This is a genomic window from Streptomyces sp. NPDC015171 (assembly GCF_043079545.1).
In the GTDB taxonomy this organism is placed as follows: Bacteria; Actinomycetota; Actinomycetes; order Streptomycetales; family Streptomycetaceae; genus Streptomyces.
On sequence record NZ_JBIBUO010000002.1, the window covers coordinates 575,739 to 632,123 of the forward strand.

Below are 56,385 nucleotides of genomic sequence, written 5' to 3' on the forward strand. Positions count from 1 at the left end.
GGACGGCGAGGCGGTCCGCGAGGCCGCCCGCCACTTCCAGGCCGCCTGAGCCCCCGTACCGCGGCGGGACCGCCCGGCCCCGTACCGCATCCCCGTCATTCATCACCGTGATCGGAGTTCTTTCATGAGCACCGCTGTTCTCACCGGCTCCTGCCCCGAGTGCGAGACCGACCTGACCGTGCCGGAGATGGTGGAGGGCGAGACCCTCTCCTGCCCCGAGTGCATGCTCACGCTCCGCATCGAGGGCATCGACAACGGCCGGCTGACCCTGCAGATGGTCGAGGTCCAGCTGCGCGACTGGGGTCAGTGAGATGGCCAACCGAGTTGCCGTCGTCGCCGACCGGGTCGGCTGGGAGGAACGCCGGCTCATCGAGATCGCCCCGGAGCAGGGGCTGCGGCTCGACTGGGTCAACGACGAGTCCCTGTGCGCCGGCCACCGCGACGCGCTGTCCGTCAAGGACTACGCCGCCCTGCTGGTGCGCAGCCGCAGCTACACCCGCGGCGGCCTGATCGCCACCCTCGCCGAGGCCGACGGCTTCCGCGTCCTCAACTCCGCTGCCGCGATCCACGCCTGCGAGAACAAGCTGGTCCTGCGCGCCGTCCTGCGCGAGGCGGGCCTGCCCGTGCCGGACTTCCGGCTCGCCCTGTCCCGCAAGGACTTCGAGCGGGCCCTCGACGAACTGGGCGTGCCGGTCGTGCTCAAGCCGGTCTACGGCGGCATGGGCAAGCGCGTCACCCTGATCCGCGACAGCGACCTGGCGCACTCCGTCTACGACTACGTCGAGGACCTCGGCCACGCCTTCGAGCAGGCCTGCCTGGTGGAGCCCTACCTGGGCGGCGGGTCGATCCGCTGCCTGGTCGTCGGCCGGGAGATCGTCGCCGCCGCCGAGTTCGAGAGCGCGGGCGCCGACTGGCGCAGCAACGCGGCGCTGGGCAACCAGAGCCGGGCCCTGGCCCACGACCCCGACGTGCAGAAGATCGTGGACGGTGTCGTGGACCGCCTCGGCAGCGGCATCTACGGCGTCGACCTGTTCCGGACCCCGTCGGGCTATCTCGTCAACGAGGTCAACCACGCTCCCGCCTGGCGGGGCGTGGCATCGACGACCGGAGTCGACATCGCGTCGGTCGTCGTCCGTCACATCCTGGAGACACTCGAATGATCCGTGTGGGAATCGCCGGCGCGTCAGGACTCGCCGGCGGCGAACTCATCAGGCTGGTCAGCCAGCATCCCGAGATGGAGCTGACCTTCCTCGGCGGCTCGTCGAGCGCCGGCCGGCGCCCGGCCGAGCTGCACCCGGGACTCCGCCTCGACCTGGGCCTGACCGTCGAACCGGTCACGGCCGACCGGGTGGCCGAGCGCTGCGACGTGGTGTTCCTCGCCACGCCCGCCCCGGTCTCCGCCCGGCTCGCCGCCGAGCTGGCCGACCGCGTCCCGTGCGTCACCGACCTCAGCGGCGCCTTCCGCATCCGCACCCCCGAGCTGCACCAGCGCTGGTACCCCAAGGCCGAGCGGACCACCGAACTGGCGGACCGCTTCGTCTACGGCGTGCCCGAACTCGTCGGCGACCAGCTCGTGGACGCCGCGCTGATCTCGGTGCCCGGCTGCTACGCCACCGCCATCACCCTGGGGCTCGCACCGCTGACCCTCGGCCTCGGCCTGAACCTGCGCACGGTCGTCATCGACGGCAAGAGCGGCTCCAGCGGCGGCGGCCTGCAGATGCGCGTCCCGGACCTGCACCCGCTGCGCAACGGCGCCATCGCGCCGTACGCGCCCACCGGGCACCGGCACGCCGCCGAGGTCAGCGACTTCCTCGAGCGCAGCAAGCCCGGCAGCGTCAGCTCCCTGGCCATGTCGGCGTACGGGGTGTCGCACGTGCGCGGGCTGCTCGCCAGCTCCTACGTCTACACCGACGACCAGGTGGACCAGCGCGAGCTGCAGCGCGCGTACATCCGGTTCTACAAGGAGCACCCCTTCGTACGGGTGCGCCGGCACAACGAGACGCTGATCCCGGTGCCCGACCCGCAGGCCGTGCTCGGCTCCAACTACTGCGACGTGACCCCCCTGTACGACCCGGACGGAGGCCGCATCGTCGTCCTCGCCGCCCTGGACAACCTCGTCAAGGGCGCCGCGGGCCAGGCCGTGCAGGCAGTGAACAAGCGCTTCCGACTGGCCGAGGACACGGGCCTGACCATGCAGCCGGTGATGCCCGCATGACCGCGATCCCGACCCCGCAGCCGCCGACCGTCGTGAAACTCGGCGGCAGCTGCCTGGCCGACCTCGACGGCACCTGGTGGGACGACCTCGCCCGGCACGGCATGCAGCGTCCGCTGGTCCTCGTCCACGGCTGGTCCAAGCCGCTGAAGAAGCTCAGCCCCCGCTACAGCGAGCCCTCGGCGATCCTGCGCGACCGGTACGGCAACCAGAGCCGCTGGACCACGCCCGAGGTCATCGCCGACATCAAGACCGTCAGCGCCGAGCTGGGCGAAGAGGTCCTGCTCCGCCTGGAGCAGCGCGACCTCACCGCCGAGCGGCTGCTCGGCAGCGACGGGCTGGTCGCGGCCGGCGAGGGCGAGCGCTGGTGGTGGAAGGACAAGCGGCTCGTCGAGCTGGAGAACCTGGTCGGCCCGATCACCGGTGTCGACCCGGCGCCGCTGGCCAAGCTGCAGCCGGGGCACGCCTACCTCGTCACACCGCTGGCCCGCAACGCCGCGGGCCAGGAGGTGAACACCGACGCCGACCGGGCCGCCGCCGCGATCGCCGGGGCCGTCGGCGCCACCGATCTGATCCTCGTCACCGATGTCGCGCACCTGCTCATCGACGGCGAGCCGGTGAGCGAGATCACCGCGCAGGCGGCGGCCGAGTTCCGCGACAAGGGCGCCACCGGCGGCATGCGCAAGAAGCTGCGGGCCGCCGGCGAGGCCCTGGAGCGGGGCGTGGAGCGGGTCGTCATCGGCAGCGCGCCCGTCACGGACCTGATCGCCGCCCGTACCGGCACCGTCATCACCCGAACCTGAGGAGCACCACCGTGGCGAAATCTCGAGTGCTGGTCGTCAACAACAAGACGCTGTCGCTGCCTCAGCTCCGCGGCCGCTTCGAAACGCTGGGCTCGGACACCGACACCGTCGACGCGGCCTCCGTGCCGGCCCGGCTCGACGGCCGCTACCAGGCGATCGTCCTGAGCGGCACCAAGGTACGGGCGTACGACCAGGAGTACTACAAGCCGCTCGTCGACCTCGTCATGACCGCCGACGTCCCGGTCTTCGGGATCTGCGGCGGCATGCAGATCCTCGCGGTCGCCGCCGGCGGACAGCTGGCGGAGGGCCCGCAGCGGGTCGGCGGCTACGAGGTCCAGGTCGACACCGAGGAGCCGCTCTTCACCCATGTGAAGCCGACGGTCACGGTCTTCCACCGGCACACCCTCTATCTGCGCGAGGCCCCGGCGGGCTTCCGCTCCATCGGCCGCTCCGAGCACGCGCCGGTGGAGTTCCTGCGCTCCGACGACGGCCGGATCCACGGCTCGCAGGCGCATCTGGAGTTCCGCAGCGACGGCCTGGAGATCCTGCGCGGCTTCGCCCAGCTCTACCAGTGACGGCCCGTCGCGCCACGGCGCGACGCCGTCCGCTTCTTCGAACCGATGGATGAACAATGACGAACGGGAGTACTCGGCAATGAGTGATGTGGAGAGCACGCAGGATCCCGCGTTCACCGTGCACCTGAACGGCAGCGGGGGCGCCATCAAGGGCTGGGTGGTCATCGACACGCTCGTCGACGGCCTGGCCATGGGCGGCGTGCGGAGGACGGCCGGAGTGACCGAGGAGGAGGTGGCCGGCCTCGCCCGCGACATGACCCAGAAGTTCACCCTCGCGGGTCTGCGCATCGGCGGCGCCAAGGGCGGCATCGTCGCCGACGACGGCGACCGCGAACAGACCTTCCGCACCTTCGGACGCACCGTCAAGCCGCTGCTGCACGGCGGTATCCACCTCGGCATCGACATGGGCGTCACCCCGGCCGACCGGGCCGTCTTCTTCGACGAGGCCGGCTACGACCCGCGCTACCGGCTCGGCGCCCCGGACATGCCGATCGACTGGCGCACCTACTACGAGCCGCTGATCGACGTCACCGGGCACGGCGTCGGCGTCGCCGCGGTCACCGCCCTGGAGGCGAGCGGCCGGACCGAGCCCGCCCGGGTCGTGGTCCAGGGCTTCGGCGCGGTCGGCCGCGCGGTCGCCCGGTTCCTCGAGGACCGCGGGCACATCGTCGTGGGTGTCGCGGACGAGCTGGGCACCATCAGCGCCGACCGGCTGCCGGTGGCCGACCTCGTCGCGATCACCGACGAGTTCGGGCGGATCGACCGGGCCAGGCTGCCCCAGCACGTCACCGCCGCCGGCACGCCGGACGCCTGGCTCGACGTCGACGCCGACCTGCTGATCCTCGCGGCCCAGAAGCACGCCCTGAACGCCGAGAACGTGCACCGGCTGCGCGCCGGCCTGGTCGTCGAGGGCGCCAACCTCGCCTCCAGCGCCGAGGCGCGGGAGAAGGCGCGGGCGGCCGGCGCCACCCTGGTGCCGGGCGTCATCGCCAACATCGGCGGGGCGGGCGCCGCCGCCCTCGCCGTCACCCGGGTCGTGCCCTTCGACCTCGCGGCCGACGCCCGCAAGGCGTGGGTCTTCGACTGGATCGGCGACCGGGTGCGCACCAACACGCGTGCCCTGCTGGAGATCGCCGCGGCGCGTGCCGGCGACCCGCTGCCCGAACTGCTCACAGTACGACGTGGAGAACTGCGATGACGACCACTGTTCCACCGGCGCCGGTCTCGGCGCCGGGCGTTGACCGCGCGGCCGAGTACCGGTCGCGCGGCTGGTGGAGGGACGAGACGTTCCTCGACGACCTCCGCCGGCAGGCCCGGATACGGCCGCGCAAACTGGCCGTCGCCGGGCGCCGCCTCGACGAGGCCCGCACCGACACCCTGGACTACGCCGAACTCTCGCTGCTGACCGACCGGTTCGCCGGGGCACTGCTCGAACTGGACATCCGGCGCGGGGACGTCGTCGCGGTCCAGCTGCCCAACCGGTGGGAGATCGTGCCGCTGCTGTACGCCTGCATGGCCGTGGGCGCCGTCATCTGCCCGATCGCGCCGGAGTGCCACGGCGAGGAGCTGCGCCACCGCCTCGAACTCACCGGGGCCCGGGTGTGCGTCACCGTCCCCGACTGGCAGGACCACCGGCTCGCCGAGGACATCGTGGCGCTGCGCCCCGGACTGCCGCTGGAGCACGTGGTGGTGGTCGGCGGCCACGGCATCGAGGACACCCTCGACTTCCACGAGCACTTCGTGGCGGTGGCCTGGGAAGAAGAGCACATGGCCGACCTGGAGGGCCGCCAGCTCGGCCCCGACGAGCCGTTCGTGGTGCTCTTCACCTCCGGCACGACCGGCTTCTCCAAGGGCGTGGTGCACACCCAGAACACCGTCCACTCGGGCGTGCGCGGCTATGTGGACACCTTCCTGCTCCGCGACGACCTGGTGGCCGTCGTCACCACGCCGCTGGTGCACTACTCCGGCTTCGGCCAGGGCATCCTCGCCGGCGTGCTGCTCGGCGGGACGATCGCCTTCCAGGACGGCCGGAACTACACCAGCCTGCTGGACCTGGCGGAGCGCTACGGCGCCACCCTGCTGTACGGGCCGCCGCCCACGCTCTTCGGTGTCGCGGCGGCCCAGCGGGCCGACCGGCACGAGGTGCCCGCCCTGCGCTACACCGTCACGGGCGCGGCACCGGTGCTCCAGGAGCTGGTGGACGAGCTGCGCGACACCTTCGACACCGCCACCTACTCGGTGTGGGGCATGTCGGAGTTCGGGCCGATCACCATCAGCCGGCTCGACTACGACCAGGACTGGTCCGCGCACAGCCACGGCCGCCCCATCGATGCCATGGAGATCCGCATCGATCTGTGCGACAACCCCGACAAGCGCGCCCAGGTGGGCCGGCTGCGGGTGCGGGGCGCCTCGCAGGCGCTCGGCTACTACCGCAACCAGGACGCCTTCGACGCCGAACTGACCGCCGACGGGTGGTTCGACACCGGAGACGTGGCGCGCGAGGACGGCCGCGGCGGCATCCGCGTGCTGGGCCGGGCCAAGGACGCCATCCTGCGCGACGGGGTCGTCGTCCCGATGGCCGAGCTGGAGGCGGTCCTCTCCGCGCACCCGAAGATCGCGGAGGCCGTGCTGGTCGGACCGCACGGCCGCACGGACGACCCGGTCGTGGCCGTCGTCGTACCCCGCGCCGGCGCCCGGCCCACCCTCCGGGAGATCCGCGAGCACCTGCTCGAACGCGGCCAGGACCCGCGCTTCGTCCCGGAACGGCTGGAGATCGTCGAGGCCCTGCCCAAGACACTGACCGGCAAGGTCAAGAAGCTCGAACTGCGGCGCCGGCTGACCGGAGCCTGATCCGCCGGCCCGCCCCCTCCGCCCGCCACGGCCCCCCGGCCGTGGCGGGCGCGGTCGTACACGGCCGCCGGCGTACGGCACGACAGCGCGGCGGCACTGCAAGAAAGCAGTGCCGCCGCGCTGTCCGGACGGTGCCGCGGCCTACGCCGGTGCGGTCCCGGCGGAGGGGAGGCCGTAGCTGTCCGCGATCAGGGACAGCGACGTCAGGCGCTCCTCCAGGCCGTGCGCGTTGGTGGCGAGCATCAGCTCGTCGGCGGCCGTGCGCTTCTGGAGCGCGTCCAGCTGATCCCGTACGGCGTCCGGAGTGCCGTACACGGCGTGGTCGAGCCAGCCGCCGAGGATCTCGTGCTCGAACGCCGAGAAGACATGGGACCTGGCCTCCTCGGGGGTCGGCACCAGGGCGGGCCGTCCGCTGCGGAAGCGCGCCGTGGTGAGCGCGCCGGTGAGCGCCTGCTCCCGGGCCTTCTCCTCGGTCTCCGCCGCGAACGTGAAGACCCCCACGACGGCGTAGGGCTCGGGCAGCAGCGGGGACGGCCGGAACGATCCCCGGTACAGCTCCAGCGCGGGGATCGTGTTGTGGGCCGCGAAGTGGTGGGCGAACGCGAACGGCAGCCCGAGCCGGCCGGCCAGCTGGGCGCTGAAGCCGGACGAGCCGAGCAGCCACACCGCGGGCTGCCCGCCCGACGGCCCCTGCACCGGTCCCGGTACGGCGTGCACCCTGCGGTACGGATGCCCGTCGGGGAAGCCGTCCGTGAGGAAGCCGATGAGCTCGGCCACCTCGGCGGGGAAGGCGTCACCGGTCGCCGGCCCGCTGGTCCGCCGCAGGGCCCGTGCCGTCAGCTGGTCGGTGCCCGTGGCGCGGCCGAGGCCGAGGTCCACCCGGCCCGGCGCCATCGCCTCCAGCGTGTTGAACTGCTCCGCGATGACCAGCGGGGCGTGGTTGGGCAGCATGACACCCCCGGAACCCAGCCGGATCCGGGTCGTCTGCGCCGCGAGGTAGGCCAGGATCACCGCGGGGCTGCTGCTGGCGATGCCGGGCATCGAGTGGTGCTCGGCGACCCAGTAGCGGTGGAAGCCGCGGCTCTCGGCCAGGCGGGCGAGCCGCGCGGAGGTCCGCAGGGCTTCCCGCGTGGTGCGGCCCTCTCCCACCGCCACCAGATCGAGGACGGAGAGAGCGGCCGGGGCGCTGCCGTGCGCGGTGCCCGGCAGCGCCCCGTTCGCCTGGTTGACCATCGTCGTCTCCTTGACGGCCGGGGCTACTTCGGGGCCCTGGTCCCGTACCGGACCTGGTTGGCCAGGACGACACCGTGGCTGGAGACGTCGAGGACCATCCGGTCGCCGTTCTCGATCCGGAACCCGTCGTGGTAGGTGGCCTTGTCCGCCCCGAGGAAGAGGTAGTTGACCAGGCCCGGCCTGCGCAGATGCGGGTACGAGAAGATGTAGTCCGCCATGTCCGGGATCCGGTGGAAGAGGGAGTCGGCGCCGCACGAGAAGGGGCCCTGCCATGCCGGGCCGCCGTCCCGCTCGATGGTGACGGTGCCGGTCACCTTCTCCGGCGGCGCGTCGAGGAACAGCCAGGGCGCGATGGAGGTCTCGCACAGCTTGGCGTACGGGGTCCACGCCCACGGGTTCTCCAGGTGGAGCCCGATGTCGTTCAGGTCGTTGCCGAAGGTGTAGCCGGCGTAGTGCGGGACGCCCTCGTCGTCGTTGGCGTACACCAGGACGACCTCGGGCTCCTCCAGCAGCCAGATCGGCTCGGCCATGGTGGTCAGCGGCTCGTCCGGCATCCGCAGCCAGGAACCGAAGCCCTTGATGTAGTAGTTCGGCGGGGTGAACTTCTCGTCGGGCTCCGGGGCACGGTCGAACTTGGAGCGGTGGGTGCCCATGAACCCGTTGATCAGGGCGTTGTTGGAAGCGGTCGGCAGCAGCGGGGGGAGGAACGTCAGGCCGGGGTCGCCGAGGGCCACCTCGACCGGCTCGCTCCGCTCGGGCAGGGCGTCACGCAGTGCCTCGGGCCCCTCGCCCGCGACGAGGGCGGTGTGCAGCTGCCCGTCGGTCACCGGGTACAGGGTGAGGGTGCTGCCGGGCGCCGGAATGCCGTGGCCCGCGTACCGCCGGCCCTGGTACTCGCACTCGAAGATGATGGACATGGCTGTCTTGGGTCTCCTCAGCAGTTGGCGGTTGTAGCGGTCGGTGCGGGGCGGAAGGCGGTCACCCGCCGCGCCTCAACGGCTCGGGTCGGCGGCGCGTGCGCCGGGGAAGCCGTGCGCGCGGGCCGCGAGCACGATGGCGAGGACCGGGACCAGCAGAGCCAGCACGGTCCAGGGGAAGGCCTCGGCCCCGACGGCGTTCAGGAGGAGGCCGCCGGCGATGCCTCCGGCGGCCATCGCGACGTTCCACAGGGTCACCAGGATGGCCTGGGCGGCGTCGGCCGCCTCCCCGCCGGCCTGGCCCGCGGCGGTCTGCAGCAGGGTGGGTACCCCGCCCCAGCCGAGACCCCACAGGGCGGCGGCGATGTAGACCAGGGCGTCGTTGCCGGAGAAGGCGCCCATGACCGCGACGGCGGCGCCGACCAGCAGGGTGCTGGCGATGGTCAGGGTGCGCAGATGGCCGTGGATGCAGGTGCCGACGGCCCAGATGCTGACCAGGCAGGCCACACCGAAGACGAGCAGCGCCGCGTCCACCTGCTCGCCCATGCCGATGTGGTCGAGGAAGGAGGCGATGTAGGCGTACAGGAGGGTGTGGGCCAGGACGAAGACCAGGGTGACGACCAGCACCGCAGTGACGCCCGGCACCTGGAGGGTGCGGCGCAGCGGGATCTTGCCCGCGGCCTGCTGGCCGGGGTGGTCGGGCGCGACGGCCGCGATCCACACCAGCAGCACCACGGTCAGCGCGGTCATGGCGAGGAAGGCCGCCCGCCAGGAGGCCGCCTGACCCAGGAAGGTGCCGGCCGGGACCCCGAGGGACAGGGCGACGGGGATGCCGGCCATGGCGATGGCTATGGCCCGGCCCTCCTGGTGGGGGGCGACCATACGGCGGGCGTAGCCGGCCAGCAGGGCCCAGGCCAGCCCGGCGGCGACACCGGCGACGAACCGGGCGACCAGCGTCAGCGGGTAGTTCGCCGACACCGCGGTGACGGTGTTGGCGACGGCGAAGCCGGCCATGGCGGTCAGCAGCAGGCGCTTGCGGGGCCAGCTCGCGGTGGCCGCGGACAGCGGGATGGCCGTGAACACCGTGCCGAGCGCGTAGATGGTCACCGTCTGTCCGGTGGCCGACTCGCTGGTGTGCAGACTGGCGCTCATGTCGGGCAGCAGCCCGGCGGGCAGGGTCTCGGTGAGACTGGTGATGAACACCGCGACGGCCAGCGCGAGCAGCGCCGCCATCGGCAGCTTCTGGCCGGTGGTCGCCGGGGTGTCGGACGGGGCGAGCGAGGGGGCGGCGGTGCCGGTGGACGGCTCGGCGCTTGTCATGGTGGGATGCTGAACCTTCGATGTGAGGGTCGGGCCCGACGGGGACGACGGATCAGGACCGCGGGACGGGGACGCCGGTGAGATCGGTCAGCGCGGCGCCGATCTGCTCCAGGTTCTTGCGGATCCACGGCAGTTCGAGCGGGTCCCGCGCGGTGAGCGCGGCGGTGCGCTGCTCGTCCTCCTCGCCGTAGAGGCGGCTGGTGGCGGCGCGGATCCGCAAGGGGTCGCCGGGCTCGCCGAAGGCACCGGCCGGGAGCAGCCCGATGCCGTGGCGCTCGCTGAGGAAGCGGACCAGGTCCGTCCCGCCGTGCACGCCGTGGGCCCGCGCGAGGTGGTCGCGCAGCGGCCCGAAGTCCGGGTAGAGATAGCAGGTCGCGCGGACCGGCGCGAGGGCCGCGCCCGCGTCGGTGAACCGTTCGGCGACCGCACGCGCCACGATCGCGTGCAGCCGGACGGCCGCCGCGACGTACCCGGTGACCTCCGGCGGCTCGCCGAACGCGTAGGCCGCCGCGGCCTGCATCGGCGCCGGCGGAGTGGACCAGATCTGGCTGGCGACCGGGACGAGCCGGCCGTGCAGCGAGCGCCCGATGTCACTGTCGGGGAGCCTGGCCACGCCGGTGCGCCAGCCCCCGACGGCCAGGTTCTTGGTGAGCCCGGTGGTGACGACGGTGCGTTCCGGGGCGTGCAGCGCGGGGGACTCGGCCGGCACCGAAGGGTCGTGCACGAGGTCGCAGTAGATCTCGTCCGAGACGATGACGAGGTCGAGTTCCCGGGCGGCGGCGGCGAGGCGGCGCACCGTCCCGGGCGAGGCGACCGTACCGGTCGGGTTGTCCGGCAGCGTCACCACCACGCACCGGGGGTCCCGGCCGGCGGCGCGCGCGGCGGTGACGGCCGCGCGCAGCCGCTCCGGGTCGGGCACCCCGCCCTCGCCCGGTGCGATCGGCACCGGGACGGGAGCGGCCCCGACGAGCCGGGCCTGCGCGGCATAGCTGACCCAGCTGGGCACGGGCACGACCACGTCCCCGCCGATGGCGAGCAGCAGCGCGAACAGCAGCGGTTTGCTGCCCGGCCCGGCCACCACGAGCCCGGGATCGGTGCCGAGACCGCGCCGGCCCCAGTACCCGGCCGCCGCCGCACGCAGGGCGTGGCTGCCGGGCACGGGGCCGTAGGCGTTCTGGTCCGCGGCGGCGGCGAGCCGTTCGCGCAGCGCGGGAAGCACGGGCAGCCCGATCTCCCCGCCGGCCATGGAAAGGACCTGCTCCCCGGCGTCGCGTCTGCGGGCCAGGGCCTCGTCGGCGGCCAGGGTCGCCGACATGGAAGGGGGCGGGGCGTCGGACATGCCGGTCACTGCCCCCAGTCGCGCAGCTGGACCTCGACCATCGCCAGGGTCAGCTCGCCGTCCTTGATCTCCTCGACGCGCAGCGTGAGCATGCACTCCGGGCAGGCGAGGGTCTCGCCCTTGACGACCGGCGGGACCGTCAGATCGGTCTCGCACTCGGGGCAGGCGCCGGTGAGGGTGGCGCTGGACATGGCTCAACTCCGTTCAGGTGGTTCGGTGCCAGGGACGTGCCGGTGCCGCGTCGCGGGGGTTCGGACGGCCGGTGAAGTCGAGACGGCCGTGCGCGAGCACCGATCACCTACCTTCCTCCGAAAGGCAGGACGGATCAAAGGGCGGCCGGTCAATTCTCTGTAGCGGATTGTCAAGAAGTGTCAAGACCGGGGGGAGTTGCAAGAATGGCCTGCTGGAACGTCAAGTTGAGAGGATTTAAGGCCGTCCGTGCGGAGGGTGCCCACTAATGTGCGGCCATGGACATTTTTCCGCTGCCCCGCCTCGGTCTCGTCGTTCCTCCGGAAAACCCCATCGCGGAGCCGGAGTTCCACCGTCTGGTCGGCGCCGAGATGAATGTGTACACCTCCCGTTTCCCACTGACCCCGGGAATGGGGGTAAAGGAAACGATGCTGCGGTACAACGATGTGCTGCCGGACACTCTGGGCGCCTTCGGCCGTATGCGTGTCGATGCCGCCGTGGTGGCCTGCAACGCCTCGCACTACCTGCTGAACCCCGACGGTGACCGCGCCTTTGTGGCCGAGCTCTCGGAGCGCTTCGGTTATCCCGTGCAGTCGTCGACGCAGGCGATTCTCGCCGTGTGCGAGGCATTCGGCATATCCCGTCTGACCCTCGTCTCGCCCTACTGGCCCTGGCTCACGGAGACCTCCCGCTCCTTCTGGGAGGAGGCCGGGCTCACGGTGGACCGCGTCGTCCTCGCCCCCGCGGTGCCGGGCGCGGACGAGGACACCCATGACTTCGATCCGTACCGGGTCACGACCAGGACCCTCCTCACGCAGATCCGCGAGGCCGGCCTCCCCGACGACGGGACCCTGCTGTTCACCGGCACCGGCATGGGCACGCTGGCCGCCCTGGCCGAACTCGACCGCGAGTTCGGCCGGACCACCCTGCTGACGTCCAACCTCGCCTCGGCCTGGTGGGCCAGGCGTGCGGTGGGGGCCGTCGCCGCCGAGGCGCACCCCCTGCTGGAGCGGCTGGAGCGCAACCGGGCGCGCTGAGGCCCGCCCGACGCCGTCGACTCCCCGATCCGCACCCCACCTTCAAGGAGGCGCCCGCCGTGGCCGCCAACACCGAGATACAGACGTCCGAACCCCTCGTGGCCGTGGTGAGCGGCGGCGCGTCCGGCATCGGGGCCGCCGCGGCGGCCGCCCTCACCGCCCGGGGCGTGCTGGTCGCCGCCCTGGACCTGAACCCCGACGAGGTCGCCGCCCCCGCCGTGGGCATCGCCTGCGACGTCTCCGACGACACGTCCGTACGCGCCGCCGTCGACGAGGTCGCCGAGCGCTTCGGCCGGATCGACATCGTCGTCAACAACGCGGGCATCGCCGCCCAGGGCGGCGTCGCCGACAACGACGACGACGAGTGGCGGCGGGTGCTGGACGTGAACGTCGTCGGCATGGTGCGCCTGTCCCGTGCCGCACTTCCCCACCTGCGCAAATCGCCCGCCGCCGCGATCGTCAACACCTGCTCCGTGTTCGCCTCGATGGGGGTGCAGCGGCGCGTCCTGTACTCCACGTCCAAGGGCGCCGTCCGCTCCCTGACCCTGGCGATGGCCGCGGACCACGTCCGCGAGGGCATCCGGGTCAACGCCGTCGCCCCCGGCGCCGTCGACACCCCCTGGATCCAGCGGATGCTGGCGCAGGCCCCCGATCCGGAGACGGCGCGGGACGCGCTGAACGACCGGCACCCCCTCGGCCGGCTCGCGCGGCCCGAGGAGGTCGGCGAGGCCATCGCCTATCTGGCCACCGCGGCCTCCGCCGGCACCACGGGCACGATCCTCGCCGTCGACGGCGGCATCCACGACCTGCGCCTGGGCTAGACCGCCGCCCCGAACGGGAGGGCGCCCCGCGCGAGGGCGCCCGGTGTACGTGGGCCGGCGCGCGCGAGCAGGCATGTGCCACTGCCCGCGCGCGCCGAGACAGGGTTCCGGCCGGTCGGCCGGGAGCGGTGACGTGTCCGGGGCGCGGCCGACGGTCCGCCGGCCCGAGCCGGGTGGCTCCACGCGCACTCGGGCGGGAGGCGGAAGAGCCGGAGCCGGGGTGCGGGGCTCCGACGGCTCGGCCCCGGGCGGGCGGCGGGCTCCGCCGCCCGCCCGGGCAAGTCGTAAGGGACCAGCGCTACTTGGCCGGCTACTTGGCCGAGGCCGGGTGCGTGGTCGCCACGCACTCGAAGACGAGCGCGTCGTGCTGCTCGATGATCACGCGGACGCGGCCGTCGCCGAGCGGCTCGGCGGCGACCCAGGCCGGGGCGTCCATCTCCGCGTACCGGTGGAAGGCCGTGTCCAGGCCCGTGGTGAGGACCGGCGCGGGCCCGAGGAGGTGCTGGACCGCCTGGCGGGCCGCCTCCAGGAGCAGCATGCCGGGGGAGTGGTCGTTCGGGTGGTCGAAGATGATCGGGTGCAGGGTGTCCACCCGCAGCTGCCAGCGGCCGTCGTCGCCGCGGGGCGAGAGCACCACGTCGTGCGCCCGGTCCCGGCCGACGAGTTCCGGGCGCAGCGGCAGCGGCGGCACGACGGCGCCGGCCATCGCCTGCTCGGCGTCCGCGTAGGCCCCGCGCAGCCGGCGGTACAGCGCCCTGCTGTGCGAACTGAACATGGTCGAAGCGGTGGCGAGGGGGAGCCCGTCACGGGTGGCGGTCACCTCCATCCGCATCCCGCGCAGCACGCCGCCCCGCCGCTCGACGTCCGTGCAGCACACGCGCAGTTCCACCTCGGCAGGGGTGAGCCCGGTGCGCAGCGCCGCGGGGTCGAGCGAGACCCGCAGGTCACGCCATATCTGCTTGTGATCCATGGGGGCGCCGTAGACGGCGTGGGACAGCAGCGGCACCGTCTGCCGCAGCGTCTCGGCGAACAGCAGCGGGTCATGGAAGCCGTGGGCGGGACCGTAGAAGGAGTGCGCCCGCGGCCACTGGGCCGTGACCGTGCAGACGTCCGTGTCCGTCTGCCGCCATCCGGTGAGGAACACCTCGGCCACCGCCGCGCGGTGGACGTACTCCTTGGGGACGGTCGTCGTCCATGTGTCCAGACCCTCGGGTGCAATGGACGGCAGTGCCGACTGGAATTCCGGGACCATACTGTCGATGGTCGCAAACGTAGTCATGTGCCTCTCCCCCAAGGGCAGTTGAGAACGGAGTTCTGCCGGAACACAGACCCGGACCCGGAACGGGTCTGGACGGAGCGCGGATCGAGCGTTCACCGTGCGACTCGCGATACTGTACGGACTGGCCGGTTTTTTTTCCAGCCTCCCCGATCTCCGCACCCGGCCGATACGGGACACGGACGCGCAGGCCGGGGCGGTGCGTGCGCAGGGGTGCTGTTTCTCACAGGCGATACCGCCGGCCTTCCCCGAAGGTGCTCTGTCCCGCCCCGTCGCGCAAGCTCCGCCGGGGATTCCTACGGATTTCTCACGCTGTGCGAGGCACATCCCGTTATCCGGGACGCCGAATCGTGATCCATAGACTAGGGCGCGACGGGCGTGTGAAGATCTGGACCGGTTTTTCAGGGTTACCGGTCCGCCGGCCGCACCGCGATCGGTGGCTCGTCCGGAGGGAGAGAAGTTCCATGACCGAGCAGCTCGGCAAGCTCCGCATGGCCGCGCTCAACATCGACGGAGTGCTGCTGAACGACACGTTCAGCCCCGTCATCCACCACTTCGTGACGAGCCGCGGCGGCAGCTACACCGCCGACCTGGAGCGCCGGATCTTCTCCCAGCCGCAGGTCGTCGCGGGCAAGGTGCTCGCGGACACGTGCAACCTGTCGATCGCCCCGATGGAGACGATCGCCCTCTATCTGGAGGAACGGGAGCGCTACCTCGCCGAGCACCCGGTCCGCGTCCTCGACGGCGCCGAGGACCTGCTGCGCAGGCTCCGCGCCCTGGGGCTGCGCACGGTCTGCTACGGCGGGCTCGACGCCTCCCACTTCGACCGGTACCTCGGCCACCTGGGCGACCTCTTCGACGAGCCCGGCTACGTGTGCACCAACGACATCCGCCCCGGCCTGCGCGAGATCGCGGTCGACATCGCCGGACTCGCCCTCGACGAGGTGCTGTTCATCGACGACGTGGCCCGGGTCGCCGAGGCCGCCCGGGAGCTGGGCGTCCCCTTCATCGGGCAGCCCAGCGACTTCGAGCACGGCCACCAGCGGCAGCTGATGGCGGAGGCCGGAGCGCGCCACATCGTCGGCGCCCCCGACGAGATCGACGACCGGCTGCTGCGGACGATCGACGCGGAGGCGCAGGCCGGCACGGTGTGGGGCCCGGCGGGCAGGGTCCCCGCGTGAGCCACGACGGAGGGCTGCTGGCCGGCAAGGTGCTGCTGGTCACCGGGGCGAGCAGCGGCATCGGAGCCGGCACGGCCCGGGTGGCCGCGCGGCAGGGTGCCACGCTGGTGCTGATGGCCCGCCGTGCGCGGCGCCTCGGCGAACTCGCCGACGAGCTGCGGGGCACAGGAGCCGAAGTCGCCTGCGCCGAGGGTGATGTCACCCGTTCCGAGGACGTGCGGCGGGCGGTCCGGCTCGCCGTCGACCGGTACGGCAGGCTCGACGCCGCGTTCAACAACGCCGGGGTGACCCGGGAGCCGGCCCCGCTGCACGAGACGGACGACGCCGACTTCGACACGGTGCTCGACGTGAACCTCCGCGGTGTCTGGCTCTGTATGAAACACGAGATCAGAGCCATGCTGGCGAGCGGTACGGGCGGCGCGATCGTCAACAACAGCAGCATCGCCGGAGTCCGTGCCACCTCGGCCGGGGCCCCCTACGCGGCCGCCAAGCACGCCGTGCTCGGCCTGACCAAGTCGGCCGCCGCACAGTACGCGGAACACGGGATCCGGGTGAACGCGCTGGCCACCGGGCTGACCCGCTCGGAGATGTCCGAGGGCATCTTCGCCCGGGACCCGGCTGCGGAGGAGCGGATGCGCCGCCGGAACCCGCAGGGCAGGGTGGCCGACCCGGAGGAAGTGGGCCAAGTCGCGGTGTGGCTCTGCAGTGATCAGGCCAGTTTTGTCACCGGAGCGACCATGGCGGTGGACGGCGGCGCCGGAGCCTGGTGACATCAGGGCGGTTCATCCCGAGGACGGCCCGGCTTGCCAGATTGATAAAGTACCAGTCATCTGGTTTCTTTTGGCCCCGCCGTGCTCTTGTGCGGCGGGGAACGGGTATCCGCGTCAGCCGGAGGGGGTGGCGTGGCGCGGACGAGAGGAAGAACTCATGGCACAGCAGTTGCGCGGAATCCGGACCCGCGGAGCGATTCTGGAAGCGGCGGCGGAGGTCTTCGCGCAGCATGGCTACCACGGTGCCAGCATCGCGCAGATCCTCGAGAAAGCCCAGGTCACCAGGGGTGCCCTGTACTTCCACTTCGCTTCAAAGGAGCAGTTGGTCCAGGGCATCTTCGCCCAGCAGGTGACGGAGCAGGGCTATCCGCCGCGCACGTACAAGCTCCAGGAACTGGTCGACGAGGCCATGGCGCTGGCCTGCCGGCTGCCGCAGGAGATCATGCTGCGCGCGGGGGCCAAGCTGGCCATGGAGTCCCAGTTGCAGGAACTGGCGGACGGCGGGCCCTGGGAGGCGTGGGCGCAGCGGTTCGCCGCCATGGTCGCCGCCGCCAAGCGGCACGGTGAGGTCTATCCGCACGTGGTCCCCGAGGATCTGGGGCGTTTTTTGGTCAGTTCCTGGATCGGCGCGCAGGTCGTGTCGGAGGTGACCTCCGACTGGCGGGACCTGGAGGAGCGCATATCGTCCATCTTCGGCTACACGCTGCCCAGCGTCGCACTGCCGGCGATCTTCGCGCAGCTCGACTTCGGCCGTGACCGCGGCAGCCGGGTGCTGGCCGAGGTGCAGCGGGACCTCGAGTCGGTGTCGGTGGGCGAAGCGGCGGGCTGACCGCCGTACCCGCGGGCGGGCCGAGCCAGGTGGGCGGGCCGAGCCACGCGGGCGCCGCCCGGCCCGTGGAGGTGACCGCGGCTCTCCTCACCACTCCTGGCCGGCGTCGAGGAGACCGCCGGCGGCGGCCACGGCCGTCACGGCGGTGAGCAGCGCCGCCCGCAAGGGCCCGAGGGGATCGTCCGCCGGCCGGTCCGGGGCGCCGGTGAACACCCGCAGCACGGTCGCGCCGGCCAGCGCGGAAGCATCCGGAATGTCCGAAAGGGTCCTGGCGGGCGAGACGTCCGAGAAATCCGGGAAATTCGGTGGATTCGCAGGTTCCGGGATGTTCGGGTCCATTGCATTACCCCTCCGTATTTCCGGTCCGATGCCGCGGGGTCGGAGCAAGCTGTACCGGGAATCTATCCGTCCCCGATGTGCTGAATTCCCCCTACCACCCCCCTGTTCCACCCCGAAAATCCGCCGGTGGCCGCCTGCGCGGGGGCATCGGTGCCGGGAATGTCGCGCCGGTCGGGGCTGTGCGGACACGACCCGGGGCCCGGCCGGCGAGCGCCCCGGGGAGGGGGCTGGACGGCGTCGCGGGCCGGGTTGGCCGGCGGCCGGCGTACCGGCACGGGGATGCGGGGGCGGGCGGTACGGCGGCCGCCGCGGCGCCGAGGGGAGTCAGGCGCTCTGGCGCAGTTCCGACAGCTTCTTCCAGAGGACCGACGGCGTCGAGAAGGTCTGCATCACCAGCATCTCGTCGGGGAGCTCCACCGCGAGCGCGTCCTCCAGTTCGGCGATGAGCGTGAGCAAGGTCAGTGAATCCAGGCCGAGTTCACTGAGGCTCGCGTCCGGATCGACGGTGTCCGTCGTGTCCAGGAAGGGGAGGGCGCGACGGAGGATGTCTTCGAAGTCGCGGTAGGAGAGGTCGTTCACGGGTGCTCCTCGAATGCTGCGCGGCCTGCGGGCGACGGATACGCCCCGCCCCGATCACAGTAGCCGGTACGCGATCTACGCCGGAGACTTCTCGACACCAACGGTTATTGTCTGGCCACGACTTTGCGGGTGCGGTCGGCCCCTGTGGCAACGGAGGGCGCGCGGACCCGTCGCCCCGCGGCCTCGTCGGACGTCGGCCCGGCTTCCTCCGGAGCGCGGTGCGAGCGGCGGGGACGCCGCCGTCATCCCCGCCGGTCGATGTCTGCCGCCACCTGCCCGTTCCACTCGTTCTCCCGCCGCACCGTCTCCGTGATGAGATCGGCGACGCGCACCACCGCCGGAGCGCCCTGCCGCAGGCGCACGGAGAACACGTTGCGGGTCATCTCCCAGCGGCGGGAGAGGGCCTCGGCGTCGGCGGCGCGCTCCTGTAGCGCGGGCAGCCCGCAGGCCGCGGCCGCGGCCCGCAGGAAGCGTGCGTTGAGGGCGCGTTGACTGGCCAGCTCGCCGAACCAGGCGCTGACCTCGATCACACCGACGGGGCTCAGGTCGGCGAAGCGGGCCGGGTCGGCGCGCAGCGCGTCCGCGGCGGCGGTCGGCAGTGCCGCGGCGGCCGGCCCCTCGGCGGTGTTCCGGGCGAGGGCGGCCCGGAAGCGCTCCCCGGCCGGAATCCCGGCCGTACCCGCCTCCTGGGTGCCCGTTGCCGCCGGTACGGCCGCCGTCGAGGTCCCGCCCCTGGCTGCCGGGGGCGGCAGGACGACGAGGGTGCGGTTGCGCCAGTCGGGATCGCCCCGGCGTGCCTCGCCGAGGGACTCCGAGGACATCGCCACCGAGAGCGTGCCGGCGTCCAGCGGGCCGTCGTAGGGAAAGCCCTGGTAGCGGTCGACGACATGGAACGGCCGGTCAGCGGGCCCGGGGTCCGCGAGCGGGGCGCCGCCGCCTCCGCCCTCGCCGTAGCCGCTGATCACCAGCCGGTGCGCGTGGTGCTGGCGGCCGTAAAAGGAGCTGTAGGGGATGTGGAACGTGTCCACCCAGGCGATCACCGGTACACCGGAGGCGAGTTGCTCGTGCACGTGGGCCGCCGCCCTCTCCGCCGAACCGTGCTCCCGGACGGTGGTGCGCAGCCCGTACCAGTCGAGCAGGATCTCCTCCGGCGTGCGGCGGTGGATGCCGAGGAACTCGACGGGCCATTCGGTCTCGACCGCGTCCGTCCGGCGGTGGTATCCCCACTGGTCCCCGAGGACACTCGGATCGTGGCCGAGCCGGGCCGCCGCGACGCCGAAGGTGGCCGAGATGCAGTCGAGGGCCGAGAACTCCGCTTCCGCTGCCTCTCGTTCCGCCACGTGATCCGCTCCTGGTGTCAAGGATGCCGCTCCTTCGTCGTCCCGGCCGGACCGCTCTGTTCCGGCCTTTCTCATGGCCTTCCGTGTCCCGCTCGGTGCGTGACCGTGTTGCTCATGAGGCACGGTGGCCGCCCGCCGTCGGGCAACGAGGAGGTGAGGTCGGCACGAAAGAGTCCTTCAGGCGCATGAAATCCCGGTCATCGGCAGTCGGCTTCCCGTCCCGGGGCGTTACTGACTGCTCGTCATTCCGTCGACTATAGCCACTGCTTGACGCCGTCGGCGGGAGCAATTGTTGCAGCAGAATGAAATCCGGAAGAGGGGTCGTCGGTATCCGGCCGGGATCCGGCGCGTGAGCTAACATGCTCGGCCGAAGCCGCGGATGCTCGGGGGAACGGAAGGCATGGCAGAAATCCGAATGAGGATGGATGGCGACGGCACGAATGATTTCGGCCACCGTGTCGACATCGCGCTGAAGGAGCACGCGTACACCGTCCGCACGGGATTCGACGTTCGGGCCGCATTGTGGCCGGGCGCCCATGCTCACTTACCGCTCGGGTCGTGACGAGTCGGCCCTCCGGCGTCACAGGTGCCGGCCCGGGCGGCTGCCGGGGGGCGCCAACCGGCCTGTGAGGAAGAGCATGCGGACGACCCGTGTCATGGACATCTTCCGGTCGCGCGCACTAGATTGACAGCGGTCCGAACAAGGGAAAGGCCCTCGGTGAACCGTGACGAAACACTCCGGAGATTCGCCGGATCGCGAAGGAGTTGCCGCTTCGAGTGGGCGTACGGTGAATGAGGAAAGCCGGACTTTCTTGAGGTCCGCCGCTGCACTTCGCTCGACGCCCAGGAGTTCCCGCTCGTGCTGGAGAAGCGGCTCGGCGTGACGTTCGCGGACGAGGACCTCACCGAGGAGACCCTCATCTCGGCGGCCCGCCTCGTCGGTCACGTCGTCGACCGCCTCGGCTGAATGCTGCCGGGACGCCCGGAAGCCGCGGACGGCGTTCACGCGCACGCCCCGTCGGCGCACTCGACACGCGCTTCCCCGGCTTTCGGTACCACCTGGGGCCGCGCGCACCACGAATTCGGCCTGCTTCTCGGGCAGTCCGGCAGGTCGATGCGCCCGGCTCCCGGCACGCCGGGCGGGCAGGGCGAGCCGCCGGAGGCGAGGGCAGTGCCGAGCCGGCAGCGCCGAGGCGCGAACGGGCCGACCGCGGGGCCGAGCCCACGGTCAGCCCTCGCCGCCGCACCCCCCGCCCAGCCCCGCACCGCGCGGTACGGGCCCTGCCGGAGCCCCGGCCCCTCCGGCAACGCCCGACGGTACGTCGAGGCCGTCCGCACCCTGGATAAGGAGAGACCTCCCGCATGACGCCCCTCCAGACCCGGCAGCACCCGCTGCCCCTGTCGTCCCGGCAGGACTGGTGCTGGCAGTGGATGCGCAGTTACCCCGTCGACTCCACGCCCGTCGAGGCGACGGAGACCCTCTCGCTGCGCGGCCCGCTGGACATCGGAGCGCTGCGCGACACCCTCGCCGAGATCGAGACCCGGCACGAGGCGCTGCGCCTGCGCCTGGCCGCACCGCCGGGCCCCGACCCGTCCGCCGCCTGGCCGGGCCAGACGCTCCGGCCGGACCCGGGCGCGCTCACCGTCCTGCCGGTCCCGCCGCAGGAGGCCACGGCCGAGGCGACCCGGATCCTGGCCCGGCCCCTCGACCTGACGGACCGGATGACGCGCGCCACCCTGCTGCGCGCGGACCCGCACGAGCACCTCCTTGTCATGCAGTTCCACCACCTGGTCGTCGACGGCGCCTGCCACCCCCTCTTCCGCGACCTGCTGGCCGAGGGATACGCCCGGCGGGTGCGGCGCGCACCGGACACCGGCCAGGGCAGACGCCGTAGCGAACCGGAGAGCTACACCGCGCTGATCGCGCGCGAGGGGACACCGGCGGCGCGCTCCGCGGTGCGCGAGCGGGCGGCGGCCCTCGCCCGGGACCTGCGCGCGTACGGCTCCGGCGACCCGCTGCCCGGCGACGCGGGCGCCGTCGACCGCGACACCCGGTTCGGGTCCGTCCCGCTGGGCGTCCCCGCCGACCGGACCCGACGGCTGCTGCGCGGGTCGCGGACCGAACGGGTCACCCTTCACACGGTCCTCCTCGCGGCCCTGGCCCGCGCCGTGGCCACGGAGTACGACCGGGACCGGCTGGTGTGCTCCGTCTACACCCACGGCCGCACCACGCCGGCCGCGCACGAGACCCTCGGCCTGTTCAGCAACGTGGTGTCGGCGCGACTGGACACGGCACCCGCCCCGCTGCCCGATTTCCTCCGCTCGGTCCACGACCGGGTGCGGGATGCCGCGCACGACGTCGACCTGCCGTTCACCGAGGTCGCCTCCCGCGTGCTGCCCCGCCCCTCGGACGGCGGCGCCTACTGCCGCAGCGCGCTGGCCCATGTGGAACTGCGGCTGACCGGAGTGACCGGCTGGCTCCCCGTCGACCAGCACCGCCCGCCCGCGTTCCCCGTCCCGGAACTGGCCGCGACCGCCCTCGACATCCAGGCCCCGTTCACCCCGCCGTCCTTCAACAGCCGCGAACAGGCGCTGGCCTGCGCCGGGACCCTCTTCGCCACCTTGGACCTGGCCGACGGAGCCCTGGTCGGCGCCCTCTGGTACGAGCACCGCTACCACGACGGCGAACGGCTCGCCAGGATCGCCGAGCGGTACGGCGACTTCCTGACGGAACTGGCCCCGTCCCCGTGAGCCGCCCCGTGCCACGTCCAGCTGCCCCGCCCGCCCCCTGAAGCACCCTCTGCCCCGCCCCTGATCCGCCCGTGACCCCTCCCGCCGCGCCAGACCTGGAGAACGTGCATGACGAAGACCACCGACCACTCCCGGACCCTGGTCCTTCCCCTCTCCTCGCGCCAGGAATGGTGCTGGGAGTGGGACCGCTGCTATGACGGGCCGTACCCCTCGGCGGTCTCCCTCGACTGCTCCACCGCGCTGCGGCTCCTGGGACCCCTGGACACCGGCGCGCTCCGCGACGCCTTCGCGGAGGTCACGCTCCATCACGACGCCCTGCGCCTGCGGTTGGACGGCGACCGGGACCTGATCGCCGGCGTGGTCCGCCCGCAGCAGACCCTGAGCGAGACGCCCCTCCCGCTGGAGGAGGCCGAACTCCCGGACGTGCCGCCCGCGTTACTGGTGGACCTGAGCACCCGCCCGTTCCCGGTCACCGAACGGCTGGGCCGGGCCGACCTGCTGCGCGCGGCCCCCGACCACCACATCCTGCTGACCAGCTTCCACCACCTCGTCTTCGACGCGGCCAGCCACCACGTGTTCCTTCGCGACCTCGCCGGCGCGTACAACAGCCGCGTGCCCGGCGGAGCGGGTGGGGCAGGCGGCGCAGGCGAAGCGGACGGCACGGCGCCCCGGCCCGCCTTCTCCTACCTCGACCTCGTCCGCGCCGAGAACACCCCGCGGTCCCTCGAGGAACGCGCCCTTCGCCTCACCGAACGGGCCCGACTCCTGCGCGCGTACGGCTCCGGCGACCTCCTGCCCGGCCGCACCCCCGGCCCGCCGGCGCTGCGCCACCGCTACGACGAGGAGCCGTTCGAACTCTCCGCCCGGCGCACGGGGCAGCTCCTGCACGCCGCCCGGGCCGCTCGCGTCAGCCTGTACTCGCTGCTGGCCGCGGCGTTCGCCACCGCCCTCGGCCGCCACTTCGGCCGCGACCGGCTCATCCTCTCCACGCCCTCCCACGGCCGGCTGCGGCCCGAACACCACAGCGCGATAGGCGACTTCGCCAACATGGTCCAGATCCCCCTCGACCTCTCCCACGGCGGCGGTCGCGGAATGCTGCGGCACGCGCACGAAGCCGTCCGGGAGGCCGCGGCCGCCGTAGACCTGCCCTACGGCCGGCTCGCCGAGACCGTCCTCGGCCGCAGCGGCACCGACGGCTTCTTCCGGTACGCCCTCGCGCACGCGGAGCTGCGCCTGCACGGCGTGACCGGCTGGGCCCTGGACCCGCAGGGCGACGACGCCTTCCCGATGCACGGCCTGCGCACCGACGTCCTGCCCATGCACCAGGACTTCTCCCGCCTCACCTACGCCACCCGCCAGTCGTCCGACGCGGCGGCGGCGACCCTCTCCCTGAGCCTCACCATGACCCCGGACGGCCGCCTGACAGGCGCCCTCCGCCACGAAACGACCTATCACGGCCCGCACACCGCCCACTCGGTCCTGAACCACCTCCAGGAACACCTGACCGCCCTCGCCACCCCCTCAGGAGCCTGACCCGCCCAAGCGGACCCGACCAGACACACCCGCCTTCCCACGGCGGACCGGCACCCCGCGCCCTGATGGCCGTCGGCGTGGGTGCCGGGTCCCGCAACTCTGCGTGCTGCTCTGCGTGTTCCGCCCGCTCTCCCGCGGCTTGGATGGAACACGTCGGACAGGCATGGAGCCTGTCTCTCCAGATGGGACATGATCATGACGGCCATCAGGAACATCGTCCTCGTGCACGGCGGGTTCGTGGACGGGTCGGGCTGGCAGGGCGTCTACGACCACCTCACCGCCGGCGGCTACCGGGTGGCCGTCGTGCAGAACCCGACCCTGTCGCTGGCCGGCGACGTCGCCGCCACCCACCAGGTGCTCGACGGGCTCGACGGTCCGGCCGTGCTCGTCGGCCACTCCTACGGCGGCGTCGTCATCACCGAGGCCGGCAACCACCCGGGCGTCGCCGCGCTCGCCTACATCGCCGCGTTCGCACCGGACAAGGGCGAGTCGGTCAGCTCCCTGATCGCCGACCCGCCGCCCGGCGCTCCGGTCCCGCCGATCCTGCCGCCCCGGGACGGGTTCCTCTTCCTGGACCGGGCCAAGTTCACGGCATCGTTCGCCGCCGACGTGCCCGAGGCGCAGGCCGCGTTCATGGCCGACTCCCAGGTCCCGTGGGGCGTCGAAGCGCTCGGCGGGGCGGTCTCCGAACCGGCTTGGCGGTCCAGGCCGTCCTGGTACCTGGTCGCCACCGACGACCGGATGATCCCTCCGGCGGCGCAGCGGGCCATGTCCGAGCGGGCCGGCGCGACCGTGTCCGAAACCCCGGGCAGCCACGCCGTCTACGTCTCCCGCCCGGCGGTCGTGGCCGCCGTCATCGCGCAAGCCGCCGAGGGCCCGGCCGGCCGGTCCTAGCGGTCACGCGCGCCCTCGTCTCGACCCGGCGGCCTTCCGCCCGCGCGCGCCCTCGTCTCGTCCGGGCGGCGCCTTCAGCCCGGACGAGAACCGGTGCCCGCCCCGTACCCGCCCCGCTCCGCCCACCACCTCGGGAGTATCCGCATGTCCGTCCGCCCCACGTTCACCCGCCGCGGAGTCATCGCCACCGGCGCGGCCGCCGCGGCATCGGCCGCGTTCCCCACCCCGGCCGGCGCCACGGCCGCGACCGGCACCCGCCCCGCGCGGGGCGTCAAGCCGACCATCGTGCTGGTCCACGGCGGCTACGCCGATTCGTCCTGCTGGAACGGAGTCATCCGGGAGCTGGGGAGCAAGGGCTACACCACGATCGCGGGGTCGAACCCGCTGAGGGGCATCCCCACCGACGCCCCGTACATCGGGAGTCTGCTGGACTCCGTCAGCGGGCCGGTCGTGCTGGTCGCCCATTCCATGGGGGGAACCGTCATCACGAATGCGGCTGCCGGAAAGGCCAACGTCAAGGCGTTGGTCTACATCGCGGCGTTCGTGCCCGACGTGGGCGAGACCCAGGGCGAGCTGATCGACAAGTTCCCGGGCAGCGAGGTCCTGCCCGTGAGCGTGCCCGTCCCCTACACGAAGCCCGACGGCACCACCGGAACCGACCTGTACCTGAGCGAAGACGGCCAGGCGGCCTTCGCCGCCGACGTGTCCACCGCCACGTTCCGACTGCTGCAGGCAACCCAGCGGCCCTTCGACGCGGACTCCTTCACCTACCCCACTCGGGCCGCCGCGTGGCGGACGATCCCGTCGTGGGGACTGGTCGCCGGCCGGGACAAGGCGATCCCGCCCGCCGCCGAACGCTGGATGTACAGCCGGGCGAAGTTCCGCAAGGTCGTCGAAGTGCCGACCTCGTCCCATGTCGCGATGATCAGTCACCCGAAGATCACCGCACAGCTGATCGAGGATGCCGCCAGAGCCACCAGGTGACCAGGGCTGTCCCGGCCCGCATCCGCCGGCCGGGACAGCACGCACGTCAGGGCCGCTCCGCGCTATCGGGAGGGAGGCCGCTGCGGGGAGCGCAGGGTGAGCAGGGTGATCTCGCTCGGGGCGAAGACGCGGAACGGCGGGCCCCAGAAACCGGTGCCGCGGCTGGTGTAGAGGAGGGTCCGGGTGCCGTGGCGGCTGAGGCCGGCGAGGGCGGGCTGGTCGATGCGGACGAGGTGGTGGAAGGGCCAGATCTGGCCGCCGTGGGTGTGCCCCGAGAGCTGGAGGTCGACGCCGCCTGCCGCGGCCCGGTCGACGAACGCGGGCTGGTGGGCCAGGAGCAGGACGGGCAGGTCGGGGTCGGCGCCGCTGAGGGCTCCGTCGAGGTGGGCGCGGTGGCCTGCCAGGCCGGAGGATTCGGCGGTGACGTCGTCGACGCCGGCGACCACGAGGGTGTCGCCGCCGCGTTCGATCAGCAGGTGGCGGTTGCGCAGCGGCTCCCAGCCCAGCTCGTCCATCAGATCGACCCAGCCCTGGGCCTCGCTGTAGTACTCGTGGTTTCCGGTGACGTAGACCCGGGCCCGGGTGGCTCGCACCGTGCCGAGCGGGGCGGCCTGGGCGCGGCGGCGTTCGGCCGTGCCGTCCGCGATGTCACCGGTGTGGCAGACCAGGTCGGCTTCCAGCGTGTTCACCGTCTCGCACACCCGTGCCGACCAGCGAGCGCGGTCGAGCGGCCCGTAGTGGGTGTCGGTGATGAGGACGACGCGCATGCCGTCCAACCCGGCCCCCAGGCGCGGGAGGCGCACGTCGAGCCGGCGCACCCGTGGCACCCGGCGGGCCTCGGCGTACCCCCAGGCGAGCAGCACGGCGGCCACGCCGAGGACCGCCCAGGTGACGATCCGGGCCCGGTCCTGACCGTCGCCCACGCCGCCCACGGTCAGGGCGAGGCGCAGCAGGACGCCGAGCAGGACGGACCAGGTGAACAGGACCCAGCCGGCCCCGAGGAGGGTGTCCCCGACGATCGCCGCCCGGTCCTGCTGCCGCCGGCCGTGGCCGCGCGCCATCGCGACCGGCATGGCGATCAGTCCGAGGGCGAACAGGGCGGTGCCGCCCAGCGCCACGGGGAGCGGCCAGTGCTGTCCGGCGTGCAGCAGCACCCAGCAGGGCACGGTCCACAGCAGGACGGGGGCGATCAGAGGGAGGTAGCGCATCAGGCGGCGCAGTCGGCTCGGCCGGGTCGCACGCCCCGCGCCGTCCGCGGATCGGGCCTCGCTGGTGGCGGACACGCTTTCCTCCTCAGGTGGCCGGACTGCCGACGCGCGCACTGTATCCGGTCGCCCCAGGGCTGCGTAGCCGCTGCCCTCCCGGGCTCGGGGCGAGGTCCGGGCGCCTGGCGACGTTGGTCCCATCGTCAGGCTGACCGGCCTCGATGCACCCCGGTGAGCCCGCGGTGAGCTTCCGGTGAGCCCCCGCCGTGATGGTTGGGTCATCGCCGGATCCGCTGCGGACCGGCCATCCGATAGGGAGCGACGATGAACACGTTGACCGGCAGGACGGCACTGGTGACCGGCGGCTCGCGGGGGATCGGCCGGGCGGTCGCGCTGCGGCTTGCGGCCGAGGGCGCGCTGGTCGCCGTGCACTACGGCGGCAACGACAAGGCGGCCGAGGAGGTCGTGGGGTCGATCGGAGAAGCGGGCGGCCGGGCGTTCCTGATCCGGGCCCGGTTCGGCGAGGACGGCGCGCTGGACCGGCTGTTCGAGGAGCTGACCGCGGGGCTCGCGGGAGCCGGGCTGGACATCCTGGTCAACAACGCGGGCATCAGCTCGGGCAACCCGATATCCCAGGTCACCGAGGAGGAGTTCGGCAGGCTGATGGCGGTCAACGTCGCCACCCCGTTCTTCGTGGTCCAGCGCGCGATGCCACTGCTGAACGACGGTGGACGCGTCATCAACATGGGCTCCACGGCCAGCCGGTTCGCGGTCTCCACCCAGATCGGCTACACGATCAGCAAAGCGGCGCTGGAGTCGATGGCACCGTCGCTGGCCAACGAACTCGGCCGCCGCGGCATCACGGTGAACACGGTCGCGCCGGGCGCCGTGCGGACCGACATGACCGCCGGCTACACCTCCATCCCCGAGGTGGTGGCCGGGCTGGAGTCGATCACCGCGCTGGGGCGGCTGGGCGAGCCGGAGGACGTCGCGGACGTCGTCGCGTTCCTGGCCGGTCCCCAGGGCCGCTGGGTGACCGGACAGACCGTCGACGTCTCGGGCGGGACCTTCCTCGGCCCGATCGCACCATGATCGTTCGTGCCGGTGAATAATCGCCGGCATGCTGTTCGGAATACTCGGCGAGACGCGGGCGTGGCACGGCGACGGTGGCGAGGTCGCGTTGGGCGGTCCGGCCCGGCGGGCGTTGCTGGCCCTGCTGCTGACGCGCCCCGGCGAGGTCGTCTCGACGGACCGGCTGGCTGACATGATCGACCCCGCCGGGGCGCTTTCGGCGCATTCGCTGCAGTCCCAGGTGTCCAGGCTCCGCGGCGCGCTGGGCGACGGGGCCGCGATCGAACGGGCCGGGGCGGGCTACCGGATCGTGGTCCGTCCGGACGATGTGGACTCCTGCCGGTTCGAGCGACTGGCGGGGGAGGGCCGTGCGGCGCTCGCCGACGGCGACGCCGGCCGGGCGGTCGTACTGCTGCGCGAGGCGCTGGAGCTGTGGCGGGGACCGGCGCTGGCCGACCTGCCCGACAGCGAGACCGCCCGGGCCGCCGCCGCGCGGCTGGAGGAGCGCCGGCTCGGGGCACTCGAAGACCGCATCGAATCGGGACTGCGGCTCGGCGAACACACGGCGGTCGTACCGGAGTTGCGCGAGCTGGTCGGCCGCCATCCACTCCGGGAACGGCTGGCGGTGCTGCTGATGCGGGCACTGTCCGCCGAGGGCGGGCAGGCCGAGGCGCTGGTGGTGTTCGAGGAGACCCGGCGTCACCTGGCCGACGAGCTGGGCGCCGACCCCTCGGCCGAACTGACGGCGCTGCACCGGGAGCTGCTCAGCGTCGATCCGGCGGCGTCGCTCGCCGCCCCGCCCGCCCAGCTGACGAGTTTCGTGGGACGCGCCGATGAAGTGACGGAGGTCGCCGAGGCGCTGCGGGCGGCTCGGCTGGTCACCCTCCTCGGGCCGGGCGGCGTCGGCAAGACCCGGCTGTCGGTCGAGGTCGCGGGTGTCGCGGCGGTCGGGGGCGTCGCGGGCCAGGTGTGCTTCGTGGAGCTGGCACCGCTGCGCGACGGCGCCGGCCTGCCGCACGTCCTGCTGGGCGCGCTCGGCCTGCGGGAGAACGGGCTCCAGATGGACGGCGGCGCGCGGGCGCCGGCCGATCGTCTGATCGCGGCGCTGTCCGACCAGGTGCTGCTGCTCGTCCTGGACAACTGCGAGCACCTTGCCGACGAGGTCGCCCGGCTGGTGGCACGGCTGCTGGCGACCTGCCCGCGGCTGCGCGTGCTGGCGACGAGCCGGGAGCCGCTCGGCATCATCGGCGAGCACCTCTTCCCCGTACGGCCGCTCGACGAGGACGCGGCCGTACGACTGTTCACGGAGCGCGCCGGTGCCGTGCGGCGCGGCTTCACCGCCGACCCCGAGACGGTGCGGCAGATCTGCGCGGCGCTCGACGACCTGCCGCTGGCCATCGAGCTCGCGGCGGCGCGGTCGCGCACCCTGGACATCGACGACCTGGCGGGGCGGCTCGACGACGTGCTCGCCGTCGGAGCGCGCGGCAACCGCGCGGCCAACGAGCGGCACCGCACGCTGCGCTCGGTGGTCGAGTGGAGCTGGGACCTGCTGTCCGAACCCGAGCAGCGGGCCGCGCGGCGCTTCACGGTCTTCGTCGGGGGCGCGACGGCCAAGGACGCGCTCCGGGTGTGCGGCACCGACGAGGAGACACTGGAGGCGCTGACCGACAAGTCGCTGCTGGAGGTCGCGGGCGGCCGCTACCGGATGCTGGAGACGATCCGCGCGTACGGTGCCGAACGGCTCGACGCGGCGGGCGAACGGGAGTCGGTGCGGCGTGCCCACGCCCGGCGCCTGCTGGAGCTCGTACGGACGGCCGACCCGCATCTGCGGCGGGCCGAGCAGCTGGAGTGGCTGCCCGTGGTCGCCGCCGAGCACGGTGACCTCCTGGCGGCGATGCGCTGGGCGGTCGAGGAGCCCGCAGCGGAGACGGCCTTCGAGTTGCTCGCCGCGGCCTTCAACTACCTGTGGATCCGCGGCGCGTCCGCCTCGGTCGCCCCCCTGGCGGTCGCACTGCTCGCATCGGTGGGCGAGGCGGTGCCCGAAGGGCTCGGCGAGGAGTACGCGACGTGCGTGCTGCTCGCCGGCGCGGCGTCGGCGACGGGCGATGCCGGGGGGCAGGTGTGGCAGCGGCACCGTGCGGCGGCCGGCAGGGCGCTGGCGGCCGCGTGGCCCGGCGACCGGCCGGGCCGCTACCCGATCGTCCTGCTGCTGTGGATGATGCGGAACGCGGACGGACCCGACCCGCAGGGCGCGTTCGCGCTCGTCTCGTCCCAGCGCGACTGCCCCGAGCCGTGGGCGCGGGCCGCCGCCCACTACGTGGCGGGATTCGGGCACCTCGGCCGGCGGGAACCCGCGGCGGCCGAGGACGCCTTCGGCCAGGCCCTGGAGGGATTCCGCCGGCTCGGTGACCGCTGGGGCACCGCGCTGGCCCTGGACGCGCTGGCCGGCGTGGCCGGCGCGCGCGGCGACCGGACGCGGGCGGTCGCGCTGACCGACGAGGCCTTGGTGCTCACGGAACGGCTCGGCGCCCTCGAGGACAGCGCCGACCTGCTGGTCAACCGGGGCGATCAGCTCGCCGGGGACGACGCGGCGGGGGCCCGTGACGCGTATGCGAGCGCTGCCGCGCTCGCCCGCCGCGCAGGCAGCTCGACCTATCTGGCGGGTGCGCTGCGCGGGCTCGGCGACATCGCCCTCGAGAAGGGCGACCTGGCAGAGGCGGAACGGCTCTACAGCGAGGCGCTGGAGCGGGTCGATCCGCACTGGATCAAGAGCCTGGGGCCCCGGGTGCGTACGCTCGTCGGCCTCGGCCGCGTAGCCGCGGCCCGGAGCCGCCACGCGGAGGCACGCGAGTACTACCGGCGTGCCGCCGAGGTCGCTGACACGGTCGGGGCGCACGCCCCGGAGGTGCTGCGCATGCTGGGGTTGTCCGAGAGGGCCGTGGAGTCCGTCCTCGAGGCGGTGGCCGCGCACCGGTGAGCGCGGTGAGCGCACGGTGAGCCCGCGGTGAGCGGTCCCGTGGAAGGTCTGGGGCATGACGAACCTCAAGGCGATCCAGCGGTGCCGGCAGGTACGGGATGCCGCGACGGCCTCGCTCGCGGTGGACCGGCGGCGCACGGCCGGGGTGCGGCGGCCGGCCCGTCCGGCTCAGGGCGTGCCGCCCCCGGTCTGCCGGGCGGTCGTCACTCGATGCTGGTGTCGCCGAGGGTCTCCAGCACCTGGCGCAGGCCCTCGGCGGTCCTGTCGACCAGGGCGCGGTCCACGCCGGCGAGCAGCCGTGCGTAGTTCGCCAGGTGGTCGCCGAAGGCGGCCCGGGTGACCTCGTGTCCGTGTTCGGTGAGGCGGATCTTGACGGTGCGCCGGTCGTCGCCGTCACGGACCCGCTCGACCAGGCCCTTCGCCTCCATCTTGTCGATGCGGTTGGTGATCGCGCCGGAGGTCACCATGGATGCCTTGAGGAAGGCCCCGGCGGTGAGGGTGTAGGGCGGCCCGGAGCGCTGCAGTGTGGTGAGTACGTCGAACTCGCCGTGCTCCACGCCGTGTGCGGCGGCCGCGGCCCGTGCGGACTTGTCGACCACCCGGGCCAGCCGCTGGATCCGCCCGAAGAGCTGCACCGGCCAGAGGTCCTCCACCACGTCGGGTCGTTCCGCGGCCCACTGCCCGATGATCGCGTCCACGGCATCGCTCATCAGCGTCACTCCTCTCGATGGACATCCTCTCAACGTTAAGACACTTGACGTTGAAGGAGTTCCGCGCTTTTATTTCAACGTTGAGATTATCAAGACTGAACGACAGGAGCACCCCATGTCCGCGCTCGCTCTCCACCCCGCCGCTCAGGACCTCCTCTTCCGCCAGGCCCGCACCGCCAACACCTTCACCGCCGAGCCGGTGACCGATGAGCAGGTCCGGGCGATCTACGACCTCGTCAAGTACGCCCCGACCGCCTACAACCAGTCGCCGCTGCGGGTGGTCCTGGTCCGCTCCGACGCGGCCCGCGAGCGGCTCGCACACCTCATGGACGAGGGGAACCGGCGCAAGACCGCGGCCGCGCCGCTGATCGCGGTCCTCGCCGCCGACAACGAGTTCCACGAGGAACTCCCCGCGCTGCTCCCGCACTTCCCGCAGGCCAAGGACCTCTTCTTCGCCGACCGCCCGGTCCGCGAGGAGTCCGCCCTGCTCAACGCGGCGCTCCAGGCGGCGTACTTCATCCTCGGCGTGCGCGCGGCGGGGCTGGCCGCGGGGCCGATGACCGGCTTCGACCTCCCGGGTGTGCGGAAGGAGTTCCTGGACGACGACCACACGCCCCTGATGGTCGTCAACATCGGCCGCCCCGGAGCGGACGCCTGGTTCCCGCGCTCGCCGCGGCTCGCCTACGACGAGGTCGTCACCACGGTCTGAGCCGCCCGAGCCGCCCGAGCCGCCCGAGCCGCTCGGACCGCCTGACCCGCCTCCCTGCCTTCCCTGAGCCCCCGCGCCGACCCCCGCACCTTCCGGAGCCTTCCATGTCCCTGCTCGCCCGCCCCCGATCCGCCGCGCGGACACCGGCCCCCGCCGCCGCGCCCGCCGCCACGGCTTCGCGCCATGTCCCCTCCATATGGCTGGCGTTACTGGCCGCCCCGGTCGCCGCAAGCGCCAACAGCCCGGTCCTGATCCTGCCCGACATGGCCGGCTCGCTCGGCATCCGCACGGCCACGGCGACCTGGCTCGTCACGGTCTTCGCCTGGGCCATGGCCGTCGGCACCCCGCTGATGGCGGGCCTGCTGCGCCGCCGCGGCCTGGGCAGCACGCTCCGGCTGAGCGCGGCCCTGATCGTGGCCGGCACCGCGGTCGTCGCCGCGGCCCCCTGGCTGCCGCTGGCCATGGCAGGCCGGGCGGCCCAGGCGGTGGGCGGCGCGGGCCTGGTCACCTCGGCGATGAGCCTGGCGGGATCGGTCCGCCGCATGGGGGCGATCACGGCGGGCTTCGGGATCCTGGGCGCGGTCGGACCGCTCCTCGGCTCGGCGATCGCGGGCACGGCCTCCTGGCGGGCGTCCCTCGCCGTCGGGGCGGTCGCCCTGCTGGCCCTGCCGGCAGTCATGCGCCGCGCCGACCTGTCCGCACCCAAGCATGCCACCCCCTTCGACGGCCGGGGCGCCGCCCTGCTGGTCCTGACGGCGACGGCCCTGGTACTCATCCCGCGCTACCCGCTCCCGGCGGTGGCCGCCTCGCTGACGGCGACCGCGCTACTGGCCCTGCACATCCGGTCCAACCCCACGGGCTTCGTCCCCGCGGCGCTGCTGCGCACCCGGGCGTTCGCCCTCTCGGCCCTGCTCGCCTGCACCTTCGCGACCTCGTACTTCACGCTGCTCTTCACCATCCCGCAGCTGCTGCGCGACCGTACCGACTGGTCGACCTCCACGATCGGCACCGGCCAACTGGTCGCCCTCCTCGCGGGCTCCGTGCTCTCCATGGTGCTGGCCGCGGCCTCGGCCCGGCTGGGCCGCCCGCGGGTCCTGGCGATCCTGCTCACGGTCGGAGCGCTGGCCCCGCTCACCGCCGTGCTGACGCCCTGGGCGCCGCTGCTCCTGCTGGTCGCGACGCTGGCCGTGTTCACGACGAGCGCGGGCCAGGCGACGCTCGCGGTGTACGCCACCCAGGCCGCGCCGGCCGCTCAGCGCCCCACAGCGATCGGCCTGTTCAACCTCTGCTACCAGCTGGGCGGCGCCTTCGGCCCGGCGATCGCGGCCCTGATCACCCTGGGCGGCTGACACACCCCGCCCCGGTCCCGTCCCCCTCCCGCCCTCACACCCAGGAGCACCCCCCATGAACGAGGCAACACCCGCCATGCCCGCGACGACGACCCCGCTGGAGGCGGTGCTGACCCGCCACGCGGATGCCGAGACCTGTGCCGACCCGAGCAGCGTGATGACCCTGCTGGCCGACTCGGAGGACTGCACGAGCTACCGATCCGCCTTCGCCAAGGGCGGGGCAGGGGCGCCCGCCCACTTCCACACCCGGGCATCGGAACTCTTCTTCGTCATCAGCGGAGCCTTGCAGGTCCTGGTGGGAGAGGAGGTCACCGTCCTGAAGGCAGGAGACTTCCTCGTCGTGCCGCCCCGCACGCCGCACGCCTTCGCAGCCGCCCCGGGCTGCGAGGCGGACGTCCTGTTCGTCTTCACCCCCGGTATGGGCCGGTTCGACTACCTGCGCCTGCTCGGCCGGGTGATGCGCGGCGAGGCGGACCCGAAGGAGATCGCCGAGTCCTCGGAACGCTTCGACAACCACTACGTCGACAGCCCGGTCTGGCGTGCGGCCCTGGAGCGTTCCGCGTGACCGCCGAGGCCCCGGCCGGCAGCCTGAGCCGCCGCGAGCGGTGTGCCCCCGGCTCCATGTCACCGTGCCGGGCCCGCGGATCGTCCTGGTGACCTTCCGCGCGGCAGGAACTCTCAGGCGGCGCACGGCACTCCGCGTCGTCCCCGGCCCGGGCAGCCGCCCTGACGGCCGAGGCACGCCATCCGGCTGGATTATCCTAGGAATCGCCACCGGGCGCGTATGTTCGCAGTGCCTGCGCGAACCGTGGCGGACCGGAGGGTCCGTCAGTCGTGCGGGGGGCATGCGGGGGGCTCCCGCATGCGGGGTGGTGGTTCCGGGAAGGGGGCGGGCATCGCCACGCGCGCGGCGGGTTCGCGCGGAGTTCCGCGTGGTGGCTTCAGGGGTGGGCCGGCGTGAATGGAAGGGTGTCGCGTGGCGCGTTCGGACGACGCTGAACACAGGCCGCCGACGGCGGCCGACGGCGATGTGTTCGCCGCCGACCGCGAGGTCGGCAGGGACCTCGCCGAGGTGGACTGGGCGGCCACGCCCCTCGGCCCGCCGCGGGAGTGGCCGCAGAGCCTGCGGACGGCGGTCAGCATCCTGCTGTCCTCCCGGTTCCCCATGTGGATGGCCTGGGGCGAGCAGCAGACCTTCTTCTGCAACGCCGCCTACCGGCGGGACACGCTGGGCCGGAAGTACCCGTGGGCGCTGGGGCGTCCCGCGAACGAGGTGTGGGCGGAGATCTGGCACGACATCGGCCCGCGTATCGAGGCCGTGCTCAGCACCGGCGAGGCCACCTGGGACGAGGGGCTGCTGCTGTTCCTGGAGCGGTCCGGTTACAGCGAGGAGACGTACCACACGTTCTCCTACAGCCCGCTGCGGGACGACGCCGGTGCCGTGGTCGGCATGCTCTGCGTGGTCAGCGAGGACACCGAACGGGTGATCGGCGAGCGGCGGATGACCACCCTGCGGGACCTGGGATCGGACCCGAGTGTCATCCGTACCGAGCAGGAGGTGCTGTCCTTCGTCGACCGGCAGCTGAACCGCAACCGGAGGGACCTGCCGTTCAGCCTGACCTACCTGTTCGACGGGAAGCACGCCCGGCTGGCCGGGACCACCGGCATCCCCGCCGGTCACCCGGCCGCCCCGGCCGTCCTCCCGGCCGACGCCCCGGACGGCGTGTGGCCCGCCGCGGCTCTGGCCAGAGGCGAGACGGTGGTCGTGCGGCTCGACGGCGACGCCTTCACCGACCTGCCCCGCGGAGACTGGCCCGAACCGCCCGTCCAGGCACTCGTGGTCCCGCTCCTGCAACAGGGCAGCGAGCCGTACGGCTTCCTGGTGGTGAGCCTGAACCGCTACCGCGTCCTGGACCAGGGATACCGGGGATTCATCGAGCTGGCCGCGGGACACATCGCGTCCGGTATCGGCAGCGCCCGGCACTACGAGGCGCAGCAGCGGCGGGCGGAGGAACTGGCCGAACTGGACCGCGCCAAGACCACCTTCTTCTCCAACATTAGCCATGAGTTCCGGACCCCGCTGACCCTGATCATGGGGCCGGTCGAGGAGCTGCGCGCCCGGCTCGCCGGCGCCGACGAGCAGGTGCGGCAGGAGCTCGACGTCATCCACCGCAACGGGCTGCGGATGGGCAAGCTGGTCAACACGCTGCTGGACTTCTCCCGTATCGAGGCCGGCCGGATGCAGGCGCGTTACGAGCCGGTCGACCTGGGTGTGGTGACCGCCGAGCTGGCCAGCGTCTTCCGTTCGGCCGTCGAGAAGGCCGGCCTCGCCTTCCGCGTGGAGTGCGCGTCGCTGGACGAGCCGGTCCACGTCGACCGCGGCATGTGGGAGAAGGTGGTGCTCAACCTGCTGAGCAACGCGCTGAAGTTCACCTTCGACGGTGCCATCCAGGTGAGCGTGCGGGGCGAGGGCGGGCACGCCGTGGTCACGGTCGCCGACACCGGCATCGGTGTGCCGGAGGCGGAGATGCCCCGGCTGTTCGAGCGGTTCCACCGCATCGAGAACGCCCGCTCCCGCTCGAACGAGGGCAGCGGCATCGGGCTGGCCCTGGTGCGGGAGCTCGTCGCCCTGCACGGCGGCGTGATCACCGCCGAGAGCACCGAGGGAGAAGGCACCGCGTTCACCATCCGGCTGCCGTACGGGACCGGTCACCTGCCCGCCGGGACCGCGGGGTCCGCGGCGGGCAGCACCGCCGCCTCCAGCACCGCCGAACCGTACCTCCAGGAGGCCCTGCGCTGGCTGCCCGAGGACGGTACCGGCGGACCGGCCGACGGCACGGTGGTCCGGGACGCGGTGAGCGGCGCCGCCTCGCGGAGTCCGGGACCCGCGGCCAACGCCCGGGTGCTGGTGGCCGACGACAACGCCGACATGCGCGAGTACCTCACGCGCCTGCTGGACGGGGCGGGCTACGACGTCACCGCCGTCGCCGACGGGGTGGAAGCCCTCCGGTCCGCCCGCCGTGACGCCCCCGACCTCGTCGTCAGCGATGTGATGATGCCCCGGCTCGACGGGCTGGAGCTGGTGGCGAGGCTGCGCGGTGACGCGCGCACGGCCTCGGTACCCGTGCTGCTGCTGTCGGCCCGCGCGGGGCAGGAGGCGTCCATCGAGGGCTTGCAGGCGGGCGCCGACGACTACCTGGTCAAGCCGTTCGCCGCCGCCGAGCTCCTGGCGCGGGTGCGCGCGAACGTCGAACTGGCCCGGCTGCGCACCCATCACGCCCGTTGGCGGACGGCACTCATCGACTCCTTGCAGGAGGCGTTCTTCGTCTGCGACGAGGCCGGGGCGGTCGTGGAGATCAATTCCTCGTTCACCGACATCCTCGGCTACGGACCGGAGGGCCTGCCCTACGCACCCGTCCACCCCTGGTGGCCCGACGCCACCGCCGACGCCGACGCGCACCGGCAGGTCGGCGACGCGTTCGCCGGCCTGCTCGAATCGTCCCAGGGCTCCTACACGATCCCGGTGACCCACCGCGACGGCCACCGGCTGTGGGTGACCGCCACCTACAACAAGGCCGAGGACCCCGACACCGGGCGCCGGGTCACCGTCGGCACGTTCCGGGACGTCACCGCCGAGCACTACGCCATCCAGCGCGAGACGGCGCTGGCCGCGCTGAGCACCTCCCTGTCCCGGGCCGCGAGTCTGCCCGAGGCGTTGTCCGCCGCCCTCGCCGAACTGAGGGACCTGTGGCGGGCGCGCAGTGTGGTGGCCGCCGTCTTCGGCCGGCACGACGCGCCCGCGCTGACGGCCACGGACACCGACCAGCGGTGGGAGGATCTGCCCCCGGAGCGCCGCACCGCGCTCGCGGGCCTGCGCGGCCGGGCCCCGCTCGCGCCCGTCTGCGAGCACACCGGCGCCGGTGTCCTGCTGGAGCACCCCGACGGCCCGCTCGCCCTCTGGATCGACCTGGGCGAACACCGGCCCTTCACCCCGGAGGACCAGCTGCTGCTGTCGCTGCTGGCCGGACACCTGGCCCAGGGACTGGTGCGGGCCCACCAGATCGACCAGCAGCGCGAGACCGCGATCGCGCTGCAACGCGCCATCCTCGGCCCGGACCGGCTCCCCGACGGCTTCGCCGTCCGCTACGAGCCCGCCACCCGCCCGCTGGAGGTGGGAGGCGACTGGTACGACACGGTCACCCTGCCGGACGGCCGGATCGGCATCGTCGTCGGCGACTGCGTGGGCCGCGGCCTGGAAGCCGCCAGCGTGATGGGGCAGCTGCGCAGCGCCTGCCGCGCGCTGATGCTGCAGACTCCCAGCCCCTCCCGGACGCTGATGGCGCTCGACCAGTTCGCCGTGGGCGTGCCCGGTGCCTTGTGCACCACCGTCTTCTGCGGTGTCCTCGACCCCGGGACAGGCCGGCTGACCTACTCCAGCGCCGGGCACCCGCCGGGCATCATCGCGCACCCCGACGGCACCACCCGGCTGCTGGACGAGGGACGGTCCCTGCCCCTGGCCGTACGCCCCGGACGGCAGCGTCCGGACGGTGAGTGCGTCCTGCCCGCACGGGCCACCCTGCTGCTCTACACCGACGGGCTCGTCGAACGCCGCCGGCGCCCGCTCAGCGCCGGCATAGACCAGGCGAGCGAAGCCGTGCAGGAGGGCCGCGACGTGCCCGTCGACGACCTCGCCACCGAGGTGATGTCGCGGCTCGCACCGGCCGGAGGCTACGACGACGACGTGGCCCTGCTGCTGTACCGCCACCCGGCGCCGCTGGACATGTCCTTCCCGGCCGAGTCCGCCCAACTCGCGCCGGTCCGCAAGGCGTTGCGCAGCTGGCTCGCCCAGTGCGAGCTGCCCTCGAACACCGTGCAGAACGTGCTCGTCGCCGCGGGGGAGGCGTGCGCCAACGCCATCGAGCACGGCCACCGGCACGCCCCGGGGCAGACGGTGCGGCTGCGCGCCGAAGCCCTCGTCGACAACCTGCGCCTGACGGTCGCCGACAGCGGCCGGTGGAAGGACCCGCAGCCCGAGCTCAACGCCCACCGCGGCCGGGGCGTGGCGCTCATGCGGGCCATGATGCAGCAGGTCACCATCACCCCCGGCCCGTCCGGCACCACCGTAGACATGCAGATGAGGATCGCCTGATGCCCACCCCCCTCACTCTCACTCCCGGTCGGAGTGCGGACGGTACTCCGCGGCTCGCGGTCATCGGCGAGATCGACATGAGCAACGCCGGCTCCCTGGCCGACGCCCTCGCCGCCGGCTCCGGACCGCTCGTCCTGGACCTGACCGCGGTGGAGTACCTCGACAGCGCCGGACTGAGCGTGCTCTTCGCCCACGCCGAGCGGCTGGAACTCATCACCACCGCGCTGCTGGGACCCGTCCTCGCCGTCTCGGGCCTCACCAGTCTGACCACCGTCCACGAAGTGGCCCCTGACGAGGCGCCGCCGCGGTGACCAGCACAGAGAACGCGATGGCCCGGCAGGCGCCGGCCGGCGGCCCGGCCCCCGGGCGGCGCCCGCAGCCGGTGCCGGACGGCCAGGTCGAGCAGGCCCGGATAGCGGCGGTGCGCCGCTACGACATCCTGGACACACCGCCCGACGGCGCCTTCGACCGGGTGGCGGCTCTGGCCGCCCGCCTCTTCGACGTACCCGTGGCCACGGTGACCATCGTGGACACCGACCGCATCTGGTTCAAGGCCGCCCACGGGCTGGAAGGGGTCAAGGAGATCGGCCGGGATCCGGGGCTGTGCGGCTCGGCCATCCTGCGCGACGACACCCTGGTGATCCCCGACACCCTGCTCGATCCCGTCGCCTCGGAGAACCCGCTCGTCGCCGGTGAGATGGGCGTGCGGTTCTACGCCGCGGCCCCGATCATCACCCGCGACGGCCACCGGCTGGGCACGGTCAACGTCCTCGACACCCGGCCCCGCTCGATCAGCGAGGACGACACCGCCACCCTCGCCGACCTCGCCGCGATCGTGATGGACGAGCTGGAACTGCGCCTGTCCGCGCTCCGGGCGCTGCGTCAGGAACAGGAGCGCCGCGAGTCCGAGCGCCGGCAGGCCGAGGCGGAGCGCCTGCGTGCCGAGGCGGAGCGGGCGGCCCGCGAGCAGGCGGAGCAGGACAGGGCGGCCGTCGCCGCGTTCGCGTCGACCCTGCAGCGCCTCCTGCTGCCCCCGGCTCTTCCGGCCGTCCCCGGGCTGGAGCTGGCCTGCCACTACCGCACCGCCTCCGCGCATCAGGTGGGCGGCGACTTCTACGACGTCTTCCCCCTGGACAGCGAACGGTGGGCGTTCTTCATAGGAGACGTGTGCGGCAAGGGCGTCGAGGCGGCCGCCGTCACCGCCCTGGCCCGCCACACCCTGCGCGCGGCGGCGCAGATCGACCCCGATCCCGTCGTCGTGCTCAGGGCGCTCAACACGGCTCTGCTCGACGACGTCACCGCGGGCAGCCGTTTCTGCACCGCGGTCCACGGTGTCCTGACCCCGCGCGAGGGGGGCGGGTTCACCGTCACGGTGGCCACCGGCGGTCACCCGCCGGCCTACCACCTGCGGGCCGACGGCTCCGGCGCGGCCTGGGTGAAGGCCGTACGGCCCGCCGCGGGCATGCTGGTAGGAGCCTTCCGGCAGGCCGCCTTTTCGCGGACCGCCTTCACCCTCGACCGCGGCGAGGCTCTCTTTCTCTACACTGACGGACTGACCGAGGCCCGTACCGCCCAAGGGGTCATGCTCGGCGAAGAAGGACTGACCGGCTTCCTCCACCGGCGCACCGGCGCCCTCAGCGCCTCCGCCCTGGTCGAGGACGCCATCACCCTGCTGTCCTCCCTGCCCGACGAGGCAAGCGACGACGTCGCCCTGCTGGCCCTGTCCGTCCCCGCCGCGCCCGACGCCACCGTCCCTACCATCGCCGCACCCAAGCATCCCGGCCAGGAGTGATGACCGACGTGACCGATACCCTCCATGTGACCGTCCGGCACCCCAGCGCACGCGTCACCGTCATCGCCGTCACCGGAGACGTGGACCTGCACACGTCGTCCACCCTGCGCGCGCACGCCCTGCCCGTCCTCGAAGAACAGGCCGGCCCGCATCTCGTCCTCGACCTGACACATGTCGACTTCTTCGACTCGACAGGGCTCAGCACCCTCATCGGCCTCCTGCACGCGGCCCACGGGGCGGGCGGCTCGCTCAGCCTGGCCAGCGTCCCCGACCGCCTGATGCGGATGATCACCATGACCGGCATCTCCCAGCTGCTGCCGATCCACGCGACGGTCGCCGACGCGCTGGCCGGCCAGCCCCGCGACGAACCCGCGGACAACGCCCGCACCGGCACCGAAACCTCCGCCTGACACCGCCGCCGGTGCGGCTGCGGTGCCGCGTGCGGGCGCAGACCTTACCGGAACCGGCGCCGCCACCGCCGTGCCGTCACGCTGAGGCGCGCGTTCAGCCGAGGCCGATGTAGCAGCGGACGGCCGTGCCGTCGGGGTCGGTGTGGATGCGTACGAGGTCGGCGAGGTAGTGCACCATCAGCAGGCCCCGGCCGCCCAGCCGGCCCCGTTCGGCCGGCCGGCGGCCGGCCAGCGGGTCGCTCAGGTGGCCGCGGTCGCGGACCTCGCACACCACCTGGCCGCCGTCGGACCAGATCCGTAGGCCGCCCGAACCCCCGCCGTGCACGACGCTGTTGGTGGTCAGCTCGGCGACGATCAGGTTCACGTCCTCCACGCGGATGCCGGACAGGCCGAACCGCGCGGCCCGCTCGACCGCGAAGCGGCGGGCACCCGGCAGCCCGTCGGCGTCGAAGACGAGTTCGTCGGCCTGCGCCGGGTGCGGCAGAGGCTGGTTGTAGCGGGCGATCATCTGCTCGGGGGCGTAGCCGGGGCTGCGCCGCTCCGTGCCCCCGGAGATGACGACGGGATGGGTGGCACACGCGTCGGCGAGCACCCGCTCGTCGAGGCGGCCGGCGTCGTACGGGCAGAGAATGGTGACGTCCCGGCCCCGGAAGGCCGGGTTGATCAGTGCCTCGTGCTGGACGCACGCCGGGTACTCCACGCTGGTGCGGCCGGCCCAGATCGGCTCGCCGACGATCCGCACCCGCGTCCCGGGGTGCGCGTCGGCGAAGGCGTGCAGCACCTTGGGGATGATCCGTCCGGGGTTGCGGCCCGCCTCGGTCATGTCGAGGAAGCTCACGTCCGCGGCGTCTTCGCCCAGAGCCGCCCTGAGGACCGCCAGGTTCGGCCCGGGTACGGCGACGGCCACCGGTTCTCCGGCCCTCAGACCGTCGCGGACGAAGGGCACGGTGCCGTGCAGGTACTCCTCCTCGCCTCGGTAGAACAAGGCGGGATGGACGAAGGGGTCGGCGGTCGGGGTGGTCATCAGGCCACCACCTCGACGGCGGGCAGGTCCGGCCAGAACATGGCCAGCACGCGCCGCAGGGCGGCGGGCGGCTGTTCGACCGTGACGCGTCGCCCCTCCGGAAGGCCCAGGGCGGCCACGGCCAGGGCCGAGACGCCGGCGACATCGACGAAGGTGACCGCGGAAAGCTCCAAGTGGCACGCCTCTTCATCGCTCAGGACAAGCAGGTGCATCAGCTGTTCCCAGGCCGGGCGGGTGATCAGGCTGATCTCGCCGACCGCTTCCCAGCCTGGCCGGTCCGCCAGCGGACGCACGCTCAGTACGTCCGTGGACGGGGCCGGCGATGCCGCCGGAGCGTCCGCCTCTCCGGAACTGCCCATGCCATCACCCCTCGACTACCCGCCTGCCGGCCTCCCGAATACCACCGGCGTACGAAGCCGTGGCGCGCGCGGCCCTCGCGGAGGCGATCCGTGCGGGCCCGCTCCGCGGCCGGCCGTCCGTGCCGCCGGCCTGCGGACGCGGCTGTCATCATAGAGCGAGCACATCACCAGCGGGCACCGAAAGCCCGAGCAGGTGGCCACCGGTGCCGCGGGGTCTCTAGAGTCATCGGGGGGTGCCGGGCGATCGCACGGTGCACGGGCGTGGTGACACGAGAGGGTCGACGTCATGAGTCACCCGGTGGATGTGAAGATCGATCTGGACCGCGATGTCTTCCTGCGGACGCTGGTGAGGGAGTTGGCGACCTCGCTGGAGTCGGTGATCGGCCTGGAGGAGGCGTCCGGCTACATCAGCCTGGTGGGTCAGGCGGTGGGAACGCAGATCGACGAGATGTACCTCAAGGCGCTCGGCGTGGACCGGCTGACCCGGGAGCAGGTCGCGGAAGGGCTGGTGGACCTCAAGCGGCGGATCAAGGGAGACTTTTTCGTCATCGAGCAGGACGACACCAGGATCGTGCTGGGCAACCGGGCCTGTCCGTTCGCCGAGAAGGTGCTGGGCCGCGAGTCGATGTGCATGATGACCTCGAACGTCTTCGGGACCGTCGCCGCCCGCAATCTCGGTTACGCCAGCGTGGAACTGCGGGAGACCATCGCCCGCGGCGACGCCGGCTGCCGTGTCGTCGTCCACCTGGTCCCCGGCGCCGGACCGGTGACGGGACGCGAGTACTTCGGCGATGCGGAACTGCCCGCCGGCGGCCCGGACGCCGGTACGGTACCTGCGTGAACCCGGGCCTGTTCGAGGCCATTACCAGACCCCTGCCCCACCCCGTCATCCTGTGCGCGGGGAACGGCACGATCCTGGCCGCCAATCCGGCCGCCGCCACCTCGATCCCTCAGCTGTGCGCGGGCGTCAGCCTGTACGCCCTCGTCCAGGACGACGCCACCGTCCTGCGGACGCACATGGGCAACTGGCTGCGCAGCGGCAGTCCGCTGCCGGGCGCCCTCGTCCTGAAGGACGGCGACGGCAGCAGGGTGCGGTTCCGCTGCCACGGCGTCCGCGCCACCTGGTGGCAGGGCCCGGACGCGGCGGTGCAGCTGAACCTGCAGCGCCTCGACCACGCCGACCGGTTCGTCGTCCTCAGCCGGCAGGTCAGCGCACTCAACCGGGAAATCGCCATCCGGCGTACGGCGGAGGCCCAGCGCGAGGAACTGCTGCTCGCCGAGCAGGCCGCCCGCGCCCGGCTGCAACGCCTGTACGAGCTGACAGCCGCGCTGGCGTCGTCCGCGACCCTCGCCCAGGTCGCGGAGGCGGTGGCGACCACGGCCGCGCGGGTGCTGGAGGCCGCCGGAGTGACCCTGGAACTGCACTCGAAGCGCCTCGTGCCCACCCTGGAACCAGGTGAGGACCTGCTGTTACTGGCGGAAACCGCCTGGACGGACCTCGACCGGCCCTGGGACGCCGCGCAGCCCGCGCCCGGCGCAGCGGTACGGATCGCGCTGGAGGCCGACGGTGTCGTGCTGGGCTCCCTGACCGTGCACCCCGGGGCGGCCGGGGCGCCGGAGTCCGAGCATCTGACCGCTGTGGCCCAGCAGATCGCCCAGGCGGTGCGCCGCGCCGGGCTGTACGAGCACGAACACCGCGTCGCCGAACGCCTCCAGCTCAGCCTCCTGCCCCAACTGCCGGACGTCCCCGGCCTGGAGGCGGCCACATGCTACGCGCCCGGCAGCGACATGATCATGGTCGGCGGCGACTGGTACGACCTGTACAACCTCGACGAGGAGCACATCGGCCTGTCGATCGGTGACGTCGCCGGCCACGGCCTGCCCCAGGCGGCCGTCATGGCACAGGTCATCGCCGCACTGCGCGGCATCGTGCTGCGCTGCGGCACCCGCCCGGAAGCGGTGCTGTCCGAGCTGAACGAATATCTGCACCTCTACCACCGGGGCCAGATGGCGACCGCCGCGTATCTGCTCTACCACCGGCCCACCCGCGCCCTGACCTACATCAAGGCCGGCCACCCCCCGCCGCTCGTGATCCGCCCCGACGGCGTCAGCCGCTACCTCGACGGCCCCGTCTCCCCGCCCGTGGGGCCCGTTCCCGGCGCCCGCTACCGTCAGGGCCGAACCACCCTGGCCGAGGGAGAGGCGGTCCTGCTCTACACCGACGGCCTGATCGAACGCCGCCGAGAGCCCCTGGACACCGGTCTGGACCGGCTCACCGAAACGGCCCGCCGGGGCGTCGGCATGAACGTGCACGACCTGTGCCGGCTGTTCCTCAACCACCAGCCCGGCGCCGACTACCCCGACGACCGCGCACTGCTCCTCATCCGCCCGGACCGGCCCGCGTGAGACCTCCCGCCGCCCGAAAGGCGATATACCGCCCGGGAGGTCTTCAACCTGGTCAGGACGGTATCCAGCGTCCCCCCTCGGAGGGGCGTCCGTGCGAGATGAGGGTGTTCGGTGGTGTCCCGTAGAAACCGTCCAGGGGCGTCTATGCCGGTCCATGGCGGCGCCTGGTGAGTGGTGGCCCAGCGCGAGCGCTGGTCCCGCTGGTCCCGCCTGCCTCTATGACACGCGGGTACCGGCCGACGCCGCGTCGGACGGCGAGAGCCTGGTCGAGAGCGGGCCCGGTGCGCCGCAGGCGCTGGGAGGACGCCTGCTGTGACGGCCGTGGGGCTGACGAACACGGAACGCAGCGCAGGTGGCCACGTAGTACCGCGGTACCACGCGCCCGCCGCGGTTCAGCCTCCCGGTACCACCGGATCCGGGTGATTCGGCGCCTAGCGTTGCCGGTGAGGCATCCGAAGTGACGGACGCCGGAGCCCGACAGGGAGAACGCGAATGATCGACGCACGGCGGTTGACCAAGAGGTACGGCGAGAAGACGGCCGTCGACGGGCTGGACTTCGTGGTGAAGCCCGGCACGGTGACCGGCTTCCTGGGGCCCAACGGCGCGGGCAAGTCCACGACCATGCGCATGATCGTCGGCCTCGACGCCCCGACCAGCGGCTCCGTCACCGTGAACGGCCACCACTACGCCCGCCACCAGGCCCCGCTGCAGGAGGTCGGCGCCCTACTGGAGGCCAAGTCGATCCACCCGGGCCGCTCGGCGTACAACCACCTCAGGGCGCTGGCGCTGACCCACGGCATTCCCGGCAGCCGGGTCGACGAGGTCATCGCCCTTGCCGGGCTCGACAGTGTGGCGAAGAAGCGGGCCGGTGCCTTCTCCCTCGGGATGGGCCAGCGGCTGGGCATCGCGGCGGCGCTGCTGGGCGATCCGCAGACGGTGATGCTCGATGAGCCGGTCAACGGGCTGGACCCGGAAGGAGTGCTCTGGATCCGCAACCTCCTGAAAGGGCTCGCCGACGAGGGCCGGACGGTGTTCGTGTCCTCCCACCTGATGAGCGAGATGGCCCTGGTCGCGGACCACCTGATCATCGTGGGACGCGGGCGGCTGCTGGCCGACACGACCGTGGCGGACCTGATCCGCGAGGCCGGCGGGGACACGGTGAAGGTCGTCACCCAGGATCCGGCACGGCTGCGGGACGTGCTCGCCGGGCCGGACGTCGATGTCACCGGCCGGATCGGTTCCGAGGAGTTGCAGGTGACGGGGCTGACTGCCCGGGAGATCGGGCTGCGGGCCGCCGAGCACGGCATCGCGCTGTTCGAGCTGAGCGCGCGAAGCGTGTCGCTGGAGGAGGCGTTCATGGACCTGACCAGGGATGCCGTGGAGTACCACGGCACCACGACCGGCATCGACACCCTCGGGAGGCCCGCATGAGCACCCTCACCGCAACCGCGGAGGAACCCCGGACCACTCCCGCCTGCCCCGCCTACCGGGTGACGGGACGGCGCGTGCTCGCCTCCGAGTGGGCCAAACTGTGGTCTTTGCGCTCGACCTGGATCACCCTGGGCCTCGGCTCGCTGTTCCTCGTGGCCTTCGGCCTAATCTCCGCGAGCCGCTACAAGTCGGGGATCGACTCCGGTCACATGGACCGGGACTTCGCCGATTCGACGGCCGTCAGCCTGTCCCTCTTCGGCACGAACTTCGCCCAGCTCGCCCTGGGCGTGCTCGGCGTGCTGGTCACGGCGGGAGAGTACTCGACCGGCATGATCCGTTCCACCCTCGCGGCGGTCCCCCGCCGGCTGCCCGTGCTGTGGTCGAAGGCGGCCGTGTTCGGGCTGGTCGCACTGGCCGTAGGGACGGTGGGTGGGTTCGTCGCCTTCCTGTTCGGGAGTGGGATCGTCTCGGGTACGCCCGCGGCGATGGGCCTTTCGCACGCTGGTGTACCGCGGAGTCTGCTGGGCGCCGGTCTCTACCTCGGCCTGGTCGGGGTGATCGGCGTCGCCCTGGGCGCGCTGCTGCGGTCCGTGGCCGGGGGCATCTCGGTGCTGGTCGCCGCCCTGATGCTGATCCCGGGGCTGATCTCCCTGCTGCCGAGTTCCTGGCGGGACGACATCGGCCCCTACCTGCCGTCCAACGCCGGTGAGTCGATGTTCGCGCTGACCCACGACTCGACGACCCTGTCGCCGGGCGCTGGGCTGATGGTCTTCCTGTGCTGGACGGCGCTTGCCCTGGGCGGCGCGGCGTACCGGCTCGCGCGCACCGACGTCTGACGCCCGCACCATGGACAGGTGACGTCCGTGACCACCGATGACATCAGCGGGATGGGAGCGCTGGTCGCCCGGCTCTCCCGGGGCGGCCAGCGGTTGAGGCAGGCCGACCGGACACATCCGTGGGTGCTGGACACCGCGGTCGTGATCGTGGTCTTCCTGATGTTCTGCCTGCCCGACCTGCTGCGCGGCAGTGTGGACGACGGCGACGGCCCGCGCCGCTTCCGGCTCGCCTTCACCGAGCTGCCCGTCGCGGGAATGCTGGCACTGCAAGCGGGACTGGTACTGCCCCTGCTATGGCGGCGACGCAAGCCCATGGCGGCCTTCGGCGTCGTAGCCTCGGTGTTCGTCCTCCAATGGTCCCTGGGCGCGGCGCTGCGCGCAGACGTCGCCCTCTTCATCGCCCTGTACAGCATGGCCTTGCACGGTCGGCTGCGGCTGCTGCCGTGGGCCGGTGCGGTCATGGCCGGGGCCATGCTGCTGGTCGCGTTCCGCGCGTCCTCGGCCGTGTCCGTGTGGGACGCTCTGTTCTTCCTGCTGAGCACGGCCACGGCGGCCCTCGCGCTCGGCCTCATGGTCCGAATCCGCCGAGCCCAGCTCGCCGGACTACGAGAGCGGGCCGCCCGGCTGGAAATCGAGCGCGACCAGCGCAGCAGGTTGGCCACGGCCACCGAACGCACCCGGGTCGCTCGCGAGATGCACGACATCGTCGGCCACAACCTGTCCGTCATCATCACACTCGCCGACGCCGGCGCCTACGCCACCGACGTTGCCCCCGAACGGGGCAAGGAGGCGCTGCGGCTCATCGGCGACACCGGCCGACAGGCCCTGGGCGAGCTGCGGCGCGTGCTCGGCGTACTGCGCGAGGCCGGGGAGGGCCCGGTCGGCGGGCCCGAGCTCAGCCCGCAGCCCGGCATCGCGGACATCGGCGCGCTGTGCGCCACGGTGCGCGCCGCCGGACTGGAAGTCGTCTACCGGACATCCGGCGACGTCGAGGCGCTGGACGGCGGGGTGCAGTTGACGGTGTACCGGATCGTCCAGGAAGCCCTCACCAACACCATGAAACACGCCGCCGACGACGCCCGGGTGCACCTGGCGGTCGCCGTGACGGGCACCCGGCTGAGCATCCGGGTCCAGGACACCGGCCCGGCCGCACAGCCGGGACCGCCGAACGAGGAAGGGCACGGCCTGGTGGGCATGCGAGAAAGAGCCGCTCTGTACGGCGGAACCGTCAGTGCGGGGCCGACGGGCGGCGGAGGATGGGGCGTCGAAGCCGTCCTCGACCTCACGCCCCGGGGCGGTGACCGGTGACCACCGTCCTCATCGTGGACGACCAGCCGCTGCAACGCTACGGCTTCCACCTGCTCCTGGACTCCGTCCCCGAGACCGACGTCGTCGGGGAGGCCGCCCACGGCGCGGAAGCCGTCCGCAAGGCCGCCGAACTGCGCCCGGACGTCGTCCTGATGGACGTCCGCATGCCCGGCATGGACGGCATCGAGGCCACCCGCCGCATCGTCGCCGCCGGCGGCCGCTCACGCGTCCTCGTGCTCACGACGTTCGACCTCGACGAGTACGTCCACGCCGCGATCCGGGCCGGGGCCAGCGGTTTCCTCCTCAAGGACGCGCGCCCCGAGGAGCTCCTCGCGGGGATCCGCGCCGTCGCCTCAGGCGACGCCGTGATCGCGCCCGCCCTCACCCGCCGCCTCTTGGACGAGTTCACTCAGTACGTCCCCGCCCACCGGGGTGACGCCGCTGAGGACCCGAGGCTCGGCTCCCTCACCGACCGCGAGCGGGAGATCCTCGTCGCCGTAGGCAAGGGCTGGACCAATGGCGAGATCGCCGCCCGGTTCGTGCTCTCCGAGTCGACCGTCAAGACCCACGTCGGCCGCGTCCTGGCCAAGATCGGAGCCCGCGACCGGATCCAGGCCGTGATCTTCGCCTACGACCACGGCCTCGCCCGGCCCAACGCGGGCTGAACCCGATGAGCGGCGGCCGGGAAGACCGGCGGCCTGCTCGCTGCTGCCCCGCCGCGGCGCCCCGTCAGATTTCCAGGCGGTAGCCGTGCCCGCGCAGGGTGGTGATGCGGGGCAGGCTGCCGGGGTGGACCGAGGCGCTGGCGGCCTGCGCGAGGCGGCGGCGCAGGCCGGCCATGGTGACGTCGAGGGTCTTGGTGGAGCCGAACCAGTTCTCGTCCCAGACCTCGGCCATCAGGGTTTCCCGGGAGACGGCCTCCCCTGCGTGCCGGGCCAGGACGGCGAGCAGGTCGAACTCCTTGGGACGCAGGTCGATGTCCTCGTCGTGCAGCGTGCAGCGTCGGGCCACGACGTCGAGGACGAGATCGGCCAGCTGGACGGGTTCCCGCGGCGGCGTGGCGACGACCTGACGGCGCAGATGGGCGCGGAGCCGGGCCAGCAGCACGGTCAGGCTGAAGGGCTTGACGAGGTAGTCGTCGGCCCCCGCGTCCAGCCCGGCGATGACGTCGATGTCGTCCGTGCGGGCTGTCAGGATGACGATCAGCAGGTCCGGGTGCCGGGCGCGCACGGCGCGAGCGACGTCCAGACCGTCCATGTCGGGCAGCCCCAGGTCGAGCAGCAGCACGTCGTACGGGGCCCGCGCGGCCTCGGCCAGCGCTGCGGAGCCCGTCCGGCTCCAGGTCGGCGCGTAGCCGTTGCCGCGCAGGCCGGTCTCCAGGTGGCGGCCGATGGTGTCGTCGTCCTCGACGACGAGGACGCGGTGGCGGCTGGGGTCGGCGGTCGCGTGCGTGCGCATGCTGGACAGCGTAGGAGCGGGCGACGCGCGTGGCCTGCCCGCTCCTGGCCGCTCACAGGTCACGCAGCTCCTCCACGGCGGGCCGGCCGGCGCTGCGGATGCCGTTCAGCGCGGCTGCCAGTATGGCGACGACGGCCGCGCCGGCGGTCAGGGCCAGGTAGCCGCCCGGCACCGCCAGGCTCGCGGGCGGCGGATCGAAGACACCCGTCAGGACCTTCACGAGCATCTCGGACAGGGCCCAGCCGATGAGGGCGCCGCCCGCCAGGCCGCCGGTGGCCAGCAGCAGGGCCTCGGTGAGGACCATGTCGCGCAGGTGGCCGCTCTTCGCGCCGAGGACGGTGGCCACGGCGAAGGTACGGCGGCGTTCGGCGAGGCCAAGGGCGAGGACGAGCCCTCCCGCCCCGGCGGCCAGCAGCACCGCGAAGGCCAGCTCGATGCGGGTGAGTCCGGCCAGGTCGACGGAGGTCAGGCTGGTGCCGACCGTGCCGCGGGTCTGCGTGAGGTCGGTGACCGTGGCGCCGGTGCCCAGCCGCCGGCGCAGATGTGCGGCGATCTGCTGCTGGTGGCTGCCGCCTGTGTCGAGCAGGAAGGCGCCGACCGCATCGCTGCCGGTCGCCCTCGCCACATAGGCGGCGTCGGCGACGAAGAAGCTGTCCTTCGGCGCGGTCGGGAACTCCTTGACGATCCCCGCGTAGTGGAAGGGCACGGTGCGCAGGGCCTTCGTACGGGCGTCCTGGATCCGAAGGTTGACGGTGTCTCCGGGTGAGAGCTGGAAGTCGTGGACGGTCTCCGCGCTGACCAGCAGGTTGTCGGGGCGCTGGGCGAGCCGGCGCATCAGCTGATCGGCCGTGCCGCCCGAGAAGTAGGCGTCCTGGAGAGAGGTCGCGTTGGTGACGGTGGCGGGCTGGACGCCGTAGAGGTCCTGGAGGTCGGAGCCGACGTAGGCGTAGCGGTGCTGGAGGGGCTCGACGTGCCGGACGCCGGAGACCTTCAGCGTGTCGGCCGCGCCCGGGGGGACCCGGGCGCCGGGCGGTTCGGTGACGGTGACGTCCGCGCCGTTGGTGAGGCGGGCGTCGACCTCGGACTGCTGCCGGTAGGTGGAGTTGAAGACGGCCGTGGAGATCGCGAACGACACGGCGAGGGCGAGCAGCACCACCGAGCGGGCCAGCGGGCGCCGGCGGCGGGACAGCACGGCAGCCGTGGTCGTGGCGAGGGTCGCGGTCAGCGGTCGGGCGAGGCGGGCCAGCGCCGGTCGGCCGTGGGCGAGGACCAGCAGGATCAGTCGCCACAGCAGCAGGGCCGCGCCCAGCCACAGCAGAGCCGGGCCGAGGAACGCCCAGTAGGAGACGGAGACGCTGGGCACGCCCTCCGGGGCGAGGACGAGGGCGTACTGGTTGCCGGAGGAGGCGCGGAAGACCAGCCAGGAGCCGGTCAGCAGCGCGAAGTCCAGGCCGTACCGCATCCACCAGGGCGAACGCGACCCGCGCGGCTCCCGCCTGGTGTCGGCGACGGTCACCGTGCGCAGATCCCGCAGGGCGGGCACGAGCACGGCGGCGGCGCATCCCGCATGCGACCCTCCCCGGGCGGCCGCCGTACGTCTTCCAGTGCGGTCTGCGGGACGACGTCGCCTTCGCCCGGCCCGGTGCCACAGACGTACGGAGTGCCACCGACGTACGGAGTTCGTCCATGCGCTCGGGTTCTCCGCAGGGCCATGAAGCCGGCGCCCCGTCCTTCACGCGGCGATCCGAGTTCCCTGGACCTGCTTGCGGCCGTGCCCACACGTGGGGCCGTCAACAGTGGCCCGCTCCCCACCCTCAGCGGCTGACCAGGGAAGATGGAGAACTGGGACGGGAGTATCTAGGGTCAGCGCGTGGCTTTCATCATGGTGTGCGAAGACGACGCGGCGGTCCGCGGCGTCCTCAAGCGCGCCCTGGAGCACGACGGGCACACCGTCTCCGTCGCCGCCACGGCCGACAGCCTGCTGCGGCAGCTCGAACCGGCGCCCCACCTGGTCGTCCTGGATCTCGGGCTCCCGGACGCCGACGGCCGAGACGTCTGCCTGGCCCTGCGGGCTCGCGGCGTCGACGCGCCGGTGTTGATGCTCACCGCCCTGGACGGCCTGCATCACAAGGTGGGAGGCTTCGAAGCCGGCGCCGACGACTACATGACCAAGCCCTTCGACATCCCGGAACTGCTGGTCCGCGTCCGGGCGCTGCTGCGCCGGACCACCGTGGTGCCCGCACCGCGCGAGGTCGTCCTCGATCCGGCGAAGCACGTGGTGACCTACGATTCGGTGAGCATGAGCCTGACCCCGACCGAGTTCCGGCTGCTGGGCCGCCTGATCGCCTCGCAGGGCGACGCGGTACGCCGCCACGCCCTCGTCGCTGCCGGCTGGCCGCACGGGGCGCAGGTCAGCGACAACACCCTCGACTCCTATGTGCGCCGGCTGCGGGCGAAGCTTGGTTCGCTGGGTGTGGCCGAGCGTCTGGCGACCGTCCGCGGCGTGGGCTACCGATGGCAGTGACGGGATTCCGTAAGCGGGTCGTCGCACTCACCGTGCTGATCGCCACCGCCGTGGTCGCGATCCTGGTCGTCGTCTCGCACGTGCTGCTGAGCCGGGTGACGGATGCCGACGCCCACGACCTGGCGCGTACGCGAGCCGAGGCGGTGGCGGCGAACGTCACAGCCGAAGGCGGCCGTATCGTACTGACGGAGAACGGCAGCGAGGCGCTGGACGAGGTCGCCTGGATGTATGCCGACGGCCGCCTGATCGACGGGAACGTCCCACCGGGCCTGGTCGATCGCGTCGAGGAGCTGGCGGGCTCGGGGCGCTCGCAGACCGCGTCGGTCGGCGATTACCTCCTGTACGCGCGGAAGGTCCCGATGGACGGCCACCACGTCATGGTGATCGCCCGGGTGGACCTCACGCCCTACGAGACGTCCGAGCAGCGCAGCCTGACCTTGTCCCTGATATTGGGCGGCCTCACGATCCTCCTCGCCGGCGGGGTCGCACACCTCGTGGTGCGCCGCGCGCTGCGGGTCGTGCACGAGATGGCCGCCCTCGCCGACGACTGGGGCCAGCACGAACCCGGGCGCCGCTTCAACCTCGGCACCCCCCGCGACGAGTTCGGGGAACTGGGGCGGACCCTGGACCACCTCCTGGAGCGCGTCGACAGCGCGCTGGCGGACGAGCGCCGGCTCACCGATGAGATCGCCCACGAGCTGCGGACACCGCTCACGGTCCTGCGGGCCGAGGCGCAGCTGGCGCAGCTGTCCGGCGAGCCGGTGCCGACGGAGGCGGTGCTGAGCGAGGTCGACCGCCTCGACACGGCGATCACGACGCTTCTGCACGCCGCCCGCGCACGGACGGACAAGGGCACCCGGTGCGACCTGCGCTCCGCCGCACGGCAGGCGATCGCCGGCCGCGCGGTCGAGGTCGACTTCCCCGCGAAGGTCGAGGTCGCCGTGGCGCCCGACGTCGCCGTGTCGCTGCTGTCACCCCTGCTGGACAACGGCCTGCGGCATGCGAAGTCCCGGGTGTGGATCACCGCGCGCAACCAGGGCGAGGCCATCGTGGTCGATGTCCTTGACGACGGCCCCGGATTCGATCCCGCGGACGTCGACCGAGTCTTCGAAGCGGGGGTGACCGGCGGCGGCGGGTACGGGCTGGGGCTGCCGGTGGTCCGGCGCATCGCCGCCTCGGCCGGAGTGGAGGTCCGCGCGATCGCGGACGGCCGCGGTCACGTCGAGATGGCACTCCCGGCCGCCCGTGCAGCCGCGTAGTCAGGTTATGTGCAGATTCCCCGCGTAAACCTCTCCGCATGACAACGACAACGGAAGCACGCGCGCGCAGTGGGCCTCTCATGCTCAACAAGGTTCCCGAGGTCACCATCTGGTTCTGGGTGATCAAGATCCTGTGCACGACCGTCGGTGAGAGCTTCGCCGACTGGATCAACATGAAGCTGGGCGTCGGCCTGGTGAACACCGCCTGGATCTTCACCGCGGTGTTCGTGGTGGCCCTGGCCGTCCAGCTGCGGCTGAAGCGGTACGTCCCGTTCCCGTACTGGCTGACCGTGGTCGTTGTCAGCGTCACCGGAACCCTGTACACCGACATCCTGACCGACCAGCTGAACGTGCCGCTGTGGATCAGCTCCGCGGTCTTCTCGGTGCTGCTCGCGGCGGTCTTCGGCGTGTGGTGGGCGCGGGAGCGCACACTGTCGATCCACTCGGTCACCACGCTTCCGCGGGAGTCGTTCTACTGGCTCGCCGTTCTCGTCACCTTCGCGCTCGGCACCGCGACCGGCGACTGGACCCTGGAACTGACCGGCTGGAGCCCGGGAGTCTCGGTCCTGCTGCCGCTCGGCCTCATCGCGGCGATCACCGCGCTGTGGAAGTTCGGCGCCAACCCGGTGCTGTCCTTCTGGCTCGCCTACATCCTGACCCGCCCGCTGGGCGCGAACATCGGCGACTGGCTCGCGTCCCCCAAGGTCGCCGAGAACCCCGGCGAACCCACCGGTCTCGACCTGGGCACGTTCACCACCAGCCTGATCTTCCTCGGCCTCATCCTGGCGACGGTGGTCTACCTGACGGTGACGCGCTCGGACGTGACCGAGACCCACGAGGCCGCCCACGCCGCACACACCACCGGCGACCCGCGCAGGGAGCGCGTCGCGCTGGCCGGCTTCGGACTGCTCGCCGTCGCCACCGCGGGCCTGCTCGTCTGGGCCCACGGCCGGCCGCACGTCGGCCCGGCGCCGGAGGAGGACAACACCTCCGCCGTCCAGATGGCTCCCGGCCAGGCGGTGAAGAAGTTCCCGCCCGCCAAGGTCGCCGCGCTGAAGACCCTCGCCTCCACCTCGCTCAAGGACGCACGCTCGGGGAACGAGACCGGGGCCCACGCGGCCGCCCAGAAGCTGCGTGACCTGTGGGACGCCGACCAGGCATCGTTGCAGCCCCTGGACCAGACCGGCTGGACCTCCATCGACGCTCAGATGGACAAGATGCTCAAGACGTTCGGCATCGACCACTCGAACCCGCCGATGTCGCCTGCGCAGCAGGAGAAAGAACTGAATGCCCTCCTGACGGACATGGGCTGACAGACCGCACAGCGCCCGGCCGGGCAGGCTCAGAGTGCCGAGGCAGCGCAGCGAACCGCGCTTCCTCGGCACACGCCAGGGAGCCCCGGAAGCAGGAAGTGAACGCCGACTGGCCCGACTCGGGGAACGCCACGCCGGCAGCTGCTCGACCGGGGGAGGACCCGAGACGCCCTCGGCAGTGAGGAGTCCCTCGCCGGACTGCGCGAGGCCCGCCCCGTGGGCGGTGTCTCGTGCCGTTCGTGCCACGGTCGACGAACGACAGCTCGTAAGGCGGGCGGCAAGGCTGTCCGCCCATGCCGGTCGTGCGTAGACGAAGAGGCGACAGGGCAGCTCGCCCTGGCCATGTCGAGCACCGGTTCGGGCGAAGCTTTTCGGCTGTGGACGGGTCATGCCGTTGTACCGGGACCGATGGGACGGTTGCGCGGTGCCGTTCCGGACGGGGGTCTGACTCATGAGATATATGACCCAAGTGTCCAGTCACAGGCGTGTCGGCTGTACGCGGCGGGCCTCCTTGCGGCAGTTCGGGCACCGACCCGGACGGGCCGTCGACACCGCCCCCACCACCAGGATGCCCGAGGAGTCGCTCACGCCCTCCACCCGCACATCGGTCCGTGGTCCCCTGCGGGCCAGGACGGTCCGGATCCGCGGTGAGGTAGCGGCAGTTGCCGACCGTCGAAGGTGCTGGCTGTGGCGGCCGAGGTGCTGCGAGTGTGTCAGCGCTCGATCCGCTGCCTGGCCTCGTCGTTCTCGGCGCTGCCGGCAGCTGGAGGCAGGCTGTCGAGCGTGGCCATTTGTTCCGGGGTGAGTGCGACGCCGTCGGCGGCGACGTTCTCCTCGACTCGCGTCACCTGCTTGGTTCCTGGGATCGGGACGATGTGCTCGCCCTTGGCCAGCAGCCACGCCAGAGCGACCTGGGCGGGCGTGGCCCCGACCTCGTCGGCGACCGCCCGGACCTCGTCGGCGAGAGCCAGGTTGCGGTAGAAGTTCTCCCCCTGGAAGCGAGGGCTGGTCCGGCGCCAGTCGTCTTCGGCGAACTGCTCGGGGGAGCGGATCGTGCCGGTGAGGAAGCCGTGGCCGAGCGGAGAGTACGGCACGAAACCGATACCCAGTTCCCGCAGCGTGGGCAGCACGCGCTCCTCGACCTCACGGTTCCACAGCGAATACGAGGATTGGACCGCGGTCACCGGATGTACGGCGTGGGCCCGACGGATCGTCTCGGGGCCGGCTTCGCACAGGCCGAGATGCCCGACCTTGCCCTCCTGCACCAGCTCGGCGACCGTGCCGGCCACGTCTTCGATCGGCGTGTCCGGGTCGATGCGGTGC

General features: G+C 72.6%; 51 protein-coding genes (2 of these 51 running past the window's edge). 35 read left to right on the plus strand and 16 right to left on the minus strand.

Annotation, left to right across the window (positions count from 1 at the left end; all coding sequences use genetic code 11):
- The 8 genes from ACF073_RS07035 to ACF073_RS07070 all read left to right on the plus strand — a co-directional run.
- Positions 1–49: the final stretch of an isopropylmalate synthase gene (locus tag ACF073_RS07035; RefSeq protein WP_392067332.1), read on the plus strand. Its footprint begins 1,103 nt before the window's first position; only the last 49 of its 1,152 coding nucleotides appear in the window; its start codon lies beyond the left edge, outside the window; its stop codon occupies positions 47–49.
- Positions 50–124: 75 nt separating this feature from the next.
- On the plus strand, positions 125–310 hold the full coding sequence (locus ACF073_RS07040) for a lysine biosynthesis protein LysW (RefSeq protein WP_392067334.1): 186 nt from the start codon (positions 125–127) through the stop codon (positions 308–310).
- A gap of 1 nt (position 311) precedes the next feature.
- Positions 312–1,160: a RimK family alpha-L-glutamate ligase gene (locus tag ACF073_RS07045; protein ID WP_392067336.1), complete on the plus strand. Its 849-nt coding sequence runs from the start codon at positions 312–314 to the stop codon at positions 1,158–1,160.
- Positions 1,157–2,215 carry an N-acetyl-gamma-glutamyl-phosphate reductase gene (argC, locus tag ACF073_RS07050; RefSeq protein ID WP_392067338.1) on the plus strand — a complete coding sequence of 353 codons (1,059 nt, stop codon included), beginning with the start codon at positions 1,157–1,159 and terminating at the stop codon, positions 2,213–2,215. Before ACF073_RS07045 ends, argC begins: the two co-directional genes overlap by 4 nt.
- Positions 2,212–3,015: an acetylglutamate kinase gene (locus ACF073_RS07055; RefSeq protein WP_392067340.1), complete on the plus strand. Its 804-nt coding sequence runs from the start codon at positions 2,212–2,214 to the stop codon at positions 3,013–3,015. The genes argC and ACF073_RS07055 overlap by 4 nt, the downstream gene beginning before the upstream one ends.
- 11 nt (positions 3,016–3,026) lie before the next feature.
- Positions 3,027–3,590, plus strand: coding sequence for a type 1 glutamine amidotransferase (locus tag ACF073_RS07060; RefSeq protein WP_392067341.1), 564 nt, complete (start codon positions 3,027–3,029; stop codon positions 3,588–3,590).
- A 79-nt stretch (positions 3,591–3,669) separates the two neighbouring features.
- Positions 3,670–4,788 (plus strand): Glu/Leu/Phe/Val dehydrogenase dimerization domain-containing protein, encoded by a 1,119-nt coding sequence (locus ACF073_RS07065; RefSeq protein ID WP_392067343.1) that lies wholly within the window; start codon positions 3,670–3,672, stop codon positions 4,786–4,788.
- On the plus strand, positions 4,785–6,440 hold the full coding sequence (locus ACF073_RS07070; RefSeq protein ID WP_392067345.1) for an AMP-binding protein: 1,656 nt from the start codon (positions 4,785–4,787) through the stop codon (positions 6,438–6,440). Before ACF073_RS07065 ends, ACF073_RS07070 begins: the two co-directional genes overlap by 4 nt.
- A 141-nt stretch (positions 6,441–6,581) precedes the next feature.
- Here ACF073_RS07070 and ACF073_RS07075 read toward each other — a convergent pair whose 3' ends face one another.
- The 5 genes from ACF073_RS07075 to ACF073_RS07095 form a co-directional block, all read right to left on the minus strand.
- Positions 6,582–7,673 carry an LLM class flavin-dependent oxidoreductase gene (locus ACF073_RS07075; RefSeq protein ID WP_392067346.1) on the minus strand — a complete coding sequence of 364 codons (1,092 nt, stop codon included), beginning with the start codon at positions 7,671–7,673 and terminating at the stop codon, positions 6,582–6,584.
- Positions 7,674–7,696: 23 nt separating this feature from the next.
- Positions 7,697–8,590 carry a fumarylacetoacetate (FAA) hydrolase gene (locus ACF073_RS07080; RefSeq protein WP_392067347.1) on the minus strand — a complete coding sequence of 298 codons (894 nt, stop codon included), beginning with the start codon at positions 8,588–8,590 and terminating at the stop codon, positions 7,697–7,699.
- A 75-nt stretch (positions 8,591–8,665) separates the two neighbouring features.
- Positions 8,666–9,910, minus strand: a complete 1,245-nt coding sequence (locus ACF073_RS07085) for an MFS transporter (protein WP_392067348.1) — start codon at positions 9,908–9,910, stop codon at positions 8,666–8,668.
- 52 nt (positions 9,911–9,962) lie between these two features.
- Positions 9,963–11,249, minus strand: coding sequence for an aminotransferase class I/II-fold pyridoxal phosphate-dependent enzyme (locus ACF073_RS07090; RefSeq protein WP_392067350.1), 1,287 nt, complete (start codon positions 11,247–11,249; stop codon positions 9,963–9,965).
- Between the two features lie 5 nt (positions 11,250–11,254).
- A complete protein-coding gene (locus tag ACF073_RS07095) occupies positions 11,255–11,440 on the minus strand; it encodes a lysine biosynthesis protein LysW (protein ID WP_392067352.1) in 186 nt (61 codons plus the stop codon).
- Positions 11,441–11,716: 276 nt separating this feature from the next.
- Here ACF073_RS07095 and ACF073_RS07100 point away from each other — a divergent pair, with 276 nt between their 5' ends.
- Both ACF073_RS07100 and ACF073_RS07105 read left to right on the plus strand, forming a co-directional pair.
- A complete protein-coding gene (locus tag ACF073_RS07100) occupies positions 11,717–12,475 on the plus strand; it encodes an arylmalonate decarboxylase (RefSeq protein WP_392067353.1) in 759 nt (252 codons plus the stop codon).
- 59 nt (positions 12,476–12,534) lie between these two features.
- Positions 12,535–13,296, plus strand: coding sequence for an SDR family NAD(P)-dependent oxidoreductase (locus ACF073_RS07105; protein ID WP_392067355.1), 762 nt, complete (start codon positions 12,535–12,537; stop codon positions 13,294–13,296).
- A 310-nt stretch (positions 13,297–13,606) separates the two neighbouring features.
- Here ACF073_RS07105 and ACF073_RS07110 read toward each other — a convergent pair whose 3' ends face one another.
- The gene (locus ACF073_RS07110; protein ID WP_392067357.1) at positions 13,607–14,575 is read right to left on the minus strand and encodes a ScbA/BarX family gamma-butyrolactone biosynthesis protein; all 969 of its coding nucleotides are present in this window, start codon (positions 14,573–14,575) and stop codon (positions 13,607–13,609) included.
- Between the two features lie 461 nt (positions 14,576–15,036).
- Here ACF073_RS07110 and ACF073_RS07115 point away from each other — a divergent pair, with 461 nt between their 5' ends.
- The 3 genes from ACF073_RS07115 (at position 15,037) to ACF073_RS07125 (ending at position 17,352) form a co-directional block, all read left to right on the plus strand.
- The gene (locus ACF073_RS07115; RefSeq protein ID WP_392067359.1) at positions 15,037–15,753 is read left to right on the plus strand and encodes an HAD family phosphatase; all 717 of its coding nucleotides are present in this window, start codon (positions 15,037–15,039) and stop codon (positions 15,751–15,753) included.
- Entirely contained in the window at positions 15,750–16,523 is a 774-nt protein-coding gene (locus ACF073_RS07120) for an SDR family NAD(P)-dependent oxidoreductase (protein WP_392067360.1), read from the plus strand. The genes ACF073_RS07115 and ACF073_RS07120 overlap by 4 nt, the downstream gene beginning before the upstream one ends.
- A gap of 157 nt (positions 16,524–16,680) precedes the next feature.
- Positions 16,681–17,352, plus strand: coding sequence for a ScbR family autoregulator-binding transcription factor (locus tag ACF073_RS07125; protein WP_392067362.1), 672 nt, complete (start codon positions 16,681–16,683; stop codon positions 17,350–17,352).
- A gap of 87 nt (positions 17,353–17,439) precedes the next feature.
- Here the strand turns inward: ACF073_RS07125 and ACF073_RS07130 are convergent, their stop codons facing one another.
- From ACF073_RS07130 to ACF073_RS07140, 3 genes are all read right to left on the minus strand, one after another.
- Entirely contained in the window at positions 17,440–17,691 is a 252-nt protein-coding gene (locus ACF073_RS07130; RefSeq protein WP_392067364.1) for a hypothetical protein, read from the minus strand.
- Between the two features lie 324 nt (positions 17,692–18,015).
- Positions 18,016–18,270, minus strand: a complete 255-nt coding sequence (locus tag ACF073_RS07135; protein ID WP_392067366.1) for a phosphopantetheine-binding protein — start codon at positions 18,268–18,270, stop codon at positions 18,016–18,018.
- A 242-nt stretch (positions 18,271–18,512) separates the two neighbouring features.
- Positions 18,513–19,610, minus strand: a complete 1,098-nt coding sequence (locus tag ACF073_RS07140) for a BtrH N-terminal domain-containing protein (RefSeq protein ID WP_392067367.1) — start codon at positions 19,608–19,610, stop codon at positions 18,513–18,515.
- A gap of 1,362 nt (positions 19,611–20,972) precedes the next feature.
- On the opposite strand from ACF073_RS07140, the gene ACF073_RS07145 reads away from it, so the two are divergent.
- The 4 genes from ACF073_RS07145 (at position 20,973) to ACF073_RS07160 (ending at position 25,772) form a co-directional block, all read left to right on the plus strand.
- Positions 20,973–22,361, plus strand: coding sequence for a condensation domain-containing protein (locus ACF073_RS07145; protein WP_392067369.1), 1,389 nt, complete (start codon positions 20,973–20,975; stop codon positions 22,359–22,361).
- A gap of 108 nt (positions 22,362–22,469) precedes the next feature.
- Complete coding sequence (locus ACF073_RS07150; RefSeq protein ID WP_392067371.1) at positions 22,470–23,894, plus strand: condensation domain-containing protein; 1,425 nt, start codon at positions 22,470–22,472, stop codon at positions 23,892–23,894.
- A gap of 195 nt (positions 23,895–24,089) precedes the next feature.
- A complete protein-coding gene (locus ACF073_RS07155) occupies positions 24,090–24,788 on the plus strand; it encodes an alpha/beta fold hydrolase (RefSeq protein WP_392067373.1) in 699 nt (232 codons plus the stop codon).
- A gap of 144 nt (positions 24,789–24,932) precedes the next feature.
- Positions 24,933–25,772: an alpha/beta fold hydrolase gene (locus ACF073_RS07160; protein WP_392067374.1), complete on the plus strand. Its 840-nt coding sequence runs from the start codon at positions 24,933–24,935 to the stop codon at positions 25,770–25,772.
- Between the two features lie 62 nt (positions 25,773–25,834).
- Here the strand turns inward: ACF073_RS07160 and ACF073_RS07165 are convergent, their stop codons facing one another.
- Positions 25,835–26,980: a metallophosphoesterase gene (locus tag ACF073_RS07165; protein WP_392067715.1), complete on the minus strand. Its 1,146-nt coding sequence runs from the start codon at positions 26,978–26,980 to the stop codon at positions 25,835–25,837.
- Between the two features lie 321 nt (positions 26,981–27,301).
- Here ACF073_RS07165 and ACF073_RS07170 point away from each other — a divergent pair, with 321 nt between their 5' ends.
- Both ACF073_RS07170 and ACF073_RS07175 read left to right on the plus strand, forming a co-directional pair.
- The gene (locus ACF073_RS07170) at positions 27,302–28,069 is read left to right on the plus strand and encodes an SDR family oxidoreductase (RefSeq protein ID WP_392067375.1); all 768 of its coding nucleotides are present in this window, start codon (positions 27,302–27,304) and stop codon (positions 28,067–28,069) included.
- A 28-nt stretch (positions 28,070–28,097) separates the two neighbouring features.
- Positions 28,098–31,025 (plus strand): BTAD domain-containing putative transcriptional regulator, encoded by a 2,928-nt coding sequence (locus tag ACF073_RS07175; RefSeq protein ID WP_392067377.1) that lies wholly within the window; start codon positions 28,098–28,100, stop codon positions 31,023–31,025.
- 203 nt (positions 31,026–31,228) lie between these two features.
- Here ACF073_RS07175 and ACF073_RS07180 read toward each other — a convergent pair whose 3' ends face one another.
- The gene (locus ACF073_RS07180; protein ID WP_392067378.1) at positions 31,229–31,735 is read right to left on the minus strand and encodes a MarR family winged helix-turn-helix transcriptional regulator; all 507 of its coding nucleotides are present in this window, start codon (positions 31,733–31,735) and stop codon (positions 31,229–31,231) included.
- A 115-nt stretch (positions 31,736–31,850) separates the two neighbouring features.
- On the opposite strand from ACF073_RS07180, the gene ACF073_RS07185 reads away from it, so the two are divergent.
- The 7 genes from ACF073_RS07185 to ACF073_RS07215 all read left to right on the plus strand — a co-directional run bounded on the left by ACF073_RS07185 (position 31,851) and on the right by ACF073_RS07215 (position 41,144).
- Entirely contained in the window at positions 31,851–32,444 is a 594-nt protein-coding gene (locus ACF073_RS07185; RefSeq protein ID WP_392067380.1) for a malonic semialdehyde reductase, read from the plus strand.
- 104 nt (positions 32,445–32,548) lie between these two features.
- Entirely contained in the window at positions 32,549–33,793 is a 1,245-nt protein-coding gene (locus ACF073_RS07190; protein ID WP_392067381.1) for an MFS transporter, read from the plus strand.
- Between the two features lie 55 nt (positions 33,794–33,848).
- The gene (locus ACF073_RS07195; protein ID WP_392067382.1) at positions 33,849–34,358 is read left to right on the plus strand and encodes a cupin domain-containing protein; all 510 of its coding nucleotides are present in this window, start codon (positions 33,849–33,851) and stop codon (positions 34,356–34,358) included.
- Between the two features lie 411 nt (positions 34,359–34,769).
- Positions 34,770–38,942: a SpoIIE family protein phosphatase gene (locus tag ACF073_RS07200; protein ID WP_392067384.1), complete on the plus strand. Its 4,173-nt coding sequence runs from the start codon at positions 34,770–34,772 to the stop codon at positions 38,940–38,942.
- Positions 38,942–39,253, plus strand: coding sequence for an STAS domain-containing protein (locus ACF073_RS07205; protein ID WP_392067385.1), 312 nt, complete (start codon positions 38,942–38,944; stop codon positions 39,251–39,253). The genes ACF073_RS07200 and ACF073_RS07205 overlap by 1 nt, the downstream gene beginning before the upstream one ends.
- Complete coding sequence (locus ACF073_RS07210) at positions 39,250–40,734, plus strand: PP2C family protein-serine/threonine phosphatase (RefSeq protein ID WP_392067386.1); 1,485 nt, start codon at positions 39,250–39,252, stop codon at positions 40,732–40,734. The genes ACF073_RS07205 and ACF073_RS07210 overlap by 4 nt, the downstream gene beginning before the upstream one ends.
- Positions 40,734–41,144: an STAS domain-containing protein gene (locus ACF073_RS07215; RefSeq protein ID WP_392067388.1), complete on the plus strand. Its 411-nt coding sequence runs from the start codon at positions 40,734–40,736 to the stop codon at positions 41,142–41,144. The genes ACF073_RS07210 and ACF073_RS07215 overlap by 1 nt, the downstream gene beginning before the upstream one ends.
- A 94-nt stretch (positions 41,145–41,238) precedes the next feature.
- Here the strand turns inward: ACF073_RS07215 and ACF073_RS07220 are convergent, their stop codons facing one another.
- Both ACF073_RS07220 and ACF073_RS07225 read right to left on the minus strand, forming a co-directional pair.
- On the minus strand, positions 41,239–42,168 hold the full coding sequence (locus tag ACF073_RS07220; RefSeq protein ID WP_392067390.1) for an anti-sigma factor RsbA family regulatory protein: 930 nt from the start codon (positions 42,166–42,168) through the stop codon (positions 41,239–41,241).
- Positions 42,168–42,527 carry an STAS domain-containing protein gene (locus ACF073_RS07225; RefSeq protein ID WP_392067392.1) on the minus strand — a complete coding sequence of 120 codons (360 nt, stop codon included), beginning with the start codon at positions 42,525–42,527 and terminating at the stop codon, positions 42,168–42,170. The genes ACF073_RS07220 and ACF073_RS07225 overlap by 1 nt, the downstream gene beginning before the upstream one ends.
- Before the next feature lie 286 nt (positions 42,528–42,813).
- Here ACF073_RS07225 and ACF073_RS07230 point away from each other — a divergent pair, with 286 nt between their 5' ends.
- From ACF073_RS07230 to ACF073_RS07255, 6 genes are all read left to right on the plus strand, one after another.
- Positions 42,814–43,368: a methanogen output domain 1-containing protein gene (locus tag ACF073_RS07230; RefSeq protein ID WP_392067394.1), complete on the plus strand. Its 555-nt coding sequence runs from the start codon at positions 42,814–42,816 to the stop codon at positions 43,366–43,368.
- Positions 43,365–44,933 (plus strand): SpoIIE family protein phosphatase, encoded by a 1,569-nt coding sequence (locus tag ACF073_RS07235; protein WP_392067395.1) that lies wholly within the window; start codon positions 43,365–43,367, stop codon positions 44,931–44,933. Before ACF073_RS07230 ends, ACF073_RS07235 begins: the two co-directional genes overlap by 4 nt.
- A gap of 492 nt (positions 44,934–45,425) precedes the next feature.
- Positions 45,426–46,364 (plus strand): ABC transporter ATP-binding protein, encoded by a 939-nt coding sequence (locus tag ACF073_RS07240; RefSeq protein ID WP_392067397.1) that lies wholly within the window; start codon positions 45,426–45,428, stop codon positions 46,362–46,364.
- Positions 46,361–47,200 (plus strand): ABC transporter permease, encoded by an 840-nt coding sequence (locus ACF073_RS07245; RefSeq protein ID WP_392067399.1) that lies wholly within the window; start codon positions 46,361–46,363, stop codon positions 47,198–47,200. Before ACF073_RS07240 ends, ACF073_RS07245 begins: the two co-directional genes overlap by 4 nt.
- A gap of 27 nt (positions 47,201–47,227) precedes the next feature.
- On the plus strand, positions 47,228–48,508 hold the full coding sequence (locus tag ACF073_RS07250; RefSeq protein WP_392067400.1) for a histidine kinase: 1,281 nt from the start codon (positions 47,228–47,230) through the stop codon (positions 48,506–48,508).
- Positions 48,505–49,173 carry a response regulator gene (locus ACF073_RS07255; protein ID WP_392067402.1) on the plus strand — a complete coding sequence of 223 codons (669 nt, stop codon included), beginning with the start codon at positions 48,505–48,507 and terminating at the stop codon, positions 49,171–49,173. Before ACF073_RS07250 ends, ACF073_RS07255 begins: the two co-directional genes overlap by 4 nt.
- A gap of 64 nt (positions 49,174–49,237) precedes the next feature.
- Here the strand turns inward: ACF073_RS07255 and ACF073_RS07260 are convergent, their stop codons facing one another.
- Together ACF073_RS07260 and ACF073_RS07265 are read right to left on the minus strand one after the other, a co-directional pair.
- On the minus strand, positions 49,238–49,966 hold the full coding sequence (locus ACF073_RS07260; protein WP_392067404.1) for a response regulator transcription factor: 729 nt from the start codon (positions 49,964–49,966) through the stop codon (positions 49,238–49,240).
- 52 nt (positions 49,967–50,018) lie between these two features.
- Positions 50,019–51,515 (minus strand): FtsX-like permease family protein, encoded by a 1,497-nt coding sequence (locus tag ACF073_RS07265; protein ID WP_392067406.1) that lies wholly within the window; start codon positions 51,513–51,515, stop codon positions 50,019–50,021.
- Between the two features lie 321 nt (positions 51,516–51,836).
- Between ACF073_RS07265 and ACF073_RS07270 the strand changes: the two genes are divergently transcribed.
- The 3 genes from ACF073_RS07270 to ACF073_RS07280 all read left to right on the plus strand — a co-directional run bounded on the left by ACF073_RS07270 (position 51,837) and on the right by ACF073_RS07280 (position 55,062).
- Positions 51,837–52,490 (plus strand): response regulator transcription factor, encoded by a 654-nt coding sequence (locus tag ACF073_RS07270; protein ID WP_392067407.1) that lies wholly within the window; start codon positions 51,837–51,839, stop codon positions 52,488–52,490.
- Positions 52,481–53,749, plus strand: a complete 1,269-nt coding sequence (locus ACF073_RS07275) for a sensor histidine kinase (protein WP_392067409.1) — start codon at positions 52,481–52,483, stop codon at positions 53,747–53,749. Before ACF073_RS07270 ends, ACF073_RS07275 begins: the two co-directional genes overlap by 10 nt.
- A gap of 80 nt (positions 53,750–53,829) precedes the next feature.
- On the plus strand, positions 53,830–55,062 hold the full coding sequence (locus tag ACF073_RS07280) for a hypothetical protein (RefSeq protein WP_392067411.1): 1,233 nt from the start codon (positions 53,830–53,832) through the stop codon (positions 55,060–55,062).
- 713 nt (positions 55,063–55,775) lie between these two features.
- Here ACF073_RS07280 and ACF073_RS07285 read toward each other — a convergent pair.
- Positions 55,776–56,385, minus strand: the 3' portion of a protein-coding gene (locus tag ACF073_RS07285) for an aldo/keto reductase (RefSeq protein ID WP_392067412.1). The gene runs 374 nt beyond the window's last position; 610 of the gene's 984 nt are visible here — the last part of the coding sequence; the start codon falls outside the window, past its right edge — the gene reads right to left on this strand; it ends in the stop codon at positions 55,776–55,778.

Bases quoted from the DNA above. Each gene is read 5' to 3' on its own strand.
- ACF073_RS07040 (WP_392067334.1), top strand. From the start codon at position 125: ATGAGCACCGCTGTTCTCACCGGCTCCTGCCCCGAGTGCGAGACCGAC.
- ACF073_RS07045 (WP_392067336.1), top strand. From the start codon at position 312: ATGGCCAACCGAGTTGCCGTCGTCGCCGACCGGGTCGGCTGGGAGGAA.
- argC (WP_392067338.1), top strand. From the start codon at position 1,157: ATGATCCGTGTGGGAATCGCCGGCGCGTCAGGACTCGCCGGCGGCGAA.
- ACF073_RS07055 (WP_392067340.1), top strand. From the start codon at position 2,212: ATGACCGCGATCCCGACCCCGCAGCCGCCGACCGTCGTGAAACTCGGC.
- ACF073_RS07065 (WP_392067343.1), top strand. From the start codon at position 3,670: ATGAGTGATGTGGAGAGCACGCAGGATCCCGCGTTCACCGTGCACCTG.
- ACF073_RS07070 (WP_392067345.1), top strand. From the start codon at position 4,785: ATGACGACCACTGTTCCACCGGCGCCGGTCTCGGCGCCGGGCGTTGAC.
- ACF073_RS07075 (WP_392067346.1), bottom strand. From the start codon at position 7,673: ATGGTCAACCAGGCGAACGGGGCGCTGCCGGGCACCGCGCACGGCAGC.
- ACF073_RS07080 (WP_392067347.1), bottom strand. From the start codon at position 8,590: ATGTCCATCATCTTCGAGTGCGAGTACCAGGGCCGGCGGTACGCGGGC.
- ACF073_RS07085 (WP_392067348.1), bottom strand. From the start codon at position 9,910: ATGACAAGCGCCGAGCCGTCCACCGGCACCGCCGCCCCCTCGCTCGCC.
- ACF073_RS07090 (WP_392067350.1), bottom strand. From the start codon at position 11,249: ATGTCCGACGCCCCGCCCCCTTCCATGTCGGCGACCCTGGCCGCCGAC.
- ACF073_RS07095 (WP_392067352.1), bottom strand. From the start codon at position 11,440: ATGTCCAGCGCCACCCTCACCGGCGCCTGCCCCGAGTGCGAGACCGAT.
- ACF073_RS07100 (WP_392067353.1), top strand. From the start codon at position 11,717: ATGGACATTTTTCCGCTGCCCCGCCTCGGTCTCGTCGTTCCTCCGGAA.
- ACF073_RS07110 (WP_392067357.1), bottom strand. From the start codon at position 14,575: ATGACTACGTTTGCGACCATCGACAGTATGGTCCCGGAATTCCAGTCG.
- ACF073_RS07115 (WP_392067359.1), top strand. From the start codon at position 15,037: ATGACCGAGCAGCTCGGCAAGCTCCGCATGGCCGCGCTCAACATCGAC.
- ACF073_RS07125 (WP_392067362.1), top strand. From the start codon at position 16,681: ATGGCACAGCAGTTGCGCGGAATCCGGACCCGCGGAGCGATTCTGGAA.
- ACF073_RS07130 (WP_392067364.1), bottom strand. From the start codon at position 17,691: ATGGACCCGAACATCCCGGAACCTGCGAATCCACCGAATTTCCCGGAT.
- ACF073_RS07145 (WP_392067369.1), top strand. From the start codon at position 20,973: ATGACGCCCCTCCAGACCCGGCAGCACCCGCTGCCCCTGTCGTCCCGG.
- ACF073_RS07150 (WP_392067371.1), top strand. From the start codon at position 22,470: ATGACGAAGACCACCGACCACTCCCGGACCCTGGTCCTTCCCCTCTCC.
- ACF073_RS07155 (WP_392067373.1), top strand. From the start codon at position 24,090: ATGACGGCCATCAGGAACATCGTCCTCGTGCACGGCGGGTTCGTGGAC.
- ACF073_RS07160 (WP_392067374.1), top strand. From the start codon at position 24,933: ATGTCCGTCCGCCCCACGTTCACCCGCCGCGGAGTCATCGCCACCGGC.
- ACF073_RS07165 (WP_392067715.1), bottom strand. From the start codon at position 26,980: ATGCGCTACCTCCCTCTGATCGCCCCCGTCCTGCTGTGGACCGTGCCC.
- ACF073_RS07170 (WP_392067375.1), top strand. From the start codon at position 27,302: ATGAACACGTTGACCGGCAGGACGGCACTGGTGACCGGCGGCTCGCGG.
- ACF073_RS07175 (WP_392067377.1), top strand. From the start codon at position 28,098: ATGCTGTTCGGAATACTCGGCGAGACGCGGGCGTGGCACGGCGACGGT.
- ACF073_RS07180 (WP_392067378.1), bottom strand. From the start codon at position 31,735: ATGAGCGATGCCGTGGACGCGATCATCGGGCAGTGGGCCGCGGAACGA.
- ACF073_RS07185 (WP_392067380.1), top strand. From the start codon at position 31,851: ATGTCCGCGCTCGCTCTCCACCCCGCCGCTCAGGACCTCCTCTTCCGC.
- ACF073_RS07190 (WP_392067381.1), top strand. From the start codon at position 32,549: ATGTCCCTGCTCGCCCGCCCCCGATCCGCCGCGCGGACACCGGCCCCC.
- ACF073_RS07195 (WP_392067382.1), top strand. From the start codon at position 33,849: ATGAACGAGGCAACACCCGCCATGCCCGCGACGACGACCCCGCTGGAG.
- ACF073_RS07205 (WP_392067385.1), top strand. From the start codon at position 38,942: ATGCCCACCCCCCTCACTCTCACTCCCGGTCGGAGTGCGGACGGTACT.
- ACF073_RS07215 (WP_392067388.1), top strand. From the start codon at position 40,734: ATGACCGACGTGACCGATACCCTCCATGTGACCGTCCGGCACCCCAGC.
- ACF073_RS07220 (WP_392067390.1), bottom strand. From the start codon at position 42,168: ATGACCACCCCGACCGCCGACCCCTTCGTCCATCCCGCCTTGTTCTAC.
- ACF073_RS07225 (WP_392067392.1), bottom strand. From the start codon at position 42,527: ATGGGCAGTTCCGGAGAGGCGGACGCTCCGGCGGCATCGCCGGCCCCG.
- ACF073_RS07230 (WP_392067394.1), top strand. From the start codon at position 42,814: ATGAGTCACCCGGTGGATGTGAAGATCGATCTGGACCGCGATGTCTTC.
- ACF073_RS07240 (WP_392067397.1), top strand. From the start codon at position 45,426: ATGATCGACGCACGGCGGTTGACCAAGAGGTACGGCGAGAAGACGGCC.
- ACF073_RS07245 (WP_392067399.1), top strand. From the start codon at position 46,361: ATGAGCACCCTCACCGCAACCGCGGAGGAACCCCGGACCACTCCCGCC.
- ACF073_RS07260 (WP_392067404.1), bottom strand. From the start codon at position 49,966: ATGCGCACGCACGCGACCGCCGACCCCAGCCGCCACCGCGTCCTCGTC.
- ACF073_RS07275 (WP_392067409.1), top strand. From the start codon at position 52,481: ATGGCAGTGACGGGATTCCGTAAGCGGGTCGTCGCACTCACCGTGCTG.
- ACF073_RS07280 (WP_392067411.1), top strand. From the start codon at position 53,830: ATGCTCAACAAGGTTCCCGAGGTCACCATCTGGTTCTGGGTGATCAAG.